This is a genomic window from Paraburkholderia elongata (assembly GCF_013177735.1).
Classification (GTDB): Bacteria; Pseudomonadota; Gammaproteobacteria; order Burkholderiales; family Burkholderiaceae; genus Paraburkholderia; species Paraburkholderia elongata.
In genome coordinates this window covers 1-51,550 of the sequence record NZ_WOEZ01000001.1, presented here as the reverse complement: position 1 = coordinate 51,550, position 51,550 = coordinate 1, and the positions used below count along the sequence as shown (strand labels likewise).

Sequence of the window (51,550 nt, the reverse complement as noted above, 5' to 3'; positions counted from 1 at the left end):
GTCCAGACGCCTGCTGATTTCGGTGACGGACAAGCCGTCGCGAGAATCGGCGAGCATTTCGATGATACGCATCGTCCGCTCGACGGTAATCAGCGCATCTCCAGCATGAGAATGGTTTTCGGACGCGTTTGGGCTGGCAGTTCCCGCCTTTCTGGTCGCCGCTCTTTTGTTGGCGGAGGTGACAGTGTCTGCTGCGCTTTTCATCAAGGTGGCTCCAGATGCGGAAAGTGGGTTGTGTCGCGGATGTAGCGATGAGCCGCCGAGGAACGACATCGGGCTGAAATTCTGCCCTGATCGACGACATCTGACAAGCAACGAACGGATGTGTGAAGCAGGGTGGGTGGCTTTCGCCGCACGGGGTCCGTACAAACTGGGCTCGAGTTTTCCGGAGCACTCGCGACAGGGGTAAACGACAGCCCCTTTCTGGTTGACACCTCGATTCACACCATCTTAGTATTTAGGTAACAACGATACCTAAAACAACGCGACGCTGCAAACCCGCTCGCCTAACAGTGGCACAAGCGAGTGGCGCCGGCGAATGACGACGAATCGTGGCGATCGCCGTTCTGATAACTTATTGAGGATGACAGATGAAACTGTGTCGATACGGAAACGTGGGACAGGAAAAGCCCGGGATGATCGATGCACTCGGTCGAATCCGTGACCTTTCCGGGATGGTGGACGATCTCAGTCCAGCAGACCTCTCGCCGTCGGGCCTGCACCGTTTGCGGGAGATCCACATCGACGATTTGCCTCTTGTGAGTGGCGAGCCGCGCATGGGCACTCCGTGGAATAGCGTGCAGAAATTCATTGCGATCGGTTTGAACTACGTTGATCACGCAAAGGAAGCGGGAATGCCGATTCCCGAAGAGCCTGTGGTATTCATGAAAGCCACCAGCTGCATCATGGGGCCGTGCGACGACATCGTCCGCCCGCGCGGCGCGTGCAAGCTGGATTGGGAGGTGGAGCTCGGTGTGGTCATCGGCACCAGGGCGCAATATGTCTCCGAGGCTGACGCGCTTGATCACGTGGCGGGCTATTGCGTGTTGAACGACGTTTCAGAGCGGGCGTATCAGATGCAATCGTCGCAGTGGGACAAGGGCAAGGGCTGCGACACCTTCGGTCCGATCGGACCCTGGCTTGTCACCCGCGATGAGATTCCTGATCCGCAGAAGCTCGACCTGTGGTTGGAGGTCAATGGCAAGCGGATGCAGCAGAGCAATACCAAGGCGATGATCTTTTCGGTCGCGCAGCTTGTCGCCTATCTGAGCCGCTACATGACGCTGCTTCCCGGCGACGTGATCGCGACCGGTACTCCTCCCGGCGTAGGCATTGGCCGCAAGCCGCCGGTCTTCCTGCAGCCTGGCGACCAGGTCAGGCTTGGCATTGCCGGATTGGGTGAGCAAAGCCAAAGGGTTACCGCAGCGGACTGATTATCAACGATGTCGCCGGCCGACGATGCGGTGGCAAAAATGAAAATACGGGAGACGACCATGGAGCACGTAACGGGCAGAACCTCGACCTCATGGCCTCTGGCTCTGCGGCGACCTGCGATCTCAAATCGAGCAGGGCGCACCTCTCGCAGGATGCCTTGGATCAATCCGCGAGGGGCTCGCTAAATGTTCTCCAAGACGATGGACAACGCGACGTCCGCTTCCCGCGGCGTCGCCAATGCGTACACGTCACGAGAGCGCGTGCTCATCTTGCTGTTTTCGTTTCTCGGCACGGTGTTCGATGGGGCGGATTTCGCGATTTTTCTGTTCTTCATGGTGCCACTCGCCCACCACTTCGGCGTCTCCCTGGTCGATATCTCGATTATCCAGGCGTGCAGCTACGTGATTGGTATCGTCGGTGGGTTGATATTCGGGCGGATCGCAGATCGCTTTGGACGTCGGCTCGGACTGACGCTGACCGTCGCGATGTTCGGCATCTTTACGTTGTTAACAGCGTTCGCAACTGACTACTGGACGCTGATGATCGTCCGGATCTTGACAGGAGTCGGCATCGGCGGTGAGGCGGGAATTGCGTTCGCCTACGTTAATGAAGCGCTGCCAGCGCGCGGCGGGCGTCGGGGGCTGATGAGCGGTCTGCTGCAGTCGATGTTTCTCGTAGGCATCTGGGGCGCAGCTGCCATGTATTCATTCTGCGTGGCCGCGTACGGTAGCGATGCGTGGCGCTGGGCATTCGGCTATCTGGGCTGCGCGGCGATATTGGCCGGATTCGTGCGCGTCTTCATGCCTGAGTCCCGTGCCTGGCTAGCGGCTCGCGATGCGCTCGTCACAGGTATCGCGTCGACGCAGCAGATCCCGCTGCGCCTGGCCGAAGCGCTGCGTGGTGGAACTGGCCTGCGCGTCGTGTGGTGCACGTTGATGCTGTCGTTCGGCTTCTACGGATGCTACGCGGTGGTCACCTATTCACCGGCGATGTGGCAGACATCCTTTCATCTCCCGGCTGCCGAAGTGGCACGTTTGGGGATGGTCGCCAGTATAACTGCCGGCGTCGCGTATCCGCTCAGCGGCATCCTGTCGGACTGGAAAGGCCGGCGCTGGGCTTACACATTCAGCTCGGCGTTCGGCGTGCTTGCCTATGTGTACTTCTACTTTAGTATGACTGGGCATTCGACACCGCATGGCGCTGCTCCGGGAATCGACTGGCTCTCGGCGATCGTGCTGTCGTATCTCGCGCTGCAGATCGGTTTCAGCTATCTAGGTATCCAAGGAGTCTGGATCGGCGAGCTGTTTCAGACAGAAATACGGGCCACTGCGCAGAACTTCGTTTACTCCACTGGTCGTGCGATCGGCGGAGGAGGCGCACCGCTGTTGGGACTCGTGGTTGCGCGTTCGACTGGACTGGGTATCGAGTTCGCGGTAGCGTTCGGCTTCATCGGCGCGGTAGGTTCGTTGATTTTCTGTCGTTTTTTGCCGGAGACCAGTAGGGAATCGAGCTAGGTGACGGCTGTCGGAAAATGTCGAACGATTCTTCTTTCCTAATAAGTTTGATTAACTAAATATTGTAAATGGTCGTGAAACTGGCGAAGTTTCATATGCGCGAGATGACCGGCCAATGAAGAGGCTCGATGAAAAAAATTGGGGTATTGATGATTGGAAGTGCGGTCCTCTGCGCGAGCGCTCAAGCGCAAAGCTCGGGTGGTCAGGTGGACCTGTTCGGCGCGCTCGACTCGTTCGTCGGCTCCACTAAAGTGTCGGGCGCGACAGCTTCGACAGCGAAAGTCGGCAACGGTGGGTTAACCTCGTCGTTCTGGGGCATGAAGGGGAACGAGGATCTCGGTGGCGGCGTGCACGCTATCTTCGACTTGCAATCCTACGTCCTCATCCAGAACGGCCAGGCCGGACGCACGACGCACGACAGTTTCTTTTCCTATAACGCATACGTTGGCCTGTCGGGCCCGTTTGGCACTGTGACCTTTGGTCAGCAGGCCAATCCGCTGTTCCTCGCGCAGGCACGTTTCAATCCGTTCAGCGGTAGCATTACGCTGAACCCGGTTATCGTGCAGTCTTACCTCGCCGCCTACGGTCGTGCGTTGGCCGGCGACGACGAAATGAGCAATGCCGTGATCTACCAAAGCCCGGTCGCGAAAGGCTTGAGCACGACACTTGCATACAGTTTCGGCAACGTCGCCGGTGCTCCGGGAACCAATAACGTTCTGGCCATGCTGGACTACACGAACAATGCGTTCGCGGCGACTGCGGGAATGGAGCGAATCAAGATTCCAACCTATCCGAACGCGCCCGCAGCGAATCTCGGTGCGGCGTCGGATCAGTTGACGGTGCACGCTGCGGCCAGCTATGACTTTACGTGGATCAAGCTTTACGCTGAGTACCAGCGCACCAACAATGGCGGCGTCGCGAGAAAGGACAACATTGGCCAGATCGGTGCGACGATCCGCATCAATCCGTTCAACAATATCCTGGTGTCTTGGGCGCGAGATTACATCACGTACGGGCGGGCACCCCACGTCTACCATAATACGGCGAGCATCGCGTACGACTATCTGCTCTCGGCGCGCACCGATACCTATCTGGCGTATTCGTACGATAAGGTCAGCGATCTCGGCACGGGCAACACAGTGATTGCTGGGATTCGACATCGATTCTGATGCACCCGTGGCGAGGTTTCCGCAGGTCACCTCGTCAAGTTGAATGTAGACTGCTGTCGCAGTTGAATTAACGATGTCTGTTGTAAATAAATGACCTTAAACCGCCCGTGAACCCCTCGGGAAGCGCGGAGACTGGTTGGTCTAAGTTTAGCCCGAGCGGTAGCGGGATTGGTGATTTGCCGGTTGAAGACGGCCGGTGAAAGAGGCTGGATCGGCGTTAGCGCGAATTTCTGTGCTGAGTGCATTGTTGGCAGCCACTGGAAGAAATACGTGGAGGGATGCGAGTCGGTCGCAAGGCCTCTGGCGACGACTGGCGCGTCGCCCGCAACGTGGTTGTGGCGGAAACTGATGAGCAGGCGTTGGAGTGGGTGATGGATTCGAAAGGCGGAAATTACCACTACTTCGCCTACCTGATCGAGGTCATGCGGCGCGCGAACTACACCATCATCCTAAAGGAAAACCCGAACGATTCCGACGAGACCCTGACCGTCGCGAACTTGACGAAAAACCAGGTGATTTACGGCTCTTCTAGAACCGTGATAGAGAAACTCGCAGCGCTTCGCGAGAATGTCGGCCCGTTCGGTACGCTTCTTTTGGCCTCAATGGACGCCAGTGGCCGCAACCGCCATCGCGAATGGGAAACCATGCGCCGACTCGCGCGCGACGTGGCGCCGGCACTCTCCAAAATGAAATAACATCACAGTGTCCACGCGTCGAAAGCCCGGTGGGTGGACATTGCAGGATGCGTCAAGCCAACTACGTCGCCAAATCGTTAGCGCGAGTCGTCGCGTTGGAGGCCACACGCTGGCTCGAACGCGTGCAGCGTCCATGCATTTCTCGGGGGACGAAACCAAAAGGTCTACTTTTTTTGACTATCGTAACGGGTATTCAGCGCCGCAACGGCTGTCGCGAGGTTCGAGCGAAAGGAAGGATAACAAAGAGGAGGAGAGGTTTTGCAAATTTCAAGAAGGCGCTTTCTTACATTCGGAGCATCGGCGGCGACTTCCTCATTGTTCGGCACGCGGGGGAAGGCGATCTATACCAATAATATGAAGGAGTTCCAGAAATGAAACAATTGGCGAAGCGGAAGCTGGGCAATTCAAATCTTCTGGTTAGCCGAATGGCGATGGGTACTGTCCCATTGAGCGGTCTCGGCGCCCGCACGACCTACGACGACTTCGAAGAAACAATTCTGGCAGCGCCGGATGAGGGGGGCTCTATTTCGACACAGCACCTGGCTACGGGAACGGGCGAACAGAACATTTTCTAGGGCATTTCCTGCGCGCAAAGGAACTGCGCCGTGACGTTGTCATAAGCACGAAGGTCGGACGGGTCCTTAAGACGAGGAGACGTGCCCGGAAAACAGACAAGGTGATTTTCGGCATCGAATGGATCGACGGACTGCCTTTCGTAGACGAGTTTGACTACAGCTATGATGGGATCATGCGATCTTTCGAAGACAGCCAGCAGCGCTTCGGGATCGATGGCATCGACATCATCCACGTCCATGACACCGGCCGCTTATCTCACGGTGACGACAATGACAGATATTGGACCCAACTGCAGGACGGCGGATTCAAGGCCCTACGCGAGTTGCGTGAAAGTGGTGCCGTGAAGGCCGTGAGCATCGGTGTGAACGAAACGGCTGCGGTCCTCGATATGGCGAACGAGTTCCCTCTCGATTGCTGTCTCATCGCGGGCCGGTACACGCTGATCAACGATGAAGCGTCGTCACATTTCTTCCCCGAATGCGAGCGCCTCGGTATTGACGTGATTGCGGCTGGGGTTTTCAACTCGGGAATTCTCGCGGGGGGCTCGAAAGGCCCCAACAAACTGTTCGATTATAGCGATGCGCCTCAGTCGATCATCGACAAGGTCGAAGCGGTCGAGGAGGTCTGCGATGAGTTCAGCGTGGCCCTGCCTACAGCCGCCGTGCAATTCGTCGCGGCTCACCCTGCGGTCGCCACCGTCTTGGTCGGCGCAAAGAACCCTACGGAGATTCGGCGTTGCTACAGTGTGGGTACGAATACGTGGCTCACCACAACACCGCCCCCAAGCCGTTCATCTGGACCAAAAGCACGCGCGACATCTTGCAGAAGGTCATTCTCGCCAATAGTCGCTTAAGTTCCAAACAGAACGGAACGCTGCACTAGAGGCAAGGAGAACTCGATGAAGGAGCGATTTACCGACGCACAGATCATCTGCATAAATGCGTGGTAATCGTGCCGCCCGGATTCTGCACATCGACGTCCGAGATCAATACAAACCGAGCGGCAGACGGTTCAGTGATCAGCTTGCGTCGACAACCATTTTCGATGCGGGACAACCGCTACCGAAAGACCAGTCTTCCGCACCTGCGTTCATGGAGAGGCGGACGAAGACATCGTCACGTGCAATTCCCGGCGAAGCAGCAAGTTTGTCCGAAAGACGCGCCAGGAAAGCCTCCTTTTCGTCCCGACGCCGCGCGTCCGACTCGATGTTAATGATCATGAAATCGTCGGAGCGCTGCCCGTTGATCCCGTACCGACGATCGTAGATCAGATCGCCGGGTTCAAGTTGCTCTATGATCTGGAACAAATCGTTTTCGGGCATCTGATAAGCCTCGACGAGCGCTTCGTATATGCTGTCTGACATTTTCTTGATGTACTCGGGCGACTTCCCCTTGATCATCGTCACACGTACCAGTGGCATGAGAATCCTCCTTTAGGTTCATTGGTGCCCGTTACCCATCCTGTTTGCGCCGGTGGTCGACGCGTAAATCGGGCCACGTGTTCCACCAACTCGATGCATCCCCACGCGACGCAATCACAGAGCCATCCCTACACGACTGTTCGCCATCAGTCGGCGCCCGTGAGGCAGATTGCGGGCCATAAGACGTCATTCGCCCGCGCGCGGGACCGGACATTCAAACGTGTGTCACGCTCAAATCGCGGCCCACTCCTCGTTGACGTTCAGTGTGGCGTCCCTTGCGAATCACCGCATGCCGCCGCTAGCGATAAGATGCTCGCCCGTGATCCATCGCGCGTCGTCCGATGCGAGGAAGACTGCGATTGACGCGATGTCATCTGGCTGACCCAGACGGTCGAGCGGTGTCTGGCTGAGCGCCGACGCTTCCAATTCGGAGCCGATGATCCCGGCGTTGTGCGTGCCTTCGGTCTCCACGACGCCTGGATTGATTGAGTTCACGCGAATCTTCCTCGAACCCAGTTCACGCGCGAGCACGCCGGTGATCGCGTCAACAGCGCCCTTCGTGCCACTATAAACGGCGCTCGCCGGCGGCGTAATGCGACTCACGGTCGAACTGACGTTGATGATGCTCGCCCCCTCGCCAAGATGCTTTACGGCGGCTTGCGTCGTGAGCAGCACACCGAGTACGTTCGTATCGAACTGTTTGCGGAAATGCTCCGCGGTGATTTCTTCGATTGGCGCAAACTCGTAGATGCCCGAATTGTTGATGAGGATATCGAGGCGACCATACGTTTCGATGGCGGCGTTGACAATGCCTTGCGCGTCCACCGACTTTGAAACGTCGCCAGCGACGGAAACTGCTTTGCCGTTGGCCGCGATAGTCGCAGCTACAACGGCATCGGCGCCTGCCTTGCTGCTTGCATAGTTCACGACTGCCGAAGCACCCTCTGCTGCGCGAGCCTTGGCGATAGCGGCTCCGATACCCTTTGATGCACCGGTGACGACGGCCACCTTGCCTGCAAGCTTGCTCACGAGATCTTCCTCAGCGAAATTCCTGTCGTGTTCAACGTAGGACCAATTCCGCGCTGCACGCAACGTCATGAAAGTCAATGGAGACCAGTAGCGGGTCATCAATCTCTCGCCTGGCGTCGTCGTAAGTAAAGACGCGTCGCGACATCGGAACCACGGTGCCGCCTACGTCTCGATAGTTCGACGCATAGTTCGCACCCCGCGCACGGCCCATCACATGAACCAAGCTTGTCGCTCACTACGTACCCAGCCTGCTCGATCTATAAATTCGCCAATTTGAAATTCGATTATCCATGTTTTACCACGCAGCGAAATAGAAAGCGCGCACAGCGGCTGTGCTTTTATGCACAGAAAGGGGCCAACCAGCGGAGCCGATGGGATTGCCAGCGACCGACCGGAGCACACTGACGTTCTGCATGTCTTGGTTGCATTGAACGAAAGCACGTTGTGACATTCCCGAACTGTCGGCTCGACTCCATACAACCTCCCGTGAGTGGGCGCAAAATCGCACAACAAATGTGCGTGGCTGCTATTTTCGGTTTGCGAAAAAAATGGACAATCAAATTCCGGAACTGAAAATTGTGCGTCGCCCCGTGTGATGATCCGGGGAATAATGGCGCAACATCGAAATTCGTCGCGCTCTGGTTGTCTATCTTATAAACGCGGCACGAGAAAATTGATCTGCTCTATTTTGAAAACTGTTTGACCACTTTGCCGCCGAGTAGTAGGCCGCCAGCCTTCTCGAAGTGCTTTCAACAGAAAGGATTTTGGTTTGTTGGTATCAAATTGGCCTCTTTGTCAAAGGATCTTGATCTCGTGACTAGCAAAACCGTAGCGTTTATCGGTGTTGGAAACATGGGCGCGCCGATGGCCCGGCGTGTTAAAAAAAGCGGCTTCCATCTCGTCGTCTGCGACCGTAACCCCGCCGTGCTGCGCGAATTTGAGACGACCGGTGCTGTTGTTGCGACAACGGCAAAGGACTGTGGCAACGCTGATGTCATTGTCCTGCTTCTTGGAAACGACGAGCAGCTTGTCGATGTGACGGTCGGAAGCGAGGGGATCGTTCACGGCATTCCTGACGGACATCACCCAGTCGTTTGCGTTATGGGCACAACACTGCCAGATACATTGCGTAAAATTCAATCTCCACTTATCGGAGCGGGGGCGCATCTGATTGACGCCCCGATTAGCGGTGGCATCCCTGGAGCGGAAGATGGAACGCTAACGATCATGCTGGGCGGCGAGCAGGCTGACATCGATACGGTGGAGCCCGTGATGAAAGCGATGGGAACGAACCTCTTTCGCTGCGGGGATCTCGGTTCGGCTGAGGTCGTCAAGGTCGTCAATAACATGTTGTCTATTGCTACAATGTTTCTGACCGCGGAGGCGATCGACCTTATGGAGAAGAATGGTGCGAAGTTCGAGCAGACCGCGCCAATCCTCAATGTGAGCACAGGTAGAAACTTCCTGACGGTGGACGTACCTGAGTGTCGTCGGCAATACGGCTCGTGGGCTCGCACCGAGTCCGCATTTACGGCACTGCTTAACGTGGTTCGCAAGGATCTGCGCTTGGCCAGAGAGCTTGCTTCATCCTCTGGACTTCATCTCGGACTGCTGGATGAAGTATCGAAGTATTTGGACTCGACAGATGATTCTGTCATGGACCGGTGGATGCGCCACGGACGAAGACGTTAGTTTTTCGTAGTATGGTTCAGTATGCATGGTCCGACCTGGATCATTGCGCAGTGTCGCAATGTTTCAACGATAAAAACAGTAACAGGGGTTGTACCAAGAGTATTGAAAATTTGGCAGTATTAGACTGCACTGCTAATCGTGTAAGGAGGATAAGTTACATGCGGAATGACATTCAGTTCAAGACCGAAGATGGCGTGACGCTCCGAGGATGGCATTACCTTCCTGAAGGTGTCACGGGAAAGGTGCCAACCATCGTGATGGCGCACGGCTTTTCCGCGGTTAAAGAGATGTATCTTGACCGTTTTGCCGAGGCCTTTGCTGCCGCGGGGATGGCCTCGATCGTCTATGACAACCGGAACTTCGGTGCCAGTGACGGCGAACCGCGACAGGAAATCGACCCGTGGCGTCAGGTACGTGACTACCGTGATGCAATTACCTTTGCAGAGACGCTTGAGCAAACAGATCCCGAGCGGATTGGCATTTGGGGTTCCAGCTACAGTGGTGCCCATGTATTGGTCGTGGCGGCGTTTGACCGCCGAGTTAAATGCGTTGTCTCGCAAGTCCCATTGGCAAGTGGGTCCCGCAATTTCCGCAGGCTGATCCGTGCCGACTATATTGGCGGGGTGCGTGACATGTTTGACACCGACCGACGCGAAAGATTCAAGGGTGCTCCCCCCGCGATGATTTCGGTCGTAGACGAAGATCCGTCCGCTTCGTCAGCTCTGCCAACGCCAGACAGTTGGGTTTGGTTCACCGAGACCAGCAAGGCGCGTGCTCCAGCGTGGCGCAATGAGGTGACACTACGTTCGATCGAGATGTTCAGTGAATATGAGCCGGGCTCCTACATTCACCGCATTAGCCCAACGCCGCTTCTCATGGTCATTGCTCAAGACGACGTACTTGCGGTGACAGATCTCGCACTCGAAGCCTACGAGCATGCGCTGGAGCCTAAAAAGATCGTCATGCTTAGGGGCGGACACTTCGATGCCTACGTGAATGATTTTGAAGAGTCGTCGACATCAGCGGTGGAATGGTTCAGACAGCATCTCCAACGGTCGTAAAATTTGAAATAGCGGGGGACAGCATGCTTAACCGCATTGCTGTCCTCGTAGCCGGTAAGAGTCCGAACCGCAGCTAGAGTCCGGGGTTAAAAACTGTTGAGTTGCCTCATACGCCCAGCGTCGGGCGTGAGCGCGCAAAGTAAATCCGAGCCGGTCGTTACTTCTTCGACGCATGCATGTGGCCCGGCTTTTCGTTGCTGTTTGAGTCGGTCGCTATCTCCGCGATACCCGTGGATTCTTTTCGACGATTTCCGGAATGAAATCCCAAACCACTCGGATACGTCGAGTCCTGAAAAGGTCTTCTGGCGCGGCCAGCCATAGAGTGCGGGTGATTTGTGGCTGATCAGGGAACAAATTGACCAGGTCGAGCCGGCCCGCCGCGACGTATGGAGTCGGAAGTGCGATTTCCAAACTGCTGCAACCGCCTCTCGTTGCGCGAGCACGCTCGTAGAGGTGAACCTACTTCTCGGTTCGGAAACGAGGTCATCGAGAATACGATAGCGCTCGCTCAGTGAACCATCGTGGACGTAATCGCCGAAGTCGTATTTTCCTATGTTTGATAGTTCATGAATTGGAGCGTTCGAGTCGAGGTATGTACGGGGAGCTATAGAAAAAATGGTCAACCTCCGCGAGTCGGGTGACTGTATCTGAATGCACCTCAAGTGTCATGCAATGGATGACGACAGTATTATGCGGGACGACGTGCTGTAAGCGGTATTCATAGGCGCCATTCGGGGCTGGGAGTGGCAAGACCGACGCAAGTGTGACGCATCGCAAACGGGGAACAATGGAAGCGCCGACGCGGCATGCGCCGGTCACTGCCGAACTGCGGGCAGCCACATCGTGTAGCTCGGGCAGAAGAGGCTCGGGTCGTCCTTGATTGGCATACCCTCTATACCAATTCGGGCAGACTCGACTTGAATCTTCAGGTCGCACCACGCTTCGTCGTCATCGTCCCGTGGTAAGAGATACAGCCCGTCACTGACTCTGCGTGCGTCTCCCATTGCACCGTACAGTCGTTCGCCGTTTCCGATGATAAGAGTGCTGACGGTCACGCCTTCCGACGTGAAATTTCCGATCTCGGCTTCATCAGTGACGTTCTCGATCCTCGGGACCGACAGTTGGTGCGGAAGCTTGGAGACCGTTGGCGGACTGTCCCACTCTGGGTCCTTGATGCCGACTTGGGCGACGCCCGCGACACAATAAAGCATAGCGACGAATATCGCAGTCGAGCGGACAACGCGGGCCGGATGCATATTTCTTGCCTTCGAGAGTTCATCCCGTGATCAAGGCGGATAGGCACGCTTCAGTGAAACCACGATCCGACTACCCCAAGCGACACTAACCCGGCAGTCCATAGTGCTCAGTCTCTTTTCCCTTTAAGCACTTGTCCGCTGCCCGGCGCGGCTGGAGAAAATATCGGTGCCCTTGCTCTCTTTGACGAACAACAGACAAACCACAAAACAGACGACCGCCAGGCTCACCGGATACCAGAGCCCGGAATAGATATCACCCGTGGCGGCCGAGATCGCAAATGAGGCCGCCGGCAGGAAACCGCCGAACCAGCCGATGCCGACGTGATACGGAAGCGACATGGCAGTGTATCTGATCCGAGACGGAAAGAGTTCGACGAGCATCGCCGCAATCGGGCCGTACGTCATGGTACCGAAGAGCATCAGCAAGACGATCAACAGTATTGTCATCGGTTTGTTGATGCGAGAAGGGTCGGCAGGCCCCGTCGCATAACCTGCATCTTTCAAGGCTCGCGAAATATCCGCATCGAAAGTTTTAGACAAGGCTGCGCCGTTGGGCGCCTTGCCGTCGAAGCTGTCGATCACTCGGCCGCCGATTCGAACCTGCGCGCGCTCGCCGCGGGGAAGCGGATCATCAGAGTAGTTGAGGCCTGCCTTGGTAATCGTACTTCTGGCAATGTCGCACGAGCTCACGAACTTCGACGTGCCTGCGGGATTGAATTGGAAGCTGCACTCGCTCGGATCTGCACGTACTGTAATGGGCGCCTTCTGTTGCGCTGCTTCCAGCGCGGGATTGGCGAAGTGCGTCAGCCCTTGAAGAGCGGAAAGAAGAAAATGGCAGCGAGCAGGCAACCTGTCAGAAAGACGGGCTTGCGGCCGATGCGGTCAGAAAGCTTTCCGAAAATGACATAGAACGGCGTCGTGACAGTGGCCACGATGATGAGCAAATTAGCCGTTCCGCCGTCGACCTTCAAAGTCTGTGTCAAGAAAAACATACTATAGAACTGACCTGCGTACCACACCACTGCCTGCCCCATGACGATGCCGAACAGGCCGAGCAGAACGAGTTTCAAGTTGCGCCACTGACCGAACGCTTCGGATATCGGGGCTTTCGAAGTCGTGCCTTCTCGCTTCATTCGCTCGAATTCGGGCGATTCGTGCAGTTTCAGCCGGATCCAGAGAGAGATCAGAAGTAGAATCAGCGAGACGAGAAACGGCACACGCCATCCCCATGCCATGAAACTGCCCTCACCCATCAGGTAGCGCGTCGGGAGAATGATAGCGAGCGACAACAGCAAACCCAGCGCGGCTGTCGCTTGAATCCAAGCGGTCTTCGCGCCGCGTGATTCGTTGCTGCTGTGTTCAGCGACGTAAACGACCGCGCCGCCGTACTCTCCTCCCAGTGCCAGTCCCTGGAGCATCCGCATGCACACGAATAGGATCGGCGCTGCCAGACCAATCTTGGCGTAGCTGGGAAGCAAGCCAATCACAAAAGTGGCGAGGCCCATCAACGAGATGGTGACGAGAAAAGTGTACTTGCGTCCGACCATGTCTCCGATGCGCCCAAAGACGAGCGCGCCGAACGGCCGTACCGCGAAGCCTGCGGCAAAGCTGAGCAGCGTAAAGATGAACGCTGCTCTTGGATTAACTCCCGAGAAAACGCTGTTCGCAATCTGAACAGCCAGCGAACCGGCCAGGAAGAAGTCGTACCATTCGAACATCGTTCCTAGCGACGAGGCAAAAATGACACGGCGTTGGACATTCGCGCCGCTCGACTCGTAGCGGGCCGCAAGACTTTCGGTTATTTCATTCATGAGGGTTGTCGCCATCCGTGGTGAGGGGCCTTTCCTTGATACAAACACGGCTCTGGCGCTCTCGGGTTTACTAATGTCTTGCAAATCTTCAGTTGTTAATGGAACTGTACCTAGCCCTTGAGAAAGTACTGAATCTCAAAGACGAGGGCGCCGTCTTTCGATCCAAAAGGACCGTGCGGAGTGCCAGGCGGGCGCAGGCAGTACCTTGGCGCAGACATGCCGGCAGATGCAACGCCCTCGTCCGAGACGGAATAAAGATCCCCCGAAAGGATATAAAGCTCTTCCCAATACGTGTGTACAAGCGCGCTTGACGTCTTTGCGCCAGGGGCGAATTTGACCAGTCGAGTGCGCGATCCGATACAGGCTTTCTCGTCAAGATCGTTGCACAGGTACTTGATCTCAAGCCCTGGAAATCCTTCCAATGGCGTCCATCCTGATTCCAGATCGATCGCTGCCATTTCGATATGTGCTTTCATGTTTTCGAGACCTCCTCGAAGTGTGAAACATTAGGAATCTCGCCCCGAGGGCGAAAACTCGATGTAATCGCGGATCGAGTTGCCCATGCGCCGATCTCTCCCCGCAGGCAGATCCGAGCCGAAAACCGGCGCGAATGCACAGGACAGCGCTAGTTATTCCAGACTGATCATGCATGAGGCGCCACTAGAAGCTTTCGCATGCAATATGGCCCGCGTGAAGAGTCGAGCAGACTCATTCTTAAATGACGGATCGCCAATTCAGTAGAGCCTTAAAGCTCACGCGTTTTCTCCCTTAGGCTTCGCGCGCGATTCTTCATAGATCTCGCGGAAGCGTGGCTTTCGCTTCTCCATGAAGGCGCGCACGCCCTCCTGAGACTCCTTCGTCTCATAGTAGAGCGCTAGAGTCTGCATGCCGAGGCCACCAATGCCCTTAATCGAGTCAGTATCCGCGTTGAACGAGCGCTTTGCGATGGCCAGCGCCGTCGGACTCATGGCGAGGATCTCCTTGCACCACTTATCGACTTCAGCGTCCAGTTGGTCATGCGGTACGACAGCGTTGACCAAGCCCATATTCAGCGCGTCAGCTGCCGAATAGCGGCGGCACAGGAACCAAATCTCACGAGCTCGCTTTTCGCCGACCACTCGAGACAGCAACGCGGTGCCGAAACCCGGATCGACAGAGCCCACTTTCGGTCCCACCTGACCCAATTGCGCAGATTCTGACGCGATCGCAAGGTCACAGCACGTCACCAGGACGTTTCCTCCGCCGATGGCATAACCATTAACGCGGGCGATCACAGGCTTCGGGCAATCTCGAATGACGCCCTGCAGCTCTTCGACCGGGAGACCGATGAGACCTCGACCATCGTATCCGCCGTCGTGCGCGGACTGGTCGCCACCTGTGCAAAACGCCTTGTCGCCTGCACCAGTCAAAACCACCACGCCGACTGCTTTGTCCCACGATGCAGAGTTAAGCGCGTCAATGAGCTCATCGCAGGTCTGTCCTCGAAAAGCATTATATTTGCTCGGCCGGTTGATCGTGATACGGGCCACGCCCTCACGCATTTCATACAGGATATCGGTATATTTGCTCACGGTGTCCTCATGTCAATTAATAGCCGCCGGCCGCCTCTTAGGCCTGAGTCTCAAGTCCGAGAAGGCGTTTCAAGGTAATCGGGAATTCGTGCGGGTCAAACACGCTTTATCAATGACGGAGAGCGTGCGATCCCGAACGGGTCGTAACGGTAGGTCTTCGATCTCTTAATAAATCGTGAGCTTACCGTATTTCAATAGTGATTACGTCGATAACGAAATGGAAAATGCAAGAGAAGCGTCCTATTATTGAATCTTCCAACCCCGAATTTCATTATCCATTTTTCACTACTCCGTGAAATAGAAAACGCGCACGGTCGCTGTGCAGTTATGCACGGTTAGTGGGTTGGCTGGTCGCCTGCTCAAGGTGCTTGAGCGCGAAATGGGGCATGTTGTTGCCCCGAAGCCGTTTCCGCAAGGGGGCCTGCGTCGAACGCACATTTGTAAGACATAACGCCGTTGAGATGGACCGCTGGCCAGACTGAGGTGTAGCTACGGGTATCTCCCTGGGATAAAACGCCCAGTTTCGCTTCTGTGCAATTTCGCACATTGAACTTGCGTCATTTGCCGTTGCAACTAGCAGCCACGCACGCCAGAATTTTGAAAAAATAGATAACAGAACAGTCCTCGGGACGAACGCGTAGGCGGCGCTATTAAATCCAGCTTCTGGTCGTGTAATCGAAGGCTACGTCCCTCGTTCTCGTGATACACATTTTTGTAAAACAAAGAGCTACATATGGAGAAGATATACAGTTCTGCGGATGAAGCTTTAGCTGACATTTTAATGGATGGTCAGACGATCGCTATCGGCGGATTTGGAGTATGCGGTATACCAGAGAAGTTAATTATGGCGCTGCGTGACAGCGGAATTACCGGCCTCACCTGCATAAGCAATAACGCAGGGATCGATGATTTTGGCTTGGGAATTCTTCTCAAAACTCGCCAAATAAAGAAGATGGTCTCTTCTTATGTCGGCGAAAACAAAGAATTCGAGCGGCAGTATCTGGCTGGAGAGCTCGAACTGGAGTTCACTCCACAGGGAACTCTTGCGGAACGGTTGAGAGCGGCCGGCGCTGGGATTCCTGCGTTCTTCACGCGAACTGGCGTTGGAACAGTAATCGCGGACGGTAAGGAAGAGCGCGTCTTCGACGGAAAGCGCTACATCATGGAAACTGCTTTGAACGCTGACGTTTCGTTGGTGAAGGCTTTTATTGCGGACCGCTCGGGAAACTTAGTGTTTTCACGAACCGCCCGAAATTTCAATCCTGACGTTGCGATGGCTGGAAAAATCACGGTTGCTGAAGTGGAAAAGGTTGTGGAAGTTGGGGAGATCGATCCTGACGATGTTCACCTACCGGGCATCTTCGTCGATCGGATTGTCGTCAATAGCAACCCGGAAAAGCCCGTTGAACGGCGAAGCTTCCGCACACGTAGCAATTGAGAGGCTAACAATGGCTTGGACCCATGAAGAGATGGCAGCGCGGGCTGCCGCGGAGCTCCATGACGGAGATTACGTGAATCTCGGGATCGGACTTCCGACAAAGGTGGTTGACCATGTTCCAGAGGGGATGCAAGTGTGGCTTCAATCCGAGAATGGTCTTATCGGAATTGGACCTCCGCCTTACGAGGATGAGATCAATCCGGACCTGATCGACGCTGCGAAACAAACGATTACGATGGTTCCTGGTGCTTCGATCTGCTCGTCCTCGATGTCGTTCGCGATGATCAGGGGCGGCCACATGGACCAATCGATCCTTGGGGCCATGCAAGTCAGCGAGGGCGGAGACCTTGCGAACTGGATGATCCCCGGCAAGCTGGTCAAAGGCATGGGTGGCGCGATGGATCTCGTAGGAGGCGCGCGTCGGGTGGTCGTTCTGATGGAGCACAATACACGCGCCGGAGAAATGAAAATCCTCCGCCGTTGCTCCCTTCCGCTCACAGGGGCAAATGTCGTGAATCGAATCATTACGGATATTGCGGTCATCGACGTCACGGAGCAGGGACTCGTAGTCAAGGAACTGGCCCCTGATGTTTCTCGGGAAGATCTGCAGGAACGCACTGAACCGACCTTGTCGTTCGTCGGTCTCTAATTGGGCATTAAACCAGCGATCCAACAGAACACACCCGTGACGGATAAGCCGCTGTCCTATGCGGGCTATCGCTTCCCGCCCGATGTGATCAGCTACGCTGTGTGGCTGTACTACCGTTTCCCGCTGAGTCTGCGCATGGTCGAGGAACTGCTGGCCGCGCGCGGCATTGCACTCACGCATGAAACCGTGCGGCGCTGGGCGGTGGAATTTGGACTAGGCATTGCCCGGCGCATCCGCTCCACCGCCCTGGCGCGGGGCGACAAGTGGCACCTCGATGAAGTGGTGGCCACCATCAACGGCAAGAAGCACTGGCTGTGGCGCGCGGTGGCCAGCACGGTGCGGTGCTCGACGTACTGGTACAGAGCCGCCGCGACAGGCATGCGGTCAGGCGCCTCATGCGTAAATTACTCAAGAGGCACGGACGCACACCGCGTGTCCTGATCACCGACAAGCTCAAGAGCTACGCCGCTGCAAGCAGGGATCTGGGGCTGAACATGGAACACCGGCAGCACAAAGGGTTGAACAATCGGGCGGAAAATTCGCATCAGCCAACGCGGGTACGCGATAAGGTGATGCGCCGCTTCAAGTCGGCGCGACATCTGCAGCGATTCGCTTCGGTGCACGATCAGGTGGCAAACCTGTTCATGCACTGCCGGTACAACCCGAAAGCGCAACAGAAGCAGCAGGCACGCACGCTGGCTTTCGAGGCATGGGAGACCGTGACCGGACATTCGATGCTGGAGCATCTTGCTGCATAACTCAGGATTACTTAGGTTCTATAATTCTTCTCGCGCGATTTCAATTAACGTGACAGTACCGTGCCGGCACCGATCGGGGCAGGGTTTGCACATAAGGTCGGTCATTGAGTTTGGCCGCCTGCAAGGGGCCTGCATTCGCAAATGAGTAGCCGCGGTACAAATTTGTCGTCGCCAAAGTTTGGCATGCCTATTGCGGTTTTTATGTACCGATGTTACGGTAACAACGTTACTTATAGTGAGGCGCTATGCAAGGAACTCCGACATTCGACTACATCGTGATAGGCGCCGGATCGGCGGGTTGCGTTGCGGCGTCTCGGCTGGTCAGCGAGTTCGGAGCGGAAGTATTGCTGTTGGAGGGGGGATTCCCCGATCACCATCCGCTCATTCACATGCCAGCCGGGTTTGTGAAGATGGTTTTCAATCCCGGTCGATTTTTGGTCAACCATGTATCTGAACCCCAGCCGGCGTTGAGCGGACGCCGTGTTGGGGTTTTGCAGGCTAACGTCATTGGCGGTGGCAGTTCCGTCAACGCCATGACGTATACAAGAGGTGCGCGGGCTGACTACGATAAATGGGATGACGCGCTCGGTGGAGTGGGGTGGGGGTGGGACGATCTTCTGCCCCATTTCATTCGGCAAGAAGGCAACCAGAGGCTGGGCGCGCCATTCCATGGCGTCGATGGTCCACTGAAGGTTTCTGACGCCCACCATCCCCCTACGCGGATTTCGCGAGCCTTTCTGCTAACTCTCCAGGAGATGGGTATCCCTTTCACGCCGGACGTAAATGCCGGCGATGAGCGTGGCGCGACGTTCATCCAGTCGACAACTTATTTCGGCCGCCGTTGTAGCGCAGCGGAGGCGTTCATCGCTCCGCTCAAGGGGAACCCACGTCTCAAAATCAAATTCCGATCGCCCGCGCTTCGAATCCTCTTTGAGGGTGACCGTGCTGTTGGTGTCGAGTTCTCCGATCAAGGGAAAGGCGTCGCAAGGGCGTTTGCGCGGCAAGAAGTCGTGCTTGCGGCAGGCGCTTTCATTTCTCCCAAACTCTTGATGCTGTCGGGGATTGGACCTGCGGCGGATCTCTCCCGACTGGGGATCGATGTCAAAGTCGATCTGCCTGGTGTCGGCCAAAATATGCAGGACCACAACGACGCAAGCATCGCCGTACAAACGACCGCCAATTTCGGCTTTTCTGGAGAAGACAGGGGGCGGCGCATGTTAGCGAACGGCCTCCAATATCTGCTCTTCCGCTCGGGCCCGGTCGCTTCGACCGGCTCCGAAGTCACGGCATTTCTGAATCCGCTGTCTCCGGGAAGTGCTCCAACCATACAGCTCTATTGCGTCGGCACGCTTTACCCCGAGCCGGGGAACAAACGACGGCAACCGCCTGGCGCGACGCTGATCGCCAATCTCGTGGCTCCAAAATCCAGGGGAGCGATGCGGCTTCGTTCAGCGGATCCGGCCGATGCGCCGATCATTGATCCTGGCTGGCTGACGCGAGTGGAGGATGTTCAGGAACTCGTGGGTGGCGTGAAGTTTCTCCGGCAGGTCGTAAACACCCGTCCATTCTCGGACAAGGTTGCGCGTGTTCTCTTGCCGGACACGCTGACGAGCGATGAGGAGATCGCAAACTATGTGCGGCGGGTGACGGGAACGAACTGGCATCCCGTCGGCGGCTGCCGAATGGGCCCGGCATCAGATCCAATGTCGGTGGTCGATCCGGAACTCAGGGTCCGCGGGGTAACCGGCTTGCGTGTATTCGATGGATCGATCATGCCCAACATTATCAGCGCCAACACGAACGCACCCATCATGGCGATCGCGGATCGGGCCGTGTCGCTGATGATGGGAACCGCATCATTGCGCGAGAAGTTAAACGTAAACGACAACGAAGAGGAAGCCCATGACTGACCCCGCATACGATCAGCCCTACCTACTTATAAACGGCGAAAGAGTGAGTCGCGATGGTCGCGAAGGATTGCCGGTGCGCAATCCATCTACGGGCGAAGTTCTCGGGGCGCTGCCAGTCGCGACGCTCTCAGATCTCACTCGAGCCATCGAACTGGCCAGCGGCGCATTCCGGTCATGGTCTCAAGTGCCTCCGCTGGAAAGGGGAAAGGTGCTCAAGCGCGCGGCGGAACTAATGCGTGAACGCATTGATTCGATCGCTGCTGCGATAACGTTGGAACAGGGAAAGCCGCTCTTCGAGGCTCGTTGGGAGGTATTGTGGACCGCCGATGTTGTGGATTGGCAGGCTGAGGAGGCGCGGCGCACCTATGGTCGCGTACTGCCGGTTGCCACCAAGGGACGGGCGCTCGTCGTCAAGGAGCCAGTCGGGCCGGTCGCTGCATTCACACCTTGGAATCTCCCGGCCTTTCTGCCTGCGCGGAAAATCGCCACGGCATTAGCTGCCGGTTGTTCGTGCATCATCAAGCCTGCGGAGGAAACCCCTACGGGCGCACTGAAGATCGCGGAATGCTTTCTCGACGCCGGCGTTCCGCCCGGCGCTCTTTCCGTGGTGTTCGGTGACCCTTCGATGATATCCACCCATCTCATCAGTTCGCCCGCCATCCGGAAGGTTTCTTTTACCGGATCAACGAAGGTTGGCACGCTTCTGGCCGAACTCTCGGTAAAGCATATCAAGCGAATGACCATGGAGCTAGGGGGCCACGCGCCAACGGTAATATTTGACGATGTCGATCTCGATAGGGTGATTGCCGAAGCGGCAGCCTATAAGTTCATGAACGCAGGCCAGATCTGCATCGCTCCGACGCGGTTCTATGTCCATGAGGCCGTACATGACAAATTCGTCAAGAACATCTCGGAAGCCGCAAGGTCATTAGTCGTTGGTGATGGGATGGATCCGGCAACGCAGATGGGTCCATTGTCCAATCCACGGCGGATGGATGCCATGGAACGACTTATCAGTGACGCTACTCGACAGGGTGCCGATCTAATCGTCGGCGGGAGCAGAACCGGTAATCACGGATATTTCTGGCAGCCGACAGTCCTTGCAAATGTTCCGGAAACAGCAACCATCATGAACGAGGAGCCTTTCGGCCCAGTTGTCGTCACCAGTTCCTTCAGAGATGAAGACGACGTGATCGCGCGCTCGAATCGATTGGGATATGGCCTGGCTGCCTTTGCCTTCTCGGGAGCTTCAGATAGAGCAAATCGGCTCGCTTCGTCGATCGAGGCGGGGATGGTCGGTGTCAATACATTTGCCGTCACTATGCCTGAAGCGCCCTTTGGCGGCGTCAAAGACAGCGGCTACGGCCTTGAAGGCGGTACGGAAGGGATAGAGGCCTATCTGACAACCAAGTTTGTCCATCAGGTCTGAGAGGCGTTCGAATTTCGTACTCAGTGACGTGCCAACCAGATTGTCGCAGTGAGTCCATCAGGTATTGTCAAGTCACCGGCAGAAGGACGAGCAAGGGCGGTCGGAGTTGGCAATCGATGGTCTTACGCCGCCATGCGGGCGCACGAGGCCCTTTCCCCGGCCACGATAGCCAGGGCGCGCGCCTCGCGTTTGTGCTACGCGTTGCGGTTGTAACGGCACGCCATGAACAGATTCGAAACCTGTCCATGAACCGAGGCAAATCGTTGAAGCTGGCGAGCAGATTTGAAGCGGCGCATTCCCTTCTCGCATACCCGTGTGGGCTGGTGCGAATTCTCCGCCCGGTTGTTCAGTTCTTTGTGCTGCCGATGCTCGACGTTCAGGCCCAGTTCGTTGTTCGCCGCCCCGTAGCTGCGCAGCTTGTCCGTTACGATCACGCGTGGGCGGCCATGGCGCTTGAGCAGCTTGCACATCAGCCGTTTGGCCGCCTTGTCGCGGCGGATCTGCACCAGCACGCCGAGCACTGCGCCGTGATGATCGACGACCCGCCACAGCGAATGCTTCCTAGCGTTGATCGTGACGACCACCTCATCCAGGTGCCACTTGTCGCCGCGCCCCGGCGCTGTCGACCGAATGCGCCGCGCGATCGCCAGACCGAACTTCGTCGCCCAGCGCCGCACCGTTTCGTACGTAAGCTCGACTCCCCGTGCGCCCCCGCAACGTCACATCAAACGGAGGACCCTCACCCAGGCACGATTCAACTGCTTAACCGTCCAGTGAAGCGGGTCATCCCCAAACATGCATCTCACGATGGAGAGTCAAAATGTCCGAGTCCTTTGAAGCAAAGCCTACGAGTGTCGACGGTGCCACTGTCCTTTCCACTTTCAAGGCGGCCCTCAGGGGCATGGCGAGTTCAGTATGTGTAATCACAACATGCGACGAGGCTGGCAGGCCTCACGGTATGGCAGCCTCGGCCGTGGTGTCGGTGTCATTTGATCCGCCCTCGATGCTTATCTCGGTCAACGAGTCAGCAAGCATCTCCGAACGACTGAAATCAAAAAGAGCATTCTGCATCAACGTCCTGACGTCTAAGCACGGCCCCATCGTTGAGGCGTTTTCCAACTCCGCAATGCATGAGCATCGCTTCGCCTCAACAGATTGGGCGCAGGGAGTGCGAGGTCTTCCTTACCTCCGTACCGCACAGGCATCCATTTTCTGCGAGGAAGATGGATCTTTGACATACGGCACACACACTGTATTCATCGGCCGCGTCTTCGAGGTTGCCCTTGGCGATACGACAGGTCCCTATGTCTGGCATAACGGCACCCGCGTTGAAATTCAACCCGCTGCATAGACTCATCAACCTTTTCTGGAGACTCCTGTGAAACTCGGCCTTTTTTAAATCCCGCTTCGTCCCGCCAATCGCCCCCTTCACGAAACGCTGAAAGAGAACGTCAGGAAAATCATATACGCTGATGAGCTTGGGTTTGATCAGGCATGGGTAGGCGAACACTTCTCGGCGACAACGGAACCCATCGCGGCTCTGATGATGTTCATGGCCTCACTTTTGGCGAAGACAAAAAACATCGTCTTTGGTACGGGTGTCGTAGCGCTGCCTAATCAGGATCCCGAAATCGTTGCCGCCGAAGCAGAACAATTCGACCATATGTCCGAGGGACGGTTCATATTCGGCATTGGCCCGTCCGGCCTGTCAAGCGGCCATGAAGTGTTTCGCAACACCGACGGCAAGGTACGAACCGAGAAGCTCCTGGAGTCAATTGACTTCATTACCAAGATCTGGCGACAAGACCCACCTTACGACATTCAGGGCAAGTACTGGCAGGTCAAGATCACCGAATCAACCGTTCCTTCGCTCGGAATTGGCTATATGCAGAAGCCTTACCAGCGCCCGCTGCCTCCAATCGCGATGTCGCCGTTCTCAGGCAAGGTCAAGGCGGCTGTTCGAACTTGAGTAGCGGCTTATCGGCCGCGATCGACAGATGTATCGGCCACGACTACGGTGTGTTACGCCGTGAGCTGCGCGGCAACGGCGTGACGCTGCAACCGTTTTGGGAGGAATACGCCGAGGCGAATCCCGGGCAGCCGACCTACCGCTACACGCAGTTCTCCCGGAAGCGCAGGGACTAGGCGAGGCCGCTCAAGCGCTCGATGAGTCAGCAGCACCGCGCCGGCGTGAATACGTTCACCCCATGTCCCTTGTTGCGCAGACTTCGAGTCACGTCCAACCGGTACCACGCACCGCTGAAGCCGCGTCGCACGGCGCGCCAATGTCTTCCGTATGCTCTGGATTCCTTCATATTGGGCTGTCGCGCAATCGCATGACAAAAACAATTCGCCTCGCATCGACACGTGACTGGCGGCTTTCCGGGGTTTCATGCCCGTCCGGGCCTCAGTTCCCGACGAGTGCATTACCGGTCTGCCCTCGATTAGGTAGTTACCCGCGCCCTGTCGAAATGAATTGACCGGTTCCGGTCGTTTCGATACATTAGGTAACAGGGTTACTTAAATATGGAGGGCGACGAGAATGAGGCAGCATAAGGGGATGGGCGCACGCATGCGCATTGCAGCCGACGTGGGGGGGACGTTCACCGATGTGACAACGTTTGACCCCGCGACCGGTGAGCTGCGGCTCGGGAAGACGCTGTCGACAAACGACCGGATCGTCGACGGCATCAAGTTGGGAGTGCGTAAGGCTGGATCCGACTTCGCCGACGCATCGTTGTTCCTGCACGGCGCGACGGTCGCTATCAACACGATCCTCGAGCGCAGCGGAGCCCGGGCGGTGCTGGTCACGACGCGAGGCTTCCGTGACATTTACGAGATCGGTCGCATTAATCGGCCCGATGCCTATAACTTGTTCTTCAAGAAGCATGTACCGCTGATTCCGCGGTCAGCCCGCTTTGAAGTGAGTGAGCGCGTTGATTCGAGCGGTGCAGTGCTCGAGGCGCTCTCCGGTGAGTCGCTGGAGCAACTGGCTCGGGAGATCCAACGCAGCGGTGCGAACGCGATCGCGATCGCATTCCTGAACGCCTACCGCAACCCAACCCACGAACTGCAAGTGAAGGCGTTCCTGGAGCAGCGCTTTCCCACCGCGTTCATCTCCGCATCGCACGAACTGTCGCGCGAATATCGGGAATTCGAGCGGACCTCTACTGTCGCCGCCAACGTGTATGTGGGGCCCCGGGTGCAGACCTATCTGGACGAGATCGATGGTGACCTCAAGCAGATCGGTTTCGGCGGCCGCTTCCTGATCGTTCAGTCGACTGGCGGGTTGTTCGACCTTGCTCAAGCTCGGCAGGAGTGCATTCGAATGCTCGAGTCCGGTCCCGCCGCCGGCGTGATTGGGGTTCGTGCGCTGTGCGAGCAGATCGGATTGCGCGATGCGATTGCGTTCGACATGGGCGGCACCACCGCGAAATCGGGCGTCGTCGTGAACGGTGAAGCGCTGGTCGCCAATCAGGTGATGATCGGCGGATACGCTGAAGGGCTGCCGGCGCAGATTCCAATGATCGACATTCAGGAAGTGGGTACCGGCGGCGGCAGCATCGCGCGTGTGACGTCCGGGGGGGCGTTGCGGGTCGGGCCGCAAAGCGCTGGCTCGAAGCCGGGCCCGGCCTGCTATGGGCTTGGCGGTATCGAGCCGACGGTAACCGATGCCAATCTCGTCCTCGGCCGTCTGTCGTCCGAGCGATTTCTTGGCGGTGACATGAAGCTCGATCCGGCGCTTGCCAAAGCGGCACTCGATCGATTTGTCGGCGAGCCTCTCGGGATCTCAACCGAGAAAGCAGCGGACGGCATCATCCGCATCGCGGCGTCGTCGATGGCCAATGTGGTCAAACGTGTGACGACTGAACGTGGACTTGACGTGCGGGATTTTCCGATGGTCGCCATCGGCGGCGCAGGCCCGTTGCATGCGTCGCTCATTGCACGCGAGTTGCGCATCAGCAAAGTGATCATCCCGAATGCGCCTGGGCACTTTTCGGCTTACGGAATGCTCGTCGCGGACCTTCGGCGCGATTTTGCGCAAACGATGTTCGTCCGGCTTGCAGAAGTCGATTTCGACACAATGAACGCGCTGCACGAGGCAATGGAAGTGCAGGGCACTGCGGATGTTCAGCAAGCGAGCGATCAGAGTGGAAAGGTCGAAATCACTCGCTTCGCTGACATGCGCTATATCGGCCAGGAACACGCCGTGACGGTAGAACTGCCGATGCAGGCTTACCAGAAGGGCGACGTCGTAGCGATCAAAGCGTGCTTTGATGCGGAGCATTTGCTGCGTTACGGCTTCTCTTCGCCGGAACAGGGGGCGGAAATCGTCAGCATCCGTTCGTCCGTCGCTGGCGTGATGCCGAAGCCGACAACCGATCCGATCGATCGGCGCGGTGCCCGCCCGCTCGAGGCGTACGCCACCCAGGACGTCTACTTCGACGGTCACGGTTTTCTGCCAACGCCGGTCTACCGCAGGCCGGAGCTGGCGTGGCAGGACGTGGTCCACGGTCCCGCGCTGGTCGAGGAAAACGCGACGACCACCGTGCTGTTGCCTGGTGACAGCCTGGAAGTCGACGCCTGGGGAAACCTTCACATCACGGTAGGACTGCAATGAAACTGCCCATTCGAACCGGCGCACAGCGCACGAGCGAGGTCGATCCGATTTTCGCCGAAATTGTCCGCAACGGACTCATGGCTGCGACTGAGGAAATGAAGACCATCCTCACTCGTACCGCGTACAACACGATTATCTACGAGGCGCTCGACTTCACTACCGGCGTGTTCGATGCGAGCGGTAACACGCTGTCGATTGGCTTAGGGTTGCCGATGTTCATGCGTGGCATGAGCGTGACGGTCAAGGCCATGCTCGAGCATTTCGGAACTGAAGGGATCGATCCGGGCGACGTGTTGCTGACCAACGATGCTTACGTGACCGGCAGCCACCTTAATCACATCACTATTGTGGTCCCAGTCTTCCACGACGAAACGATCGTGGGTTTTTCGGCCTGTATGGCGCACTGGCAAGACATCGGCGGTACGCCGACCGGCATTTCACTCGACATCTATTCAGAAGGGCTCCAGCTGCCGTTCCTCAAGCTGTACCGCCGAGGAGAGCGCAATCAGGAGCTGATCGACATCATAGCGATCAACGTTCGCAATCCTGAGCTCGCACTGGGGGATCTGCGTGCCCAGGTCGGTGCGGCAATGGCGGGTGAGAAGCGCTTTCGCGAAATGATCGAAAAGTACGATTGCGAGCGGGTGCTCGGCGCCATCTCATTGATCCTCGATCAAAGCGATGCGGCCGCGCGTGCGGAGATTAGCAGTTTGCCAGACGGCACGTACGAGGCGGAGTCCTGGCTGGACGATGATGGCGTAACGCGTGGCGAGCGTATCCGGATCAAGGTGCGGGTTGTGATTTCCGGCGATTCGATGACCGTAGATATGTCTGACGTGAGTCCCCAGGTCAAGGGCTATTTCAACTCGGGGCCCTCGACTGGGCTTGCGGCGGCCCAGGTTGCATTCAAATGCCTGTTTGCTGGCACGGAATATCCGATCAACGACGGCTGCTTTCGTGCGTTGAACGTTGTACTGCCTCACGGTACGGTTGTGAGCGCAACGAAGCCTGCACCGATGAAATGGTGGATGACTTATCCAATGACCGTGGTCGACACCGTCTTCAAGGCGCTCGCGCCGGCCTGTCCGCAGCGCGTAATCGCAGGCCATCATGCCGATCTCGCGATGACGTATTTGTACGGCATGAATCCTCGGACCGGGGTTCGGGACGTGTTCTGGATCGGCCTGCACGGCGGGGGATGGGGCGCGAAGCATGATGAGGATGGTATGTCGGCGACCGTCGCAATCAACGATGGAGACACGCACAACGGCCCGGTCGAGCAACTGGAGGCGAAGCATTCGATTCTGGTCGAGAGCTACTCGTTGCGACCGGACTCGGGTGGCGCAGGGCGGCAACGTGGCGGACTGGGTACCGAATTCCGGGCGCGCCTGAAACAGGATGTCCTGTTCACGACTGCAATAGAGCGCGTCGACTGCCGCCCGTGGGGCCTTTTCGACGGCCTTAGTGCTCTCGGCAATGAGGTTTCTGTCGCGCGCACAGATGTGCCAGAAGTTCGCTATCCGACGGGTAAGCTCTCGACTCAGCCACTCTCGAGCGGAGAACTCATCTGCGTCCGGACTGGCGGCGGTGGTGGCTATGGTTCGCCTCTCGAACGTCCGATCGAAGCGGTTGAAAAGGACGTCCGTGAAGGCTACGTGACGGTACGGGCAGCACGCGATAAATATGGCGTAGTGATCGATCCACTCACAGGTAATGCGGACAGAGTGGTGTCATCGACGCATCGCGCTCACATGGTGAACGATGGCCTGCCGAAGGACAGTCCGTTTTCGGCTGACGACTTGTCCGACGGGCAACGCCTGCTGCAGAAGCGTCTGCTCGACGAAGCAGTCGAAGTCGAGCGTTCGTTGCAATCGGCCGGCGTGCCGTGGGTTTGGGATCGCTGCTGCTAGGAGGATCAGGAGGGCGCTGCCCCGTCATGTTACGGGCCACGACGGGGCGCTGATGGCTATCATAGACCGACTGCGCTGGGCTTGAGCAGATGATCGGCGCCTAACGGCCAGACTTCGGCGAGGTGTGCTGCGGTATTGATCAAGTCGGGTGCGCATGCGATCAGCTGATCGCGATCCATCCGGGCAGTTGGCGCAGCGAGACTGACGACGCCGACGCATTCGGGTTTGCTACCGGCGCGCTTGACCATGATTGCTGCGGCGATCGTGCCGACGCCCAGTTCGCTTTCCTCGTAGCTCAACGCGTAGCCGACCTCACGGCAGGTTTTCAGGTCATCCATCAGTTCAGCTAGCGTGGTTTTGGTGTACTTCGTGTGCGCTGCGAAGGGCGGCTTGCCGACCAGCTCCCTGACCTTCGTGTCGGGCAGCGTCGCCAGCCAGACTTTCGCGGCCGCATGCGCGTGGAAGCTGAGATCGTGCGTGTAGAACGGATCGATTACGAGTCGCCAACGTTTGCCGGTTTCGGAATGTACCCATATCGGCGCGCCGTCCTCGACGATCGCGAGCCGCGCATGCTCACCCGTGCGTTCGGCCAGTGCCTTCAGGATTGGTACGCAATCCTCCAGAAATTTGCCGGTCGAGAGTTGTCGCAGGCCGAGATTACTGATTTTGTACGTCAGCCGATAGCAGTAGGTTTCCATGTCCTGCTTGATGAAACGCAGTGTCTGAAGACTATTGAGGATGCGAAACGCGAGATTCTTGTTGACGTCCAGACGCCTGCTGATTTCGGTGACGGACAAGCCGTCGCGAGAATCGGCGAGCATTTCGATGATACGCATCGTCCGCTCGACGGTAATCAGCGCATCTCCAGCATGAGAATGGTTTTCGGACGCGATTGGGCTGGCAGTTCCCGCCTTTCTGGCTGCCGCTCTTTTGTTGACGGAGGTGACAGTGTCTGCTGTGCTTTTCTTCAAGATGGCTCCAGATGCGGAAAGTGGGTTGTGTCGCGGATGTAGCGATGGGCCGCCGGGGAACGACATCGGGCTGAAATTCTGCCCTGATAGACAACATCTGACAAGCAACGATCGGATGTGTGAAGCAGGGTGGGCGGCGTTCGCCGCACGGGGTCCCGTACAAACGGGGCTCGAGTTTTCCGCAACACGCGTGACAGGGGTAAACGACAGCGCCTTTCTGGTTGACGCCTCGATTCGCACCGTCTTAGTATTTAGGTAACAGTGATACCTAAAAATAACGCGGTGACGCAAACCCGCTTGCCCAACAGCGGTACAAGCGAGTGGCGCCAGCGGATTACGACGAATCGTGGCGATTGCCGTTCTGACAACTTATTGAGGATGATAGATGAAATTGTGTCGATCACGGACAAGCTCAAGAGCTACGCCGCTGCAAACAGGGATCCCGGGCTGAACATGGAACGCCGGCAGGACAAAGGGTTGAGCACACGGGCGGAAAATTCGCATCAGCCAACGCGGGTACGCGAGAAGGTGATGCGCCCCTTCAAGTCGGCGCGACATCTGCAACGATTCGCTCCGGTGCACGATCAGGTGGCAAACCTGTTCATGCACTGCCGGTACAACCCGAAAGCGCAACAGAAGCGGCAGGCACGCACGCTGGCTTTTGAGGCATGGGAGACCGTGACCGGACATTCGATTCTGGATCATCTTGCTGCATAACTCAGGAATACTCGATGTCTATGATTCTTCTCGCGCGATTTTAATAACGTGGCAGTACCCAAAAAAGATGTTTCATCGTTACATAAAGAGCGGGCAGCATTCCTGAAGGACCTGCTCATTTTTCGGAGTGGAGGCTAACATGGCGGAAAAGTTCAAGCAGGTTGAGATTATTCGTGGTCCGTTCGATCCGGGCGGGCAGCCTGAAACGCGCACCGGGCATCCGCTCGAGCTCGGGTTCTTTGCTTGGAACATCAAGGGCGGCATGACAGCGTCCAAGGCCGTGCTCTCGAACCCCGAAAGACTCCAGAATTTCTGGGAGTGGCCGAACTCGATGCGGCTGGTTCAACTGGCCGAAGAAATCGGGTTCGACTATCAGGTCCCGTTCGGCCGCTGGATCGGGCAAGGCGGTGAGACCGACTACAATGGGGCGGCGTTGGACTTTCTTGCGTCAGCGGCTGCGACTGCGCCGGTCACAAAAACTCTCGGGCTGTTTTCGACCGCCCACATCACGTTTCGTTTCCACCCACTGCACATCGCGAAGTTCGGTGCGACGATCGATCATATTTCGAATGGGCGATGGGGCCTGAATGTTGTCACGGGCTACTCGGAAAGCGAAATGCGCGCCTTCGGGTTCGACAAACTTATCGGGCATGACGAAGCCTATGAAATGGCTGACGAATTCGTCTGCTTGATGAAGCATCTGTGGTCCGAGGAAGAGCGGTTCGATTTCCATGGCAAGTATTATCAAGCCTATGGGGCTTTTCTTGCACCGAAACCTACGCGAAAGCCTCGTCCAATTCTGATGACCGCTGGGGGATCAGGAGCCGGTTTGGACTTTGGCGTCCGAAACTGTGACTGGATTTTCACTTTGGCCGAGAACACTGAAGGGTTCCGGAGCAAGGTCAATCTCATTCATGACAAAGCAGCCAAGTACGGTCGCGATGTTAGGGTGGCAACAATGTGCTGGGTGCTGCCAGCGGCTACTAATGCCATGGCCAAAGAAAAGTACGACTGGATCGCCTCGCAAATCGACATGGGAGCGGTTCAAAATTTCCTCAAATCGATGCAACCGACCTCGGTTCATGACACCGCGGTAAAACCTGAGATGCTGCAAAGAATTGCACTCGGTATAACAGCGCCCCAGATCGTGGGCAGCTATGAGAGCTGCGCCGAACAATTGAGGGACCTAAATCAGGCCGGCATCGAAAGCACGCTCCTCTGCTTCTTCGACCCACAAGAAGGACTCCATCAAATGCAGGACTACATCATGCCTATTCTGCGAAAGATGGGGCTGCGAAAGAGCTAAATAGACATACCGACGCGAACGGGTGGAAGCGCCAACTACGTTGCATTCACCTGCACGAGGAAGTTCTGATTGCCGGATGAAGGGCGTAGAGGAATTAAAAATGACGAGCCCGGCAAGTAAGGCGCCACCAAGGGGTTCGATGCTGGTGCCGAAAGGCGCGGAGACAAAAAATATCGTTAAGTAGTACTATAAAATATCCTTGAGCGAGAAAACTGTCATGAAAGAGATGCAGGGGGAGGCAAAGAAGCGGTCGCTGTCGCGTCATGCTCGCAGGAGCGCGGCGTCGCTCGCGACGATTCCCGCGTTGTTGATGTCCCTTGATTACGCGTCGGCCGCGTACGCGGCGGATGCGGACGCAGCGGCGGCCGAACAGCAACAGGTGCAACCGACGTCAATTTTCAGCGGACTAGCGGGCCTGCAAGAAAACCTGACGCTCGGCGGATTCGTGCGGACTTGGGCGTCGGTCAATCTTCAAAACCATCCTGAGACGTCGGGCGATGACGCAGGCAAACTGCAAATGCTGCGCGGCTCGCTCGAGTTGAATGCGGGCCTGAAGACGGGCCCGCTTCGTTGGACGGCGATCGGCCGCTTCGATCGCGAAGTTCTCACGTCGTACGAGAAGGATCTGCAGGACATGGCGCGCCGGTTCACGCCGGGCGGCCCAGGCAGCAGCCTGCTGTCGCAATACAACCAGAACGAGCTGCGCGAATTCTATGTGGACTCCGACATCGGCGATCGCGTTCATGTGCGTCTCGGCAAGCAGCAGATCGTCTGGGGCGAAACGGACTTTTTCCACCCGACCGACCTGATTCAGGGCTACGACTATCGCTGGCGCACGTTCGTCGAGCCGGAAAGCGACGAGGTGCGCAAGCCGCTGATCATTGCGAACGCGAAAGTCAGCGTGCCCGAAGTCGACGGCGACCTCCAACTCGTGCTGCGCCCGGGCCTCGATCGCAAGCGCGATATCGGCAACAGCTACGACCTCTATGGCGGGCGCTGGGCGGCGCAGCCGTTCAAGGGCATCGACTTCCTCGCGGGTGCCACCAGGTACGACTACGATCATCCGTACGGCAAGGCGAACAGCCCGACGGGTGGCGCGCGCTGGACGGGGCTCGCGGGGCCCGTCAACTACGCGTTCTCGTACCTGCGCACGTTCGCGCCGGATCCAGTCCTGAACCCGACGGCCAATCCGATCGGCAAGACGCCGTCCGGCGCGCTCGGCGACTTCTTCTTCCCAACGATCAACGTCTTCGATGCGAGCGTGAGTGGCGAGATTCCGGTCACCGGCACGGTCGCGAACCTCGAGGTCGCATACCAGCCGAGCCGCTACTTCAACACGGGCACAGGCTTGCCGAACGGTACGCAAGGCACCGGCCCCGTCGTCAGAAAGGACGTGATCACGACGACCATTCGTCTCGATCAGAAGCTGCGCCTCGAATCGCTGCTCGGTACGAATGCGCCGTCGCTGTTCTCACTGCAGATGTTCGACACGTGGATCCAGCACTTCAAGTCCAGTGACGACATCGTCGCGCAGGTCGGCTGGAGTGCGCCTGCAAAGCGTCACGACACGCTCGTGACTGCGTTCCTCACGCTCAACTACATGAGCAGCCGTCTGAATCCGCAACTCGCGGGCGGCGTCGACGTCAGCACGGGCGACGCGTTCGTGATTCCGAGCATCGAGTATCAGCTCGGCAACCACTGGCGCTTCCTAGCCGAAGCCGATCTGTTCTTCCCGAAGCATTCGCGCGGCAACCCCGCGCAGCTCGGCCAGAGCACCTACGTTCTCGCCGATTTTGCAAACAACAGCCAGTTAATGTTGCGCGCGACGTACCAGTTCTAAACAGCAACCTTCCCCAAAAACATTGGAGACGAATCATGCAGCATTTCTTCAAAGGGCACGTGAAATCTTGTTTTGCGGCGCTGGTGGCTACGGCGTTCATGGGGGCGAGCGTGTCTGCGCTCGCGACCGAGCTGCCAGCCGGTACGGTCATCAGCAAAGCGAACCTCGATCAGATCAAGAACGACACATTCATGGGACATACGATTTCGAGCCTGCTCACGGATCGTATGGTGACGGAGATCCGCAACTTCAATCGCAAGATTCCGCTCGCGGCGCGGACGGAGCTGCCGAACGATCCGAAGTGGGTCGAAGCGACACAGAAGTATTCCGGCGACGTGAAGTACGACGCGAAGACGCGTGAGATCACCGGTTACAAGGCCGGTCTGCCATTTCCGACGATCAACGAAAGCGATCCGGATGCCGGCGAAAAGATCATGTGGAGTTACTACTATGGCTCGCCGAGCTATCCGCACGACTTGTTCTCCGATGTCGCGTTCATGACGTTCAATTCGAGCGGCTATGAATCGTCGCAGGCCTGGGTGTTCGACCGGATGCGCAACCGCGGCCGGCTGGGCCAGTCGACGACGACGGCGGACAGCGGCGACTGGATCTCGAAGACGATCTTCGTCGGCGTGTCGCCGCAGGACATCAAGGGTACGGGCACGTTCACGACGCGCTACGACGTGCCCGGCAAGCTCGAAGACCAGTTCGTCTATATCAAGTCCGCACGGCGCGTGCGGCGCTTATCGGGCAACGCGTGGATGGACCCGGTCGCCGGCTTCGACTTCCTCGACGACGACTTCTACGTGTACAACGCGCGGCCATCGCAGTACCTGCACAACAAGCTGATCGGCAAGCGCTGGATTCTTGCGGGCGCCGACATCAAGCTCGATCACGACGCGTCGAAGGCCGGCTCGCCGGGCGAATGGCCGATCATCGATTCGAAGGAGGCGCCGTACTGGAATGCGGTCACGCCGATGATGCCGCGCGAAGTGTGGGTGGTCGAATGCACGCCGCCTGGCGAGCACCCGTACGCCAGGAAAGTTGTGTATGTCGACACGCAGCTGTACGCGATCTATCGCGGCGAAATCTACGACAAGAAGGGCGAACCGTGGCGCAGCATCGATTACTACTTCGGTCCGCTCACCGGGAAGAAGTCAGGCATCAAATACGTAACACCGCTCGTCGGCACGTTTGTCGACTTCAAGGCGCGCCATGCGACCTTCTTCGCGCTGCCTGACCCGGTCGCGGACCGTGATCGTACCGGGAGCGACTACACGCCTAACGCGTTGGAATCGTACCAGTAACGCCGGGATGCCGAATAACTGTTGATGTCCGCGGGTGAATCATGTCAATTCAACGTCTGTCCAGTTTCGCGAGCTCGGCTGCGCCGTTCCTCATCATCGGGGGATTGCTTTACGCTGGGTTCTTCGTCAAACCCGAACCCAAAGGCGACGCCGTCGCAAGGCCTGCGTTCGAGCGCGGCGACCGGCTGTACGGAACCACGGTTCAACCCGACGGGAAGATCCTGCTCGTGGGCAACAACGGGAAGATCCTGAGCAGCACGGATGCCGCCCGTTCCTGGCAGTACGCGACCGTTCCGACGCACGTATCGCTCCAGGACGTGGCGGCATGGGACGACAAACGCGCGGTCGCAGTCGGTAACGACGACGTCGTCGTCGTCACGGAAGACGGCGGGACATCGTGGAAGCGCGTCGACGCGCCGAAATCGAAGATCGCCAACAAGCTGATGCACGTCAGAACGGCGCCCGACGGGCATGCGGTGGCCGTCGGCGAAGGCGGCGTCATTCTGACGTCATCCGATTACGGTCAGCACTGGGCATCGGTGCGGCCGGAAGAGGACATCGCATGGAACGACGTGTATCTGAAGGACGGCCACGGCTGGATTGTCGGCGAGCGTGGCCGCATCCTGATTTCGAGCGACAACGGTCAGTCGTGGCGCGAAGTCGCAGGGCCGGTCAAGAGCAGCCTGATGGCGGTGTCGTTCAGGAACGGGAACGATGGCGTCGCCGTCGGCCTGAACGGCGTGATCCTGGCGTCACATGACGGCGGCGCGACCTGGTCCGAGGAGCCGTTCCGATCACCGGACGAAACTGGCGCCGCGAGCGCCGGAGACGCGAAGGACGGTTCGATCACGCTGTACGAGCGCGGCAAGACGGAGCACCTGCTGTGCGTGACGTGGGACGGCAAACGCTGGATCGCCGCCGGCACGAAGGGTGTCGTCGCGATCGGCGATGCCGGCGCCGAGCACTGGACCGGCGCGCGGCTGTCGCCGGACGACCGTCACTGGTACACGTCGATCGTGCCCGGCCACGATGCGTATTTCCTGTCGGGCAGCCGCGTCGTCGCCGTGCCGGCGAAGCGCCTCGTCCAGGCGGCGGCCATTGAAAAAGCAGGAGAGCATTCATGAAGAACGCGACTTTTTCGAAACTCGAGAGATTCGTTGAGTTCTGTATCCGAAACCGCGTCGCGGTGACGCTCGTCTACGTCGTGTTGACGTTGGTGATGGTGTTCTTCGCGTCGCGCATCGAGATCAAGACGGTGTTCGACGACTTGCTGCCGCGCTCGCATCCGTACGTGCAGGTGCACGAGCGGTTCAAGGAGCAGTTCGGCGGTTCGAACGTCGTCAGCATCATGGTCCAGGCCGACAAGGGCGACATCTTCCAGAAGACCGTGCTCGACAAGGTCAAGAAGATCACGACCGACCTCGCGCTGGTCCACGGCGTGAACACGACGCAGATCATCTCGATCGCGTCGCCGAAGCTCAAGGAGATTCGCGCGTCGACTGACGCGATCGAATCGAAGCCGGTGATGTTCCCGGACGTGCCGCAGACGCCGGCGCAGATGAGCGAGCTGAAGACGTCGATCCTGAACAACCCGCTCGTCCACGGCACGTACGTGTCGCAGGACCTGAAGGCGGCGCTGATCACGGTCGACTTCTATGAAAGCGAACTCGACTACCAGAAGATCTACGACCAGATCTACAAGCTCGCGCAGTCGGCGCAGGGCGGCGGCGTGACGGTCAGCGTGGTGGGCGAGCCGATCCTGTTCGGCTGGGTCACGCACTACGTACCGGAAACGCTGAAGATCTTCACGATGACGATCGTGTTCCTCGCGACGCTGCTGTTCATCATCATGCGCACGTGGCGTGGCACGCTGCTGCCGCTGCTCGCGGGCACGACGAGCGCGATCTGGTCGCTCGGCGCGGCGAAGCTGTTCGGCTTCAACTTCGATCCGCTGGTGATCGTGATCGCGTTCCTGATCACCGCGCGCTCGATCTCGCACTCGGTGCAGCTGGTGTCGCGCTTCGGCGACGAGATTGAGTCCGGCGTCGATTCGAGCCGCGCGGCCGCGCATTCGGCGATGCTGCAGCTGTTCAAGCCGGGCATGCTCGGCGTGATCGCCGACGCGGGCTGCATGATCGTCGTCGTGCTCACGCCGATTCCGCTGATGCAGAAGGTGGCGATCGTCGGCACGATCTGGGTGCTCACGATCGCGCTTACCGCGTGCGTGATGACGCCGATCCTGCTGTCGTGGGTCAGGCAGCCGCGCGGCCACGTGCATCCGCTCGACGTGCTGCCGCTGTTCGGCCGCGTGCTCGACCTGTCCGTGACGGTCGCGACCTCGCGCTTCCGCTATGTGATCCTGAGCCTGACGGCGATCGTGTTCGTCGTGTCCGGCGCTTACGCGCTCAACCTGCACATCGGCGACGCCGACGCCGGTTCGCCGATCCTTTGGCAGAACTCGCGCTACAACGTCGATTCGGCCGCGATCAACCATCAGTTCCAGGGTACCGACCGGATGTACGCGGTGTTCGAGGGCAACGGGCCCGATGCGGTGAAGGAGCCGAAGATCCTGAGCAGCATGGAGGCAATGCAGCGCTACATGGGCGCGCAGCCGGAGATCGGCGGCAGCCTGTCGATCGCCGACGTGCTTCCGGCGGTGAACCAGATCCTGCATGAGGACAACCCGCGCTATCACGAGTTCGGCAAGACCCGCAACGAGAACGGCGAGCTGATCTACATGTGGGGCCCGGACGCGGGCGAGGCGGGCCGCTACATGGATCCGCAGGCGCGCAACAGTTCGGTCACGTTCTACTTCAAGGATCACCGCGGCGACACGATCCGCACCGCGATGGCGCGGCTGAAGGAGTTCATCGCGAACAATCCGGTCGAGCACGGCAAGTATCTGCTCGCGGGCGGCCTGATCGGCGTGACCGCGGCGGTGAACGAAGTGATCCTGTCCGGGCAGGTCGAAAGCGTCGCGCTCGCGCTGCTCTGGCTGGCGATCTGCTGCGCGATCGCGTATCGCACCGCGCGCGCCGGCATCTTCTTCATGATTCCGGTGATGCTGTCGAACACGATCACGTTCAGCTTCATGGCGTGGAAGGGCATCGGCATGACGCTGAGCACGCTGCCGGTCGCGGCGCTCGGGATCGGCCTCGGCGTCGATTACACGTTCTACGTGGTCGACGGGATTCGCGAGGAGCTGCACAAGCACAACGACGTGAAGAAGGCGATCGAGCAGTCGATCCGCACCGCCGGCAAGGGCGTGCTGATCACCGCGCTGACGCTGACGGTCGCGGTCGGCCTCTGGTCGCTGTCGACGCTGCGGTTCCAGGCGGAAATGAGCCTGCTGATGGGGATCTGGCTGTTTGTCTCGGCGTTCAGCGCGCTGTTCATCATGCCCGCGCTCGTCTACGTGTTCCAGCCGGAGTTCGTGGTCGGCAACCCTTCGATGCAAGCGGAGGACCGCGAAGCCGCGCCGCAGGTCGATGTGCTTGGCGGAAGCGAGCTGAAGCGCGTGTAGTCGCAGGAATGAAGGAGTAGGGGAGGCATGAATCGGGAAACGATCGACGTCCGGGATTTTTTGGACGCGCATAAAGGTTGTCGTCTGCAGTGGACGGTGGTGGCGCTCATTTTTATGTATTGTCTGGTCGACGGCTTCGATGCGACCGTGATCGGATTTCTCGCGGTATTGTCAAGTTACCGGCAGAAGGACGAGCAAGGGCGGTCGGAGTTGGCAATCGATGGTCTTACAGCGCCATGCTGGCGCACGAGGCCCTTTCCCCGGCCACGATGGCCAGGGCGCGCGCCTCGCGTTTGTGCTGCGCGTTGCGGTTGTAACGGCACGCCATGGACATATTCGAAACGGCGTTGTCACGTTGGGCGGGGTGTTTGCGTAACATGGATGCGGTGACGAAAACGAAATCGCTTTATTACGGCCACCGGTTCCCGGCGACGGTCATCAGTCATGCGGTGCGGTGGTACTTCCGGTTCCAGCTCAGCCTGCGCGACATTGAAGAGTTGCTGTTCGAGCGCGGCGTGACGGTCAGCTACGAGACGATTCGCCGCTGGTGCGGGAAGTTCGGCGCGGGCTTTGCCCGTCGGGTGAAAGTGGCGTGCCGCAAGCCGTGTAGCACGTGGCACCTCGATGAGATGTTCGTCCCCCTGCGTGGCGAACCGTACCTGCTTTGGCGGGCAGTCGACGAGCAAGGCGTCGAACTCGGCATCTTGCTGCGAAAGCGGCGCGACAAGGCCGCTGCCAAACGTTTCTTCAAGCGTGTGCTGCGCTCAAACCCGGCGCCACGCAAGATCGTTACCGATCAATTGCGCAGCTATCCGGCAGCGAAAGCCGATATCCCGGAGTTGGTAAACGTGAAGCATGTGTTCGTCAAGGCTGCGGCCCGTTTCAACAACCGTGCAGAGAACAGCCATCAGCTTACGCGGGAGCGCGAGCGGCGCATGCGAGGCTTTCGCGACCCGAAGCGCACGCAGGCTTTTCTGTCGAGCTTCGGTCCGATCCGACAGCACTTCGCACTGAAACGACATCTGCTGCGCGCTTCTCTTTATCGCAAACACCTCGCGGCCCGGTTCGCCGCATGGCGCGAATTTACCAACGTCACCCAAACTCCGTCGAATGCTTTCTGAGCCACAGTGCCTCATCCATCAACACCGACGAAGTCCCGCAAGTTGACAGTACCCATGAAACTCATCACCCAAGCTTCTCACCGAGCGAACGGGTCATCGTCCTGCCCGAGACGAACTGCACGTCGTGCTGGCGAGGACACAGGTATCGGCTCATTTGTCGATGACAAGGAGAGTCGAAGTCGCGGAGGCGTAGAGCTTCCCGTCGTCATCCTTCAATGTCGCCTCGACGAACGCTGCGCGACGGCCAATGCTCAAAACGCGACCTTCCGCACGAAGCTTACCGGTTTCTTGTGTAATGGCTTTGTGGTATGCCACTTTAAGTTCCAAAGTCGTATAGCCCTGCTTTGCCGAAAGTCGGGAGTGCGCTGCGCAGCCACACGCGGAATCGAGAAGGGTAGCTGCGTATCCTCCGTGTACGGTGCCGATGGGGTTGTAGGCACGCAATGACGGCACGCCCTCGAAAGCGGCGAACCCATCCCCAACCTCGACAAGACTGAACTCGAGGGTTTCGCCAATGGGGGGGCGACCTCCCATTTCTATAAGCTTGTGAAGCTGTTCAAGCCCAGTCAGGCCGGGCGGCAGTTGCTCTACGAGGTTCATTCGACAGACTCCAGATGAAAGCGCTGTTTTAGTACCGCTCGCGAGCGCAACAGGATTTGGTCCGACCGCCTTTGGTCGGGCTCGGCCCGAGCGAGCATTAGTGCACCAACTAGCTCGGCGAGCAGCGAATCGGCATTTGCGTCAGATTCAGCGTCGCCCAGCATTGCAAGCAGGTTGGCAAGCTGTCCTTTTAGCTGCACTGCTCCTTGCGAAAAATTTGCGCGCGCGGCACCAAGGATTCGCGGCACGTCAGTTAGCAAGGCGGCGACGGGACACCCGATTGACATTGCGTCGCGGTGCTTCCTCGACAGGTAGAAGCGGATGTATCGCCAAAGGCCTTAGGCGGGACTATGGCCCGATGTTTTCTCGTTCAAGCGCGCTTTGCTTTCATCGAACATCACACAGATGGCTTCTGCAACCAGTTCATCTTTTGAGCCAAAGTGTGCATAGAATCCGCCGTGCGTCAGCCCCGCCTCCGCCATAATCCCGGAGACACCGATTTGGTCGGGTCCTTGTGAGCGGATCGTGTCGGCAGCTACTTTTAGCAACCTTCTACGCGTCTCCCGCTTGTGTCCTTCGCTGTAGCGCATGTGCTTGGGTTCGTCGTAATGCGATAGCTATCATATTACGACCCGTAATAGGCCGCAACTGTTTGGGTAAGGCGCGTCGTGGGCGTGGGGCCACTGCGTCGGCGAGAAATATCGGCCACCGTCTGGGGACGACGCCAACGGGAGGCCGACAATGTCGGCTGCGGGCGTAGTGGTGTCATGTGGGCGATGCCGGCACACAGTAAGGGCGCGGAACCTCTATGAGAGATTTCCGACAACAGTTTGCGCATTTCAAGGTTAACGAAGTGACTTATGGCCGTCCGAAAAAACTAGCTGTGTTTTACATAAATCAAACTGGCAACAATTGATAAGGAATGCAAATCGTATGTAAAGACTTGTAGCAGCGCAGGGACGACGCATCAAACGCTACCCCGAGGATGAGCAGCGTGAGGCGCTTCGCCTCGTGATGCAGCATCCTCAGGCGCGACGCATTTTCAGCCAGCGCAAGCCGATCGTCGAACCGGTGTTCAGCAGCTTGCGTTCCCAGCAGGGGCTTAACCGCTTTCGGCGCCGTGGGCTCCGGGCGGTCAAACGCGAATTCGCCTTGCATGTCCTGGCGCGCAACCTGTCCAGAGCAGTTGCCCTGCTGGCAGCGTTGGTTGCCTTGTTGTATGCCGTTTTGGGCCGTCTGGGCCAGGCCGTACACGATTTTCTCGAACGCGCACGCCAACCCGCCGGCTTGCGCCACCAATCATATCCACGCCCGGGCTTCCTGCGCGAACACAGCCGAAACGTTTTGCGACGGCCTCTGAAGGCCGAGGTCTTCAGGCTGCCCGTGGATAAACTCCGAAGGATGGAGCGAGCAGCACGAAGCCACGAATGAATGGACACAAACTTGCAGCGCGACAGCACTTGCACACGGCCAAGTTGCTGCTAATCAGCGGGCACAATGTTGTAGCGTATTGATTCATAATATATTAGCTATCCAGGGTATTGGGGCAGCGTCGATGGTGGAGAATGTGCTGGAGGCACATCGGAACACGGAGATGCTGATCGATAATAGTGAATCAGGGGAAAAGATGAATCCGAATAGTCATGATCGGGGCCGGTCGGCGGGGGCGTTCACGCCTATGGTCGTGAATGCGGAGGCATTGGACGAGTTGTATGCGACTGTGCCAGCGATGATGCACTCGATTGATGCAAGCGGACAGCTCGTCCGTGTGAGCGACAAGTGGCTGGCAACACTTGGCTTCGAGAGGAGCGAAGTGATCGGGCAAATCTCTTCCGATTTCTTGACGGACGAGTCGCGCGCGTACGCTCGCAATGTCGTATTGCCTGAATTTTTTAAGAGCGGTCGTTGTGACGATGTGGAGTATCAGATGGTCTGCAAGGATGGGCGCGTTATCGACGTCCTTCTGTCCGCGACACTGCAGTGTGATGAAGTCGGTCGGTCGCTGCGATCAATTTCAGTCATTCGGGATATTACCGACAAGAAGGGGGTCGATCGTGCATTAGTGGAGAGTGAGCGTCGATATCGGGCCCTGTTCCACCATGTTCACGCCGGATTTGCTCTGCTTCATCTAGACATCGCCGGAGCTGGTGAAGGGCAGTTTAAGTTTGTTGCCGTCAATCCCACTTTCGCTAGTCTTTGCGGACTGGATCACCAGGATGTTGTTCAGACCCCCGTGCCCAAAGTGCTGGCTAGCCTCCTGCAGGCGTCATCGGACTGCGAAATAATCCTGAGGGAAGTCGCCCTGACAGGCGTAGCACATGAACTGCCAGATCAAAAGGGACCAACAGGCCGTTGGTTTGATGTAATCAGCTACAGCCCGGAAATTAACCAATGTGCCATATTGGTGCAGGAGACGTCTCAGAAGAAGCGGATGCAGAAAGAGTTAAGCCAGCAACATGAGCAGATCCGTGTCACTTTGCAGTCGATTGGTGATGCTGTCATCTCGACCGATAGAGCTGGACGTGTTCAATATCTCAACCCTGTTGCGGAGAAGTTGACTGGCTGGTCTCTATACGAAGCGAAAGGAAAATTTATCGAAAAAGTGTTTCAGATATTCGATGAGCGTACTGGGGTGAAATGTCCGAATCCTGTCGATAGGTGCCTCGCAGAAAACTGCACAATCTTCTTGCGAGATGGAGTTAAAATGGACTCTCGTAGTGGAGGTAGTTACTCAATTTCTGACTCTGCGGCGCCAATCACAAATGAGGAGGGGAGGGTTACTGGGGTTGTGGTGGTATTTCGTGATGTGACGGAGCAAAGAAGAATCGCCAATGAGATGGCGTATCGCGCAACCCATGATTCGTTGACTGGTCTTTTGAATCGTGCGGAATTTGAAGACCGTCTTCGCAGTGAGCTTGAGGAGGTTCGTCTTTCCAACAGGTTGGGAGCTGTTCTCTACGTCGATCTGGATCAGTTCAAGCTCATCAACGACACTTTCGGTCACGCTGGCGGAGACGATCTCCTTAGGCGACTTTCATACAATCTCGAGGAGAATATCAACTGGCCGCATTCCTTGGCCCGTCTTGGTGGAGACGAGTTTGGTATTATCCTAATGGACTGCCCTATCACTAAGGCGGCGGAAATTGCCGGCCATATTTGTCGCCAAATCGACGATCTCCGGTATGAATACAGAGGTCACACCATATGCGTTGGCGCAAGTATTGGTCTGGTTCCCCTAGGCAGCGGGTTGGGGGGCGTAAGAGAAGTAATGCAATTGGTTGATAGCGCTTGTTATGCGGCAAAGGACGCCGGGCGGAATCGGGTGTGCATTTGGTCTGAGGCGGATCGGACCATGTCGGCCAGAAAGGACGAAATGGATTGGGTAAATCGTTTGCGGCAAGCGCTCGACGAAAACCGGTTCGAATTGTTCGCGCAAAAGATTTGTGCTCTGAGTTCTAGTGATCGTGGATTACGGTTTGAAGTTTTGCTGAGGTTGCGTGACGACAAGGGGCAACTTATCTCTCCCAAGGCGTTTCTTCCTGCGGCTGAAAAATTTGGTATCGCAAGCCGCATTGATCGATGGGTGGTTCGGCATGTATTCGAATGGATGGTGGTCCAAGGTGAAAGTTTGGGGGACGTAGAATCTATCTCTGTCAACCTTTCTGGGCAGACGATTGGGGACGCTTTGTTTCTCGAGTACATCGCGGAAATGCTTGATGATCTTCCGGTGGATCCTCGAAAGTTGTGTTTCGAAGTAACGGAGACTGCTGCGATAACTAATTTTGAGGCGGCGATCTCCTTAATTTCGACGCTAAAGGGATTTGGGGTGCGATTTGCCCTTGATGATTTCGGTAGCGGGACGTCTTCATTCGGATACTTGAAAATATTGCCAGTTGACTATTTGAAAATTGATGGCCAATTTGTACGCGATCTTGCTGGGAATGAAGTTGATCAAACTATTGTTCGATGTATTCAAGAGATTGCGGCAATACTCGGTAAGCAAACAATCGCCGAGTTCGTCGAAAGCGAAGAAGTTGCGGTGCTTCTAACGAAGATGGGTATCGGTAGCGGACAGGGTTTTTATTTTCACCATCCTGAATCACTCGACACCATCTTGACGCGAAGGCCTTCAATCATGCGCGACTAGAGCTGCGATAGTCGCTCTGTCTCTTGTAGGTTCGGTCCGTCTCACGCTTGAGGTCGGTTTCGGGCGCGTTGTCGACTTTCGCATATGAGATCCATGGATTTCGTGTCTGATTTTTGCGAGTAGTCCAGTATCGATCGCTTGTTTCTTATGATGGGGAAACCTACCACGATACGTGAACTGCTTCGAACCTCATTGTGCGAGCTTTCACACACTCTCGGTCCGCTTGCGCCGCTTTCTTAGGGGCTCTCGTTGGGGGCATGGCCAAGGCAAAAGTCGTCGACTGCGTCGGCGCTCTGGTCGATGACTGCCCTGGTTGGACCGATTGCCGGGCATCGCTGGGAGAATGGATCACGTACGACTATAACTGGTCGTGGATTTTCTACATCAATGTTCCGGTCGGCATTTTCGCGGCAACCATCACTTGGATGATCTTTCGACATCGCGAATCGCTTACGCGCCGGCTACCTATCGACGGTGTCGGACTCGTGCTTCTTGTGACTTGGGTCGCTTCACTGCAGATCATGCTCGACAAAGGCAAAGATCACGATTTGTTCAGTTCGCTGATTATTGTCGTCATAGGGATAGTGGCGTTGGTTGGCTTTGCTTTCTTCGTGATTTGGGAACTGACCGAAGACAATCCAATCGTCGACATTCGTCTCTTCACGCAACGCAATTTCGCGGGCGGCACGGTTGCGATCTCCGTGGCTTATGGGATGTTCTTCGGTACGCTAGTCCTGTTGCCGCAGTGGATGCAGGGTTATGCGGGCATCGTACCGTTGACTCGGGGCTGACAACGGCACCGCTGGGCTTCTTCGCAGTTGTCTTGATGCCGGTGATGGGAAGAATCCTGCGACGCACAGCCCCTCGCTACATTGCAACGCAGGCTTTCATCGGTTTCGCCGGAGTGTCTATGGTGCGCACGCGATTCTATACGGATGTGTCGAACTGGACGCTCGTGGTGCCCACGCTGTTGCAAGGTATTCCTATGGCGATGTTCTTCGTGCCACACACGTCGATCGGCCTGTCTGGTTTGCCGCCGGAAAAAACGCCGGCTGCTGCCGGGCTGTGGAATTTTTTGGGCGAACGTTTTGTGGCGCGGTCGGAAGGTCGCTGATTGGTAACGCGTGGAACAATCGGACAATCCTCGATCACGTACGGCTGACCGCGCAGGCGAGCACCGGCAACCCGGCCTTCACGCAGCAGCTCGATTCGACGATATCGACGCTGCACCTGAACGCGAACGCTGCAAATGCACTGTTTAATGCGTCGTTGACAACCAAGCGGCAGTCATGGGACTCAACGACATCTTCTATATCTCGGCAATTCTGTTTATCCATGGCGTGGCCTGAAGACCTCGGCCTTGAAGGCCGAGGTCTTCAGGCCACGCCATGGATAAAGAAGCTTCAACGGCTGCTCGGCAAAAGACGATGGAGATAGTAATCCTGCTTGAATCCGTGAAGTACGGTCGAGCAAAAAATGTATGGTCCGCCCCGATTTTGCAAGCGAGCAGTGGCAAACGAAGCAGTTTGCGTAAGAGACCATTCTCTAAAGACCCCGAGGGGCTGTTAACCTTTTCGGCAAGCTGTTAACCTTGGCCATCTGAACAACCGGAACCAAGGGGATGGGCACGCCGATCATCGATGACGAACTTTGGGCATTGATCGAACCTTTGCTGCCGCCGCCAAAGCCGCGACGCAAGAAATATCCAGGCCGCCGCCCGGTTTCAAGCCGGGCAGCACTGAACGGCATCCTGTTCGTGTTCAAGACAGGGATACGCTGGTGCGATCTGTCGACAAAGTTGGGGTTTGGTTCGGGGCCGACCTGCAGGCGGCGCTTGCGCGACTGGCAGAAGGCCGGCGTGTGGGACCGACTGCACGAGCTGCTGCTCGCGAAGTTACGCGAGGCCGACCAGCTCGATTTCTCACGAGCAGCCGTCGATTCATCGTCGGTGCGAGCCGTTGGGGCCGGCGAAAAACTGGTCCGAACCCCACGGATCGCTCGCGTCCCGGTTCCAAACACCACATCCTCGTCGATGCCAACGGCGTCCCCATCAGTGCAATCCTGACCGGCGCGAACCGCAACGACCTCACCCAGTTGCTGCCGCTCGTTGATGCGATTGCGCCGATTCGCGGCGTGCGTGGCCGACCGCTTCAGAAGCCCAGAGTCATCTACGCCGATCGCGGCTACGACTCCGAACCACATCGCCAGAAACTTCGCAAACGCGGCATCAAACCGGTGATCGCCAGGCGCCGCACAGAGCACGGCAGTGGTCTGGGCAAATTCCGCTGGGTGGTCGAACGTACTCATGCGTCGCTTCACACTTCCGTCGTCTTCGCATTCGCTTCGAACGTCGGGCCGACATTCACGAAGCATTTCTCAAACTCGGTTGCTCCCTCGTCTGCTGGAACATCCTCAGGCGTACGGAGCAGTCTTTTTGAAACGGTTTCTAAACTAAGCGTATCCGGCCTCTCGCGAGTCAGCCGCTTTTGGCGGCAAGGCCATGATGGGATATGCGCGCCCAGTTCCCAATAACTGGATTGCGCGCTCGCCATTGTTGTCGGGCGACCAGTGAAACAGGTCTGCGACGTTCTCGGTGTGGCGCGCTCGAACGTAGCAGCAAGGCTCGCACGTCCAACCGTTTGGCGAAATGGGCTACGGTCCGGAAAACGCACGATGCCGGTCTGGTCGAAGAAATTCGGCTGGTCATCGACGACTTGCCAAGCTACGGCTATCGGCACGTCTGGAGCGTATTGCGAGAGACGCGAGAAAGTCGGTGCGCTGCTCCGATTAACGCGAAACGGGTGATGCGCGTTCACGGTCTGCTGGTTGAGCGAAGAGCGGTCCCGCGACGCCCTCAGCGACAACGTGACGGTAAGGTCGCGGTGACAAGGGCAACCAGCGTTGGTGTGCGGATGGCTTCGCGTACTGACGGATGAGATACCGGGATTCGGCGCGAGATCCACTGACGTTGATGCACGCGTTGAGCGCGCGTCGTAGTCGAGGTACTCGATTTTCCTTGAAGGATGCCGCTGACGGTTTTTGTTCCAGATGCAGCTCGTCGCTTTACAACACCGCACGAGGGGACGAGTCGAGTAGGTCGAGCATCCAGACCACAGTCTCCACATGGTGACGTTGAAGGCAGCAGCCCGCCGGTATCGCATGTATCAAGAGTAACCCGCGATGCGTGCGAGGACTTCAAGTGCGCGGGATTGTTTCATTTCAACGCCGTGCTTGCGAATGGCGTCTTGCAGAGGGAGCGCCGAGGGAGGAGACGGTCTACGGGCGGCGATGCTCCTCCCTTGGCTTTAACGGAGGCAGCCGCCCGCTCAATTTTGAACGCGTGAGTGAAAGCGGAAGCCGAGTTTGCTCACACGGGAAACTTTCTGTAACTGCGTCAGTTGGCGCCGCGAGATGCAACGACCAACCCCTCACTTATTCTGCGGGCAGTCAGGGACGCTGCTTATGCTCCGCTGTTCGAGGAAGTGGTGCGGAGCAACGCTGACCGGTCGCTGTCCGAGATCGTTGACGCCTTGCTGATCCGCTTTGGTCTGGAAATTCTGGACTTGGTGCCCGGGCGGGTGTCGACGGAAGTCAATGCGCGCCTGAGTTTCGACACGGAGGTGACTATCGAAAGGGCTCACCGGATTATCACCTTATACGTGGTGGCGGGAATAGACCGGCAGCGCGTACTGATCAAGATCGACTCGACGTGGGAAGGTACTCGGGCCGCGCAAGTACTCGAGCGAGAAGGGATCACTGCAACTTGACCTTACTGCTCGCGTTTTGCCTAGCAGTGGCGCGCGCCGACTCCGGCGTGACCTTCATCTCGCCGTTTGTGGGCCGCATTTACGACTGGTTTAAGACGGCCGCTGGAGTGGATTGGGATGAGGCGGCAAATGCCGGAAGCAATGATCAGGGCGTTCGGTCGGTCGCCAGGATATATCGCTACTATAAACAATCGAACTGCAATGGAATGAGCCCCGATGGCTCGATGCACCTGCTTTGCCGGCTGCCTTTGGGCAGCGCCGGTTTGTTGTGGTCGAGTGTCCGGCGAGGCGAGGGCGGCTGTTCTGGCGCAGCGATCCCCATATCTGATCCGCTGCGCTTCTTTTGTTACCCCAGTTCGCTCACCAACTCCGGCACCACGGTGAACAGATCGCCCACCAGACCGTAATCGGCGACGCTGAAAATCGGCGCTTCCGGGTCCTTGTTGATCGCCACGATGACCTTCGAGTCCTTCATACCGGCCAGGTGCTGGATCGCACCCGAGATGCCGACTGCCACATACAGTTGCGGCGCGACGATCTTGCCGGTCTGCCCCACCTGATAGTCGTTCGGCACAAAGCCCGCATCGACTGCCGCACGCGATGCGCCCAGTGCTGCGTTCAGCTTGTCAGCCAGCGGTTCCAGAATCTTGGTGTAGTTTTCGCCGTTGCCCAGACCGCGGCCACCCGAAACGATGATCTTCGCCGAGGTCAGTTCCGGACGGTCCAGCTTCGTCACTTCACGGCTCACGAACTGCGACAGACCGGTGTCGGCTGCCGCTTCGATCTTCTCGACCGTTGCGCTGCCGCCTTCTGTTGCGACCGGGTCGAAACCGGTCGTGCGCACCGTGATGACCTTGATCGGGTCAGCCGATTGCACGGTAGCGATTGCGTTGCCTGCGTAGATCGGGCGCTCGAACGTGTCGGCGGAATCCACGGCAGTGATGTCGCTGATCTGCGCGACGTCCAGCTTCGCGGCGATACGCGGCGCGATGTTCTTGCCGTAGGCAGTCGCCGGCGCGAGGATGTGCGAATAGTCCTTCGCGATGTTGAGCACCGTTGCTTCAACGTTTTCTGCCAGGCCCGCTGCGAGTTGCGGCGCGTCGGCCAGCAACACCTTCGACACGCCCGCGATCTTCGCTGCAGCATCCGCTGCGGCTTGCGCGTTGTGACCCGCCACCAGCACGTGAATATCACCGCCAATCTTCTGCGCCGCTGCAATCGTATTCAGCGTCGCGGCCTTGATCGACGCGTTGTCGTGTTCCGCAATTACCAGATTCGTCATTTCGTCCGTCTCCTTACAGCACCTTGGCTTCGGTCTTCAGCTTCTCGACCAGCGTCTTCACATCCGGCACCTTCACACCGGCGGAGCGCTTGGGCGGCTCGACAACCTTCAGCGTCTTCAGGCGCGGCGTGACATCAACGCCGAGGTCTTCCGGCTTGACGACTTCCAGCGGCTTCTTCTTCGCCTTCATGATGTTCGGCAGCGTCACATAGCGCGGCTCGTTCAGACGCAGGTCGGTGGTGATGACTGCGGGTAACTTCAAAGACAGCGTTTCAGCACCGCCGTCCACTTCGCGCGAGACGGTCGCCTTGCCGTCAGCGACGACAACCTTCGAAGCAAACGTCGCTTGCGGCAGATTCGCCAGCGCAGCCAGCATCTGGCCGGTCTGGTTCGAATCGTCGTCAATAGCCTGCTTGCCGAGGATCACCAGTTGCGGCTGTTCCTTGTCGACCAGCGCCTTCAGCAGCTTGGCGACGGCCAGCGGCTGCAGGTCTTCGTTCGACTCGATCAGGATCGCGCGGTCCGCACCGATGGCCAACGCCGTACGCAGCGTTTCCTGCGCTTGCGTCACACCCGCCGACACGGCGATCACTTCGGTCGCTACGCCCGCTTCCCTCAGACGAACGGCTTCTTCAACCGCGATTTCGTCGAACGGATTTATCGACATCTTCACGTTCGCGATGTCGACGCCCGTGCCGTCCGATTTGACTCGAACTTTCACGTTGTAATCGACCACTCTCTTGACTGGCACCAGGATCTTCATGCTGCTCTCCTTTAATTGATGATCGACGTCTGGACGATCCGTGCGACGTCCATAAACCTCGATCAGTTGATTGCCCCACGCGCCAGCGCCTGCCGCATGTCGTTCTCGAAGCGGTTCACAATGTCGGCGAGCGGTTAAATCCGGTCAACGAACGCGAGCGACTGTCCTGCGGCGAGCAGACCCTGCGACCAGTCGCCGGAGGCGCCCATCGCGAGCGCCGCGGCGAGTTGCGAGCCCGCAGTGAGGCGCAAGGCGTGGTCAAACGACGCCGTCAGCCTTCAACCGTGAGAGCCGTTCGTCCGACAGAACGAGCAGCGACTGCAGAACATCCTTCGTGCCTTCCCCGAGTTGCGGCGTTGCGCTTCGTACCGGCAAGCGTGCACCGTCGAAGCGGTAGGGCGGAGCGAGGACGTGCTTGCTGCCGGCCTTCGGATGCGGCTGCGTCGTCACGAGCCCGGCGTCTGTTGCGCGCTTCGAGGTGAGCGCCTCGTGAAGACTGAGCACTTCGCCGCATGGGATGGCCGAACTCACGAATGTCGGCACCGCCGATAACGTCGCGCCCCGCACCGACGATCAGGACGGCCTCGACGCCAAGATCTGTGTCGGCGGCCTCGATCGCGGCGAGCAGGCCGCGCCGTACGTGGATGCCGAGAGCGTTGACCGGGGGGTTATCGAGGGTCACGACGAGAATCCTGTCGCGCAGTTCGGACGTAACGATGTCGTCAGACAATTCGGGATTCACTATCTTTGTCTCCGTGTATTGGCTTTTGATTTGGACGAATCTTGGGATAATCCGGCCACATTGACAATTCCACTGGGGATTGACGAACTGTTAACTCAAAGTTGACGTTTGGCGTACGGCAAAACCTTACGGGTTGAATTGCTCCGATATGGGAATTTGCGGCCCGGTGGCGCGCCATGGGTGAGGTGACAGATTCGAGCGCGGCGGCGGACCGCCCGAACGCACTACTTCAGGCCCATGTCTGTGCGAGCGAAAGGATTTCGTCGCGCAGGTAGTCGATCAGGGCGTGCGTCGACGGCGATGGATAGCGATTGGGGAGGGTGACGATATACAGCGTGTTTTGCTGACCAGCGACACGGTATTGAGGCAGGATCGGTAGCAGTCCGCGGTTCATCGGAGCATGCGGCACGTAGGCCGGCAATAGCCCAATTCCCATGCCCTGACACACGGCCTCAGCCAGGAACGGGTAGTCCGACGACTGCAACGCGGGTTGCGTCGTAATGGTGTGGACATCGGCTTCGTTCTCCCGGTGAATGAGCGTCATCATCAGGCGCCGGCCCGGGTAGGGCGATGCGACCAGTGTCTGCCTTTCGAGGTCTTCGGCACACGTGATCGGACCGTGCTTCTCCACATAGCCGGCCGATGCATACAGGTTCCAGTCAATCGAGCATATGTTGCGCGCCACATAGTCCAGCGGGGGTGTGGACGTGATTTTCACCGCCACGTCGACTTCCGCGGCGATCAGGTCCTCGATCCGGTTGTTGAACGTGACATTGAGCGTGATGCCCGGATGTGCGCGCGCGAATTCGAGCAGCTTCGAACCGATGAACATCCTGCCGAAGCCGGTCGGCACGCTGATCCGCACCCGGCCGCGTAGTGTCTGCCCGAGGCTGTCGATCGATGCGCGCGCCGTGCCCAGATCCTCAAACATCCGCTGGCCGCAGTCGTACAGAGTGTGTCCGGCTTGCGTGAGTTCGATACTTCGCGTCGAGCGACGCAGGAGTTGTGCGCCGGTTTCGCGTTCCAGCAGCTTCAGCCGCTGGCTGACGTTGGCGCGCGTCATGCCGAGCTGGCGCGCGGCGGCGCTGAGACTGCGCGATTCCACAATCTTGACGAACAGGCCGATCAGATTCAGGTCCATGGGGCGGTTGTCAATTCAGCCTGAACAGGCGTCGCTATATTAGGTCTATTGTCGTCGCTTGGATAGCAGTCGTCCTGAAAGGCCCAGTCGCGCCAAGTGTAATAGTCTGTATTTGATGCTGGCCGAACCTGCATTCAACGCAAGTTCCGGCCAGCTTTACCCGCAATCAGCCAAGGGATGCCGGAGCATCGGAATCGTTCATCCGGTTCCTGTTGGAACCCAACGCGATCGTTTTGCTGCGTGCCAAAGGCCTGGAGGGCGCTAGCCCGGGAACGAGCCGGATCGGTGCCGGATGTTCCGCCGTTGGATTTCGGTGCGCCTTGCAGCGCTTTACACGCTGCAACACAATTTGACGGGAAACACGCATCAAACGGAACTAC

General features: G+C 57.8%; 36 protein-coding genes and 11 pseudogenes. 31 read left to right on the top strand and 16 right to left on the bottom strand.

Annotation, left to right across the window (positions count from 1 at the left end; all coding sequences use genetic code 11):
* On the bottom strand, positions 1 to 204 hold a 204-nt coding region (locus GNZ13_RS00230), incomplete at its 3' end, for a helix-turn-helix domain-containing protein (RefSeq protein WP_172159417.1).
* 386 nt (positions 205 to 590) lie between these two features.
* Here GNZ13_RS00230 and GNZ13_RS00225 point away from each other — a divergent pair.
* The 6 genes and pseudogenes from GNZ13_RS00225 to GNZ13_RS00200 form a co-directional block, all read left to right on the top strand.
* On the top strand, positions 591 to 1,433 hold the full coding sequence (locus GNZ13_RS00225; protein WP_172159416.1) for a fumarylacetoacetate hydrolase family protein: 843 nt from the start codon (positions 591 to 593) through the stop codon (positions 1,431 to 1,433).
* A 186-nt stretch (positions 1,434 to 1,619) separates the two neighbouring features.
* Positions 1,620 to 2,948: an MFS transporter gene (locus GNZ13_RS00220; RefSeq protein WP_172159414.1), complete on the top strand. Its 1,329-nt coding sequence runs from the start codon at positions 1,620 to 1,622 to the stop codon at positions 2,946 to 2,948.
* A 128-nt stretch (positions 2,949 to 3,076) separates the two neighbouring features.
* Positions 3,077 to 4,117 carry a porin gene (locus tag GNZ13_RS00215; RefSeq protein WP_172159412.1) on the top strand — a complete coding sequence of 347 codons (1,041 nt, stop codon included), beginning with the start codon at positions 3,077 to 3,079 and terminating at the stop codon, positions 4,115 to 4,117.
* A 278-nt stretch (positions 4,118 to 4,395) separates the two neighbouring features.
* Positions 4,396 to 4,812, top strand: coding sequence for a hypothetical protein (locus GNZ13_RS00210; protein ID WP_172159410.1), 417 nt, complete (start codon positions 4,396 to 4,398; stop codon positions 4,810 to 4,812).
* Between the two features lie 371 nt (positions 4,813 to 5,183).
* Positions 5,184 to 5,387: a hypothetical protein gene (locus GNZ13_RS00205; protein ID WP_172159408.1), complete on the top strand. Its 204-nt coding sequence runs from the start codon at positions 5,184 to 5,186 to the stop codon at positions 5,385 to 5,387.
* Positions 5,388 to 5,392: 5 nt separating this feature from the next.
* Positions 5,393 to 6,241: pseudogene (locus GNZ13_RS00200) on the top strand (aldo/keto reductase); the annotation flags it as partial.
* Positions 6,242 to 6,406: 165 nt separating this feature from the next.
* Here the strand turns inward: GNZ13_RS00200 and GNZ13_RS00195 are convergent.
* Together GNZ13_RS00195 and GNZ13_RS00190 are read right to left on the bottom strand one after the other, a co-directional pair.
* Positions 6,407 to 6,808, bottom strand: a complete 402-nt coding sequence (locus GNZ13_RS00195; RefSeq protein ID WP_172159406.1) for a tautomerase family protein — start codon at positions 6,806 to 6,808, stop codon at positions 6,407 to 6,409.
* A gap of 282 nt (positions 6,809 to 7,090) precedes the next feature.
* Positions 7,091 to 7,837 carry a glucose 1-dehydrogenase gene (locus GNZ13_RS00190; RefSeq protein ID WP_172159404.1) on the bottom strand — a complete coding sequence of 249 codons (747 nt, stop codon included), beginning with the start codon at positions 7,835 to 7,837 and terminating at the stop codon, positions 7,091 to 7,093.
* 813 nt (positions 7,838 to 8,650) lie between these two features.
* Between GNZ13_RS00190 and GNZ13_RS00185 the strand changes: the two genes are divergently transcribed.
* Positions 8,651 to 9,529, top strand: a complete 879-nt coding sequence (locus GNZ13_RS00185; RefSeq protein WP_328807152.1) for an NAD(P)-dependent oxidoreductase — start codon at positions 8,651 to 8,653, stop codon at positions 9,527 to 9,529.
* 158 nt (positions 9,530 to 9,687) lie between these two features.
* Positions 9,688 to 10,590 (top strand): alpha/beta hydrolase, encoded by a 903-nt coding sequence (locus GNZ13_RS00180; protein ID WP_172159402.1) that lies wholly within the window; start codon positions 9,688 to 9,690, stop codon positions 10,588 to 10,590.
* An 815-nt stretch (positions 10,591 to 11,405) separates the two neighbouring features.
* Here the strand turns inward: GNZ13_RS00180 and GNZ13_RS00175 are convergent.
* The 4 genes and pseudogenes from GNZ13_RS00175 to badI all read right to left on the bottom strand — a co-directional run bounded on the left by GNZ13_RS00175 (position 11,406) and on the right by badI (position 15,228).
* A complete protein-coding gene (locus GNZ13_RS00175; RefSeq protein ID WP_172159400.1) occupies positions 11,406 to 11,846 on the bottom strand; it encodes a hypothetical protein in 441 nt (146 codons plus the stop codon).
* 123 nt (positions 11,847 to 11,969) lie between these two features.
* Positions 11,970 to 13,657, bottom strand: a pseudogene (locus GNZ13_RS00170) (MFS transporter).
* Positions 13,658 to 13,767: 110 nt separating this feature from the next.
* Positions 13,768 to 14,133 (bottom strand): cupin domain-containing protein, encoded by a 366-nt coding sequence (locus tag GNZ13_RS00165; RefSeq protein WP_172159398.1) that lies wholly within the window; start codon positions 14,131 to 14,133, stop codon positions 13,768 to 13,770.
* Between the two features lie 276 nt (positions 14,134 to 14,409).
* The gene (gene badI, locus GNZ13_RS00160; RefSeq protein WP_172159396.1) at positions 14,410 to 15,228 is read right to left on the bottom strand and encodes a 2-ketocyclohexanecarboxyl-CoA hydrolase; all 819 of its coding nucleotides are present in this window, start codon (positions 15,226 to 15,228) and stop codon (positions 14,410 to 14,412) included.
* 733 nt (positions 15,229 to 15,961) lie between these two features.
* On the opposite strand from badI, the gene GNZ13_RS00155 reads away from it, so the two are divergent.
* From GNZ13_RS00155 to GNZ13_RS00135, 5 genes and pseudogenes are all read left to right on the top strand, one after another.
* Complete coding sequence (locus tag GNZ13_RS00155) at positions 15,962 to 16,666, top strand: CoA transferase subunit A (RefSeq protein WP_172159394.1); 705 nt, start codon at positions 15,962 to 15,964, stop codon at positions 16,664 to 16,666.
* A gap of 10 nt (positions 16,667 to 16,676) precedes the next feature.
* Entirely contained in the window at positions 16,677 to 17,315 is a 639-nt protein-coding gene (locus GNZ13_RS00150) for a 3-oxoacid CoA-transferase subunit B (RefSeq protein WP_172159392.1), read from the top strand.
* A gap of 18 nt (positions 17,316 to 17,333) precedes the next feature.
* Positions 17,334 to 18,073, top strand: a pseudogene (locus GNZ13_RS00145) (IS6 family transposase).
* Positions 18,074 to 18,318: 245 nt separating this feature from the next.
* A complete protein-coding gene (locus GNZ13_RS00140) occupies positions 18,319 to 19,983 on the top strand; it encodes a GMC family oxidoreductase (protein WP_172159390.1) in 1,665 nt (554 codons plus the stop codon).
* On the top strand, positions 19,976 to 21,412 hold the full coding sequence (locus GNZ13_RS00135; protein WP_172159388.1) for an NAD-dependent succinate-semialdehyde dehydrogenase: 1,437 nt from the start codon (positions 19,976 to 19,978) through the stop codon (positions 21,410 to 21,412). Before GNZ13_RS00140 ends, GNZ13_RS00135 begins: the two co-directional genes overlap by 8 nt.
* A gap of 122 nt (positions 21,413 to 21,534) precedes the next feature.
* Here the strand turns inward: GNZ13_RS00135 and GNZ13_RS00130 are convergent.
* Positions 21,535 to 22,119 (bottom strand): annotated as a pseudogene (locus GNZ13_RS00130) (IS6 family transposase); the annotation flags it as partial.
* Positions 22,120 to 22,232: 113 nt separating this feature from the next.
* On the opposite strand from GNZ13_RS00130, the gene GNZ13_RS00125 reads away from it, so the two are divergent.
* The 5 genes from GNZ13_RS00125 (at position 22,233) to GNZ13_RS00105 (ending at position 27,943) form a co-directional block, all read left to right on the top strand.
* Positions 22,233 to 22,763 (top strand): flavin reductase family protein, encoded by a 531-nt coding sequence (locus GNZ13_RS00125; protein WP_172159386.1) that lies wholly within the window; start codon positions 22,233 to 22,235, stop codon positions 22,761 to 22,763.
* Positions 22,764 to 22,811: 48 nt separating this feature from the next.
* The gene (locus GNZ13_RS00120) at positions 22,812 to 23,381 is read left to right on the top strand and encodes an LLM class flavin-dependent oxidoreductase (protein ID WP_172159421.1); all 570 of its coding nucleotides are present in this window, start codon (positions 22,812 to 22,814) and stop codon (positions 23,379 to 23,381) included.
* The gene (locus GNZ13_RS00115; RefSeq protein ID WP_172159365.1) at positions 23,378 to 23,557 is read left to right on the top strand and encodes a hypothetical protein; all 180 of its coding nucleotides are present in this window, start codon (positions 23,378 to 23,380) and stop codon (positions 23,555 to 23,557) included. Before GNZ13_RS00120 ends, GNZ13_RS00115 begins: the two co-directional genes overlap by 4 nt.
* Before the next feature lie 397 nt (positions 23,558 to 23,954).
* A complete protein-coding gene (locus GNZ13_RS00110) occupies positions 23,955 to 26,033 on the top strand; it encodes a hydantoinase/oxoprolinase family protein (protein WP_172159384.1) in 2,079 nt (692 codons plus the stop codon).
* Positions 26,030 to 27,943 carry a hydantoinase B/oxoprolinase family protein gene (locus GNZ13_RS00105; protein WP_172159382.1) on the top strand — a complete coding sequence of 638 codons (1,914 nt, stop codon included), beginning with the start codon at positions 26,030 to 26,032 and terminating at the stop codon, positions 27,941 to 27,943. The genes GNZ13_RS00110 and GNZ13_RS00105 overlap by 4 nt, the downstream gene beginning before the upstream one ends.
* 59 nt (positions 27,944 to 28,002) lie before the next feature.
* Here the strand turns inward: GNZ13_RS00105 and GNZ13_RS00100 are convergent, their stop codons facing one another.
* The gene (locus tag GNZ13_RS00100) at positions 28,003 to 28,980 is read right to left on the bottom strand and encodes an IclR family transcriptional regulator (protein WP_268959121.1); all 978 of its coding nucleotides are present in this window, start codon (positions 28,978 to 28,980) and stop codon (positions 28,003 to 28,005) included.
* A gap of 327 nt (positions 28,981 to 29,307) precedes the next feature.
* On the opposite strand from GNZ13_RS00100, the pseudogene GNZ13_RS00095 reads away from it, so the two are divergent.
* From GNZ13_RS00095 to GNZ13_RS00065, 7 genes and pseudogenes are all read left to right on the top strand, one after another.
* Positions 29,308 to 29,631 (top strand): annotated as a pseudogene (locus GNZ13_RS00095) (hypothetical protein); the annotation flags it as partial.
* Positions 29,632 to 29,770: 139 nt separating this feature from the next.
* Positions 29,771 to 30,937, top strand: coding sequence for an LLM class flavin-dependent oxidoreductase (locus tag GNZ13_RS00090; protein WP_172159378.1), 1,167 nt, complete (start codon positions 29,771 to 29,773; stop codon positions 30,935 to 30,937).
* A 217-nt stretch (positions 30,938 to 31,154) separates the two neighbouring features.
* On the top strand, positions 31,155 to 32,777 hold the full coding sequence (locus GNZ13_RS00085) for a DUF1302 family protein (RefSeq protein ID WP_236001743.1): 1,623 nt from the start codon (positions 31,155 to 31,157) through the stop codon (positions 32,775 to 32,777).
* A 35-nt stretch (positions 32,778 to 32,812) separates the two neighbouring features.
* On the top strand, positions 32,813 to 34,084 hold the full coding sequence (locus GNZ13_RS00080) for a DUF1329 domain-containing protein (protein ID WP_172159376.1): 1,272 nt from the start codon (positions 32,813 to 32,815) through the stop codon (positions 34,082 to 34,084).
* Positions 34,085 to 34,125: 41 nt separating this feature from the next.
* Positions 34,126 to 35,208, top strand: coding sequence for a YCF48-related protein (locus tag GNZ13_RS00075; RefSeq protein WP_172159374.1), 1,083 nt, complete (start codon positions 34,126 to 34,128; stop codon positions 35,206 to 35,208).
* Positions 35,205 to 37,607, top strand: a complete 2,403-nt coding sequence (locus GNZ13_RS00070) for an efflux RND transporter permease subunit (protein WP_172159372.1) — start codon at positions 35,205 to 35,207, stop codon at positions 37,605 to 37,607. Before GNZ13_RS00075 ends, GNZ13_RS00070 begins: the two co-directional genes overlap by 4 nt.
* A gap of 386 nt (positions 37,608 to 37,993) precedes the next feature.
* Positions 37,994 to 38,728 (top strand): IS6 family transposase, encoded by a 735-nt coding sequence (locus tag GNZ13_RS00065; RefSeq protein WP_328807151.1) that lies wholly within the window; start codon positions 37,994 to 37,996, stop codon positions 38,726 to 38,728.
* Positions 38,729 to 38,878: 150 nt separating this feature from the next.
* Here GNZ13_RS00065 and GNZ13_RS00060 read toward each other — a convergent pair whose 3' ends face one another.
* On the bottom strand, positions 38,879 to 39,328 hold the full coding sequence (locus GNZ13_RS00060; RefSeq protein WP_172159371.1) for a PaaI family thioesterase: 450 nt from the start codon (positions 39,326 to 39,328) through the stop codon (positions 38,879 to 38,881).
* 338 nt (positions 39,329 to 39,666) lie between these two features.
* Entirely contained in the window at positions 39,667 to 39,918 is a 252-nt protein-coding gene (locus GNZ13_RS51460; RefSeq protein ID WP_216674654.1) for a TetR/AcrR family transcriptional regulator, read from the bottom strand.
* A gap of 421 nt (positions 39,919 to 40,339) precedes the next feature.
* Here GNZ13_RS51460 and GNZ13_RS54110 point away from each other — a divergent pair, with 421 nt between their 5' ends.
* From GNZ13_RS54110 to GNZ13_RS00030, 6 genes and pseudogenes are all read left to right on the top strand, one after another.
* A complete protein-coding gene (locus GNZ13_RS54110) occupies positions 40,340 to 40,759 on the top strand; it encodes a transposase (protein WP_407945592.1) in 420 nt (139 codons plus the stop codon).
* Between the two features lie 163 nt (positions 40,760 to 40,922).
* Positions 40,923 to 43,475 carry an EAL domain-containing protein gene (locus tag GNZ13_RS00045; protein WP_172159370.1) on the top strand — a complete coding sequence of 851 codons (2,553 nt, stop codon included), beginning with the start codon at positions 40,923 to 40,925 and terminating at the stop codon, positions 43,473 to 43,475.
* Between the two features lie 216 nt (positions 43,476 to 43,691).
* Positions 43,692 to 44,809 (top strand): annotated as a pseudogene (locus GNZ13_RS00040) (DHA2 family efflux MFS transporter permease subunit); the annotation flags it as partial.
* Between the two features lie 287 nt (positions 44,810 to 45,096).
* Positions 45,097 to 45,913 (top strand): annotated as a pseudogene (locus GNZ13_RS00035) (IS5 family transposase).
* Positions 45,914 to 46,007: 94 nt separating this feature from the next.
* A pseudogene (locus GNZ13_RS51935) lies at positions 46,008 to 46,401 on the top strand (IS3 family transposase); the annotation flags it as partial.
* A gap of 463 nt (positions 46,402 to 46,864) precedes the next feature.
* Positions 46,865 to 47,649, top strand: a pseudogene (locus GNZ13_RS00030) (transaldolase family protein).
* Here GNZ13_RS00030 and GNZ13_RS00025 read toward each other — a convergent pair.
* From GNZ13_RS00025 to GNZ13_RS00005, 5 genes and pseudogenes are all read right to left on the bottom strand, one after another.
* On the bottom strand, positions 47,589 to 48,524 hold the full coding sequence (locus GNZ13_RS00025) for an electron transfer flavoprotein subunit alpha/FixB family protein (protein ID WP_172159369.1): 936 nt from the start codon (positions 48,522 to 48,524) through the stop codon (positions 47,589 to 47,591). The pseudogene GNZ13_RS00030 and the gene GNZ13_RS00025 overlap by 61 nt on opposite strands.
* Positions 48,525 to 48,537: 13 nt before the next feature.
* Positions 48,538 to 49,287 carry an electron transfer flavoprotein subunit beta/FixA family protein gene (locus tag GNZ13_RS00020; RefSeq protein ID WP_172159368.1) on the bottom strand — a complete coding sequence of 250 codons (750 nt, stop codon included), beginning with the start codon at positions 49,285 to 49,287 and terminating at the stop codon, positions 48,538 to 48,540.
* 258 nt (positions 49,288 to 49,545) lie between these two features.
* Positions 49,546 to 49,812 (bottom strand): annotated as a pseudogene (locus GNZ13_RS00015) (CoA transferase); the annotation flags it as partial.
* Positions 49,802 to 50,029 (bottom strand): annotated as a pseudogene (locus GNZ13_RS51930) (3-hydroxyacyl-CoA dehydrogenase); the annotation flags it as partial. The pseudogenes GNZ13_RS51930 and GNZ13_RS00015, both read right to left, overlap by 11 nt.
* Before the next feature lie 229 nt (positions 50,030 to 50,258).
* On the bottom strand, positions 50,259 to 51,170 hold the full coding sequence (locus GNZ13_RS00005; RefSeq protein WP_172159366.1) for a LysR family transcriptional regulator: 912 nt from the start codon (positions 51,168 to 51,170) through the stop codon (positions 50,259 to 50,261).
* Positions 51,171 to 51,550 lie beyond the last annotated feature (380 nt).

Coding starts and splice junctions, on each gene's coding strand:
- GNZ13_RS00225 (WP_172159416.1), top strand. CDS start 591: ATGAAACTGTGTCGATACGGAAACGTGGGACAGGAAAAGCCCGGGATG.
- GNZ13_RS00220 (WP_172159414.1), top strand. CDS start 1,620: ATGTTCTCCAAGACGATGGACAACGCGACGTCCGCTTCCCGCGGCGTC.
- GNZ13_RS00215 (WP_172159412.1), top strand. CDS start 3,077: ATGAAAAAAATTGGGGTATTGATGATTGGAAGTGCGGTCCTCTGCGCG.
- GNZ13_RS00210 (WP_172159410.1), top strand. CDS start 4,396: ATGCGAGTCGGTCGCAAGGCCTCTGGCGACGACTGGCGCGTCGCCCGC.
- GNZ13_RS00205 (WP_172159408.1), top strand. CDS start 5,184: ATGAAACAATTGGCGAAGCGGAAGCTGGGCAATTCAAATCTTCTGGTT.
- GNZ13_RS00195 (WP_172159406.1), bottom strand. CDS start 6,808: ATGCCACTGGTACGTGTGACGATGATCAAGGGGAAGTCGCCCGAGTAC.
- GNZ13_RS00180 (WP_172159402.1), top strand. CDS start 9,688: ATGCGGAATGACATTCAGTTCAAGACCGAAGATGGCGTGACGCTCCGA.
- GNZ13_RS00175 (WP_172159400.1), bottom strand. CDS start 11,846: ATGCATCCGGCCCGCGTTGTCCGCTCGACTGCGATATTCGTCGCTATG.
- GNZ13_RS00165 (WP_172159398.1), bottom strand. CDS start 14,133: ATGAAAGCACATATCGAAATGGCAGCGATCGATCTGGAATCAGGATGG.
- GNZ13_RS00155 (WP_172159394.1), top strand. CDS start 15,962: ATGGAGAAGATATACAGTTCTGCGGATGAAGCTTTAGCTGACATTTTA.
- GNZ13_RS00150 (WP_172159392.1), top strand. CDS start 16,677: ATGGCTTGGACCCATGAAGAGATGGCAGCGCGGGCTGCCGCGGAGCTC.
- GNZ13_RS00140 (WP_172159390.1), top strand. CDS start 18,319: ATGCAAGGAACTCCGACATTCGACTACATCGTGATAGGCGCCGGATCG.
- GNZ13_RS00135 (WP_172159388.1), top strand. CDS start 19,976: ATGACTGACCCCGCATACGATCAGCCCTACCTACTTATAAACGGCGAA.
- GNZ13_RS00125 (WP_172159386.1), top strand. CDS start 22,233: ATGTCCGAGTCCTTTGAAGCAAAGCCTACGAGTGTCGACGGTGCCACT.
- GNZ13_RS00110 (WP_172159384.1), top strand. CDS start 23,955: ATGAGGCAGCATAAGGGGATGGGCGCACGCATGCGCATTGCAGCCGAC.
- GNZ13_RS00105 (WP_172159382.1), top strand. CDS start 26,030: ATGAAACTGCCCATTCGAACCGGCGCACAGCGCACGAGCGAGGTCGAT.
- GNZ13_RS00100 (WP_268959121.1), bottom strand. CDS start 28,980: ATGTCGTTCCCCGGCGGCCCATCGCTACATCCGCGACACAACCCACTT.
- GNZ13_RS00090 (WP_172159378.1), top strand. CDS start 29,771: ATGGCGGAAAAGTTCAAGCAGGTTGAGATTATTCGTGGTCCGTTCGAT.
- GNZ13_RS00085 (WP_236001743.1), top strand. CDS start 31,155: ATGAAAGAGATGCAGGGGGAGGCAAAGAAGCGGTCGCTGTCGCGTCAT.
- GNZ13_RS00080 (WP_172159376.1), top strand. CDS start 32,813: ATGCAGCATTTCTTCAAAGGGCACGTGAAATCTTGTTTTGCGGCGCTG.
- GNZ13_RS00075 (WP_172159374.1), top strand. CDS start 34,126: ATGTCAATTCAACGTCTGTCCAGTTTCGCGAGCTCGGCTGCGCCGTTC.
- GNZ13_RS00070 (WP_172159372.1), top strand. CDS start 35,205: ATGAAGAACGCGACTTTTTCGAAACTCGAGAGATTCGTTGAGTTCTGT.
- GNZ13_RS00060 (WP_172159371.1), bottom strand. CDS start 39,328: ATGAACCTCGTAGAGCAACTGCCGCCCGGCCTGACTGGGCTTGAACAG.
- GNZ13_RS51460 (WP_216674654.1), bottom strand. CDS start 39,918: ATGCGCTACAGCGAAGGACACAAGCGGGAGACGCGTAGAAGGTTGCTA.
- GNZ13_RS00045 (WP_172159370.1), top strand. CDS start 40,923: ATGCTGATCGATAATAGTGAATCAGGGGAAAAGATGAATCCGAATAGT.
- GNZ13_RS00025 (WP_172159369.1), bottom strand. CDS start 48,524: ATGACGAATCTGGTAATTGCGGAACACGACAACGCGTCGATCAAGGCC.
- GNZ13_RS00020 (WP_172159368.1), bottom strand. CDS start 49,287: ATGAAGATCCTGGTGCCAGTCAAGAGAGTGGTCGATTACAACGTGAAA.
- GNZ13_RS00005 (WP_172159366.1), bottom strand. CDS start 51,170: ATGGACCTGAATCTGATCGGCCTGTTCGTCAAGATTGTGGAATCGCGC.